Source organism: Streptacidiphilus fuscans (assembly GCF_015690355.1).
GTDB classification, from domain to species: domain Bacteria; phylum Actinomycetota; class Actinomycetes; order Streptomycetales; family Streptomycetaceae; genus Streptacidiphilus; species Streptacidiphilus fuscans.
This window is the reverse complement of the sequence record NZ_JADPRT010000009.1, coordinates 90,770-147,897: the sequence shown is the minus strand read 5'-3', so window position 1 is coordinate 147,897 and position 57,128 is coordinate 90,770. Positions and strand designations below refer to the sequence as shown.

Annotated in this window: 50 protein-coding genes, 2 tRNA genes and 1 riboswitch (2 of these 53 running past the window's edge); of the genes, 25 read left to right on the top strand and 27 right to left on the bottom strand. The window is 70.9% G+C overall.

All coding sequences use genetic code 11. The annotated features are described in order from the left end of the window. From I2501_RS21915 to I2501_RS21900, 4 genes are all read right to left on the bottom strand, one after another. A protein-coding gene (locus tag I2501_RS21915) for a pyruvate dehydrogenase (protein ID WP_196195854.1) crosses the window boundary here: on the bottom strand, positions 1 to 1,729 show its 5' portion. 20 nt of this gene lie to the left of the window's left edge; the window shows 1,729 of its 1,749 coding nt (coding positions 1-1,729); it begins with the start codon at positions 1,727 to 1,729; the stop codon falls past the left edge of the window. 239 nt (positions 1,730 to 1,968) lie between these two features. Further along, a tRNA-Pro gene (locus I2501_RS21910) sits at positions 1,969 to 2,042 on the bottom strand. Between the two features lie 95 nt (positions 2,043 to 2,137). Beyond that, entirely contained in the window at positions 2,138 to 3,823 is a 1,686-nt protein-coding gene (locus I2501_RS21905; protein ID WP_196195853.1) for an LCP family protein, read from the bottom strand. A gap of 243 nt (positions 3,824 to 4,066) precedes the next feature. Beyond that, positions 4,067 to 4,140 (bottom strand) — tRNA-Pro (locus I2501_RS21900). 264 nt (positions 4,141 to 4,404) lie between these two features. On the opposite strand from I2501_RS21900, the gene I2501_RS21895 reads away from it, so the two are divergent. Then, on the top strand, positions 4,405 to 5,529 hold the full coding sequence (locus I2501_RS21895; RefSeq protein ID WP_196195852.1) for a LysR family transcriptional regulator: 1,125 nt from the start codon (positions 4,405 to 4,407) through the stop codon (positions 5,527 to 5,529). 23 nt (positions 5,530 to 5,552) lie between these two features. On the opposite strand, the gene I2501_RS21890 is transcribed toward I2501_RS21895, so the two are convergent. Beyond that, the gene (locus I2501_RS21890) at positions 5,553 to 6,512 is read right to left on the bottom strand and encodes a metallophosphoesterase (RefSeq protein ID WP_196195851.1); all 960 of its coding nucleotides are present in this window, start codon (positions 6,510 to 6,512) and stop codon (positions 5,553 to 5,555) included. A gap of 161 nt (positions 6,513 to 6,673) precedes the next feature. Between I2501_RS21890 and I2501_RS21885 the strand changes: the two genes are divergently transcribed. Further along, complete coding sequence (locus tag I2501_RS21885) at positions 6,674 to 7,141, top strand: GatB/YqeY domain-containing protein (RefSeq protein ID WP_196195850.1); 468 nt, start codon at positions 6,674 to 6,676, stop codon at positions 7,139 to 7,141. Between the two features lie 148 nt (positions 7,142 to 7,289). Here the strand turns inward: I2501_RS21885 and I2501_RS21880 are convergent, their stop codons facing one another. Next, positions 7,290 to 9,626 carry a transglycosylase domain-containing protein gene (locus tag I2501_RS21880; protein WP_196195849.1) on the bottom strand — a complete coding sequence of 779 codons (2,337 nt, stop codon included), beginning with the start codon at positions 9,624 to 9,626 and terminating at the stop codon, positions 7,290 to 7,292. Between the two features lie 388 nt (positions 9,627 to 10,014). Between I2501_RS21880 and I2501_RS21875 the strand changes: the two genes are divergently transcribed. Further along, on the top strand, positions 10,015 to 10,335 hold the full coding sequence (locus tag I2501_RS21875; protein ID WP_196195848.1) for a WhiB family transcriptional regulator: 321 nt from the start codon (positions 10,015 to 10,017) through the stop codon (positions 10,333 to 10,335). A 236-nt stretch (positions 10,336 to 10,571) separates the two neighbouring features. Here I2501_RS21875 and I2501_RS21870 read toward each other — a convergent pair whose 3' ends face one another. Together I2501_RS21870 and I2501_RS21865 are read right to left on the bottom strand one after the other, a co-directional pair. Continuing rightward, a complete protein-coding gene (locus I2501_RS21870; RefSeq protein ID WP_196195847.1) occupies positions 10,572 to 11,771 on the bottom strand; it encodes an ArsA family ATPase in 1,200 nt (399 codons plus the stop codon). Next, a complete protein-coding gene (locus I2501_RS21865; protein WP_196195846.1) occupies positions 11,768 to 12,799 on the bottom strand; it encodes an ArsA-related P-loop ATPase in 1,032 nt (343 codons plus the stop codon). The genes I2501_RS21870 and I2501_RS21865 overlap by 4 nt, the downstream gene beginning before the upstream one ends. Before the next feature lie 111 nt (positions 12,800 to 12,910). Between I2501_RS21865 and I2501_RS21860 the strand changes: the two genes are divergently transcribed. The 4 genes from I2501_RS21860 (at position 12,911) to I2501_RS21845 (ending at position 15,288) form a co-directional block, all read left to right on the top strand. Next, complete coding sequence (locus tag I2501_RS21860) at positions 12,911 to 13,069, top strand: DUF4177 domain-containing protein (protein ID WP_003991873.1); 159 nt, start codon at positions 12,911 to 12,913, stop codon at positions 13,067 to 13,069. Positions 13,070 to 13,071: 2 nt separating this feature from the next. After that, the gene (locus I2501_RS21855; RefSeq protein WP_196195845.1) at positions 13,072 to 13,536 is read left to right on the top strand and encodes a RidA family protein; all 465 of its coding nucleotides are present in this window, start codon (positions 13,072 to 13,074) and stop codon (positions 13,534 to 13,536) included. 106 nt (positions 13,537 to 13,642) lie between these two features. Continuing rightward, positions 13,643 to 14,503, top strand: a complete 861-nt coding sequence (locus I2501_RS21850) for an NUDIX hydrolase (RefSeq protein ID WP_196195844.1) — start codon at positions 13,643 to 13,645, stop codon at positions 14,501 to 14,503. Continuing rightward, on the top strand, positions 14,500 to 15,288 hold the full coding sequence (locus I2501_RS21845; protein WP_408022766.1) for an MBL fold metallo-hydrolase: 789 nt from the start codon (positions 14,500 to 14,502) through the stop codon (positions 15,286 to 15,288). Before I2501_RS21850 ends, I2501_RS21845 begins: the two co-directional genes overlap by 4 nt. 160 nt (positions 15,289 to 15,448) lie before the next feature. Here I2501_RS21845 and I2501_RS21840 read toward each other — a convergent pair whose 3' ends face one another. From I2501_RS21840 to I2501_RS21820, 5 genes are all read right to left on the bottom strand, one after another. Further along, the gene (locus I2501_RS21840; RefSeq protein WP_196195843.1) at positions 15,449 to 16,123 is read right to left on the bottom strand and encodes a Crp/Fnr family transcriptional regulator; all 675 of its coding nucleotides are present in this window, start codon (positions 16,121 to 16,123) and stop codon (positions 15,449 to 15,451) included. Between the two features lie 162 nt (positions 16,124 to 16,285). Beyond that, entirely contained in the window at positions 16,286 to 17,893 is a 1,608-nt protein-coding gene (locus I2501_RS21835) for an LCP family protein (RefSeq protein WP_196195842.1), read from the bottom strand. Beyond that, on the bottom strand, positions 17,886 to 18,620 hold the full coding sequence (locus I2501_RS21830) for a DUF6542 domain-containing protein (RefSeq protein WP_196195841.1): 735 nt from the start codon (positions 18,618 to 18,620) through the stop codon (positions 17,886 to 17,888). The genes I2501_RS21835 and I2501_RS21830 overlap by 8 nt, the downstream gene beginning before the upstream one ends. 157 nt (positions 18,621 to 18,777) lie before the next feature. After that, positions 18,778 to 19,398 (bottom strand): NUDIX hydrolase, encoded by a 621-nt coding sequence (locus tag I2501_RS21825; protein ID WP_196195840.1) that lies wholly within the window; start codon positions 19,396 to 19,398, stop codon positions 18,778 to 18,780. 74 nt (positions 19,399 to 19,472) lie between these two features. After that, positions 19,473 to 20,711: a hypothetical protein gene (locus I2501_RS21820; RefSeq protein ID WP_236046960.1), complete on the bottom strand. Its 1,239-nt coding sequence runs from the start codon at positions 20,709 to 20,711 to the stop codon at positions 19,473 to 19,475. A gap of 395 nt (positions 20,712 to 21,106) precedes the next feature. Here I2501_RS21820 and I2501_RS21815 point away from each other — a divergent pair, with 395 nt between their 5' ends. After that, positions 21,107 to 21,442 carry a hypothetical protein gene (locus I2501_RS21815; RefSeq protein WP_196195839.1) on the top strand — a complete coding sequence of 112 codons (336 nt, stop codon included), beginning with the start codon at positions 21,107 to 21,109 and terminating at the stop codon, positions 21,440 to 21,442. Positions 21,443 to 21,569: 127 nt separating this feature from the next. Here I2501_RS21815 and I2501_RS21810 read toward each other — a convergent pair whose 3' ends face one another. Then, the gene (locus I2501_RS21810; RefSeq protein ID WP_196195838.1) at positions 21,570 to 23,246 is read right to left on the bottom strand and encodes an NRAMP family divalent metal transporter; all 1,677 of its coding nucleotides are present in this window, start codon (positions 23,244 to 23,246) and stop codon (positions 21,570 to 21,572) included. 284 nt (positions 23,247 to 23,530) lie between these two features. Next, positions 23,531 to 23,721: riboswitch (M-box (ykoK) riboswitch) on the bottom strand. A gap of 245 nt (positions 23,722 to 23,966) precedes the next feature. On the opposite strand from I2501_RS21810, the gene I2501_RS21805 reads away from it, so the two are divergent. Then, complete coding sequence (locus I2501_RS21805; protein ID WP_196195837.1) at positions 23,967 to 26,939, top strand: HAD-IC family P-type ATPase; 2,973 nt, start codon at positions 23,967 to 23,969, stop codon at positions 26,937 to 26,939. 9 nt (positions 26,940 to 26,948) lie between these two features. On the opposite strand, the gene I2501_RS39585 is transcribed toward I2501_RS21805, so the two are convergent. Then, positions 26,949 to 27,257: an ArsR/SmtB family transcription factor gene (locus I2501_RS39585; RefSeq protein WP_236046958.1), complete on the bottom strand. Its 309-nt coding sequence runs from the start codon at positions 27,255 to 27,257 to the stop codon at positions 26,949 to 26,951. A gap of 439 nt (positions 27,258 to 27,696) precedes the next feature. Here I2501_RS39585 and I2501_RS21795 point away from each other — a divergent pair, with 439 nt between their 5' ends. Continuing rightward, on the top strand, positions 27,697 to 28,797 hold the full coding sequence (locus tag I2501_RS21795) for a hypothetical protein (protein ID WP_196195835.1): 1,101 nt from the start codon (positions 27,697 to 27,699) through the stop codon (positions 28,795 to 28,797). A gap of 85 nt (positions 28,798 to 28,882) precedes the next feature. On the opposite strand, the gene I2501_RS21790 is transcribed toward I2501_RS21795, so the two are convergent. Further along, positions 28,883 to 29,494: an HhH-GPD-type base excision DNA repair protein gene (locus tag I2501_RS21790; protein WP_196195834.1), complete on the bottom strand. Its 612-nt coding sequence runs from the start codon at positions 29,492 to 29,494 to the stop codon at positions 28,883 to 28,885. Between the two features lie 281 nt (positions 29,495 to 29,775). Here I2501_RS21790 and I2501_RS21785 point away from each other — a divergent pair, with 281 nt between their 5' ends. Continuing rightward, entirely contained in the window at positions 29,776 to 30,723 is a 948-nt protein-coding gene (locus tag I2501_RS21785; RefSeq protein WP_196195833.1) for an alpha/beta fold hydrolase, read from the top strand. Positions 30,724 to 30,980: 257 nt separating this feature from the next. After that, entirely contained in the window at positions 30,981 to 31,934 is a 954-nt protein-coding gene (locus I2501_RS21780; RefSeq protein ID WP_328806520.1) for a LuxR family transcriptional regulator, read from the top strand. A gap of 109 nt (positions 31,935 to 32,043) precedes the next feature. Here I2501_RS21780 and I2501_RS21775 read toward each other — a convergent pair whose 3' ends face one another. The 4 genes from I2501_RS21775 to I2501_RS21760 all read right to left on the bottom strand — a co-directional run bounded on the left by I2501_RS21775 (position 32,044) and on the right by I2501_RS21760 (position 36,754). Further along, positions 32,044 to 32,190 carry a hypothetical protein gene (locus I2501_RS21775; protein ID WP_196195831.1) on the bottom strand — a complete coding sequence of 49 codons (147 nt, stop codon included), beginning with the start codon at positions 32,188 to 32,190 and terminating at the stop codon, positions 32,044 to 32,046. A gap of 212 nt (positions 32,191 to 32,402) precedes the next feature. Continuing rightward, positions 32,403 to 33,536, bottom strand: coding sequence for a ferredoxin--NADP reductase (locus I2501_RS21770; protein WP_328806519.1), 1,134 nt, complete (start codon positions 33,534 to 33,536; stop codon positions 32,403 to 32,405). A gap of 87 nt (positions 33,537 to 33,623) precedes the next feature. Next, complete coding sequence (gene yczR, locus I2501_RS21765; protein ID WP_196195830.1) at positions 33,624 to 35,072, bottom strand: MocR-like transcription factor YczR; 1,449 nt, start codon at positions 35,070 to 35,072, stop codon at positions 33,624 to 33,626. Between the two features lie 512 nt (positions 35,073 to 35,584). Then, complete coding sequence (locus I2501_RS21760; protein ID WP_196195829.1) at positions 35,585 to 36,754, bottom strand: aminotransferase class V-fold PLP-dependent enzyme; 1,170 nt, start codon at positions 36,752 to 36,754, stop codon at positions 35,585 to 35,587. A gap of 226 nt (positions 36,755 to 36,980) precedes the next feature. Between I2501_RS21760 and I2501_RS21755 the strand changes: the two genes are divergently transcribed. After that, a complete protein-coding gene (locus tag I2501_RS21755) occupies positions 36,981 to 37,442 on the top strand; it encodes a RidA family protein (RefSeq protein ID WP_196195828.1) in 462 nt (153 codons plus the stop codon). Beyond that, positions 37,439 to 38,308 (top strand): acetylglutamate kinase, encoded by an 870-nt coding sequence (gene argB / locus I2501_RS21750; RefSeq protein WP_408022765.1) that lies wholly within the window; start codon positions 37,439 to 37,441, stop codon positions 38,306 to 38,308. The genes I2501_RS21755 and argB overlap by 4 nt, the downstream gene beginning before the upstream one ends. A 185-nt stretch (positions 38,309 to 38,493) precedes the next feature. Here the strand turns inward: argB and I2501_RS21745 are convergent, their stop codons facing one another. From I2501_RS21745 to I2501_RS21725, 5 genes are all read right to left on the bottom strand, one after another. After that, positions 38,494 to 39,267 carry an SDR family NAD(P)-dependent oxidoreductase gene (locus tag I2501_RS21745; RefSeq protein ID WP_196195827.1) on the bottom strand — a complete coding sequence of 258 codons (774 nt, stop codon included), beginning with the start codon at positions 39,265 to 39,267 and terminating at the stop codon, positions 38,494 to 38,496. Beyond that, a complete protein-coding gene (gene gntA, locus I2501_RS21740; protein WP_215909859.1) occupies positions 39,264 to 39,959 on the bottom strand; it encodes a guanitoxin biosynthesis heme-dependent pre-guanitoxin N-hydroxylase GntA in 696 nt (231 codons plus the stop codon). The genes I2501_RS21745 and gntA overlap by 4 nt, the downstream gene beginning before the upstream one ends. Beyond that, complete coding sequence (locus tag I2501_RS21735) at positions 39,956 to 41,197, bottom strand: ATP-grasp domain-containing protein (protein WP_196195826.1); 1,242 nt, start codon at positions 41,195 to 41,197, stop codon at positions 39,956 to 39,958. Before I2501_RS21735 ends, gntA begins: the two co-directional genes overlap by 4 nt. Beyond that, positions 41,190 to 42,446 (bottom strand): ATP-grasp domain-containing protein, encoded by a 1,257-nt coding sequence (locus tag I2501_RS21730; protein ID WP_196195825.1) that lies wholly within the window; start codon positions 42,444 to 42,446, stop codon positions 41,190 to 41,192. The genes I2501_RS21735 and I2501_RS21730 overlap by 8 nt, the downstream gene beginning before the upstream one ends. 128 nt (positions 42,447 to 42,574) lie before the next feature. Further along, the gene (locus I2501_RS21725; RefSeq protein ID WP_196195824.1) at positions 42,575 to 43,273 is read right to left on the bottom strand and encodes a heme oxygenase-like domain-containing protein; all 699 of its coding nucleotides are present in this window, start codon (positions 43,271 to 43,273) and stop codon (positions 42,575 to 42,577) included. Positions 43,274 to 43,783: 510 nt separating this feature from the next. Between I2501_RS21725 and I2501_RS21720 the strand changes: the two genes are divergently transcribed. The 11 genes from I2501_RS21720 to I2501_RS21670 all read left to right on the top strand — a co-directional run bounded on the left by I2501_RS21720 (position 43,784) and on the right by I2501_RS21670 (position 55,977). Further along, positions 43,784 to 44,815: an inosamine-phosphate amidinotransferase 1 gene (locus tag I2501_RS21720; protein ID WP_196195823.1), complete on the top strand. Its 1,032-nt coding sequence runs from the start codon at positions 43,784 to 43,786 to the stop codon at positions 44,813 to 44,815. 37 nt (positions 44,816 to 44,852) lie between these two features. After that, on the top strand, positions 44,853 to 45,650 hold the full coding sequence (locus I2501_RS21715; protein ID WP_196195822.1) for a GNAT family N-acetyltransferase: 798 nt from the start codon (positions 44,853 to 44,855) through the stop codon (positions 45,648 to 45,650). Beyond that, the gene (locus tag I2501_RS21710; protein ID WP_196195821.1) at positions 45,650 to 46,390 is read left to right on the top strand and encodes an MOSC N-terminal beta barrel domain-containing protein; all 741 of its coding nucleotides are present in this window, start codon (positions 45,650 to 45,652) and stop codon (positions 46,388 to 46,390) included. The genes I2501_RS21715 and I2501_RS21710 overlap by 1 nt, the downstream gene beginning before the upstream one ends. Before the next feature lie 37 nt (positions 46,391 to 46,427). Then, complete coding sequence (locus I2501_RS21705; RefSeq protein WP_196195820.1) at positions 46,428 to 47,777, top strand: hypothetical protein; 1,350 nt, start codon at positions 46,428 to 46,430, stop codon at positions 47,775 to 47,777. Between the two features lie 47 nt (positions 47,778 to 47,824). Further along, a complete protein-coding gene (locus I2501_RS21700) occupies positions 47,825 to 49,132 on the top strand; it encodes an MFS transporter (protein WP_196195819.1) in 1,308 nt (435 codons plus the stop codon). 58 nt (positions 49,133 to 49,190) lie between these two features. Continuing rightward, the gene (locus I2501_RS21695) at positions 49,191 to 51,047 is read left to right on the top strand and encodes a 2-oxoacid:acceptor oxidoreductase subunit alpha (RefSeq protein ID WP_196195818.1); all 1,857 of its coding nucleotides are present in this window, start codon (positions 49,191 to 49,193) and stop codon (positions 51,045 to 51,047) included. Further along, positions 51,040 to 52,101: a 2-oxoacid:ferredoxin oxidoreductase subunit beta gene (locus I2501_RS21690; protein WP_196195817.1), complete on the top strand. Its 1,062-nt coding sequence runs from the start codon at positions 51,040 to 51,042 to the stop codon at positions 52,099 to 52,101. The genes I2501_RS21695 and I2501_RS21690 overlap by 8 nt, the downstream gene beginning before the upstream one ends. A 10-nt stretch (positions 52,102 to 52,111) precedes the next feature. Beyond that, positions 52,112 to 52,984: an endonuclease III gene (nth, locus tag I2501_RS21685; RefSeq protein ID WP_196195816.1), complete on the top strand. Its 873-nt coding sequence runs from the start codon at positions 52,112 to 52,114 to the stop codon at positions 52,982 to 52,984. Next, positions 52,981 to 53,793, top strand: a complete 813-nt coding sequence (locus tag I2501_RS21680) for an NUDIX hydrolase (protein WP_196195815.1) — start codon at positions 52,981 to 52,983, stop codon at positions 53,791 to 53,793. The genes nth and I2501_RS21680 overlap by 4 nt, the downstream gene beginning before the upstream one ends. Positions 53,794 to 53,931: 138 nt before the next feature. After that, on the top strand, positions 53,932 to 55,110 hold the full coding sequence (locus I2501_RS21675; protein ID WP_196195814.1) for a MarP family serine protease: 1,179 nt from the start codon (positions 53,932 to 53,934) through the stop codon (positions 55,108 to 55,110). Positions 55,111 to 55,278: 168 nt separating this feature from the next. Next, entirely contained in the window at positions 55,279 to 55,977 is a 699-nt protein-coding gene (locus I2501_RS21670) for a metal-dependent hydrolase (protein WP_196195813.1), read from the top strand. 77 nt (positions 55,978 to 56,054) lie between these two features. On the opposite strand, the gene I2501_RS21665 is transcribed toward I2501_RS21670, so the two are convergent. Together I2501_RS21665 and I2501_RS21660 are read right to left on the bottom strand one after the other, a co-directional pair. Further along, entirely contained in the window at positions 56,055 to 56,279 is a 225-nt protein-coding gene (locus I2501_RS21665; RefSeq protein WP_196195812.1) for a hypothetical protein, read from the bottom strand. Between the two features lie 168 nt (positions 56,280 to 56,447). After that, positions 56,448 to 57,128, bottom strand: the 3' portion of a protein-coding gene (locus I2501_RS21660) for an alpha/beta fold hydrolase (protein WP_196195811.1). It continues 252 nt past the right edge of the window; only the last 681 of its 933 coding nucleotides appear in the window; its start codon lies off the right edge, out of view; the stop codon is at positions 56,448 to 56,450.

Genomic DNA, 57,128 nt, shown 5'->3' with positions numbered 1-57,128 from the left:
GCAGGTTGCTGCGGGCCAGGTCGATCATCCTGCCCACGCCGCCGTCCAGCACCGTTCGTCCTGCCGCCAGGGCGAACCCCTTCAGCTGGGCGGCGGTGATCGTCGGCGGCAGCGACAGCGCGTTCGGGTCCGTGACGACGTCGACCAGCGCCGGGCCGGGCGCGGCCAGCGCCTCGGTCAGCGCGCCGCGCAGCTTCTTCGGGTCGGTCACCCGGACGCTGTGGATGCCGCAGGCGGCGGCGATGGCGGCGTAGTCGACCTTGCCGTTGTCGATCTCGAACTCGGGATAGCCGCTGACCATCATCTCCAGCTTGATCATCCCGAGTGCGCCGTTGTTGAAGACCACCGCCTTGAGCGGCATCCGCTTGCGGTATTTGGCCACCGTCAGCAACTCGCCCATCAGCATGCCGATCCCGCCGTCCCCGCAGAGCGCGACCACCTGCCGCTCCGGGTTCGCCAGTTGGGAGCCGATCGCGTGCGGCAGTGCGTTGGCCATCGAGCCGTGCAGGAACGAGCCGATCACCCGACGGCGGCCGTTGGGCGTCAGGTAGCGGGCGGCCCAGACGTTGTTCATGCCGGTGTCGACGGTGAATACCGCGTCGTCCGCCGCGACGTCGTCCAGCACCGAGGCCACGTACTCGGGGTGGATCGGGGTGTGGTGCTCGATGTTCTTGGTGTACGCGCCGACGACCTTCTCCAGGGCCGAACCGTGGCGGCGCAGCATGTCGTCGAGGAACGACCGGTCCTGACGCGGCTTCAGCAGGGGCAGCACGGCGCGCAGCGTCGCCCGCACGTCCCCGTGGACGGCGAGTTCGAGCGGCGTACGGCGGCCCAGCCGCGTCGCGTCATGGTCGATCTGGACGGTGTTCCGGCCGGGCAGGAAGCTGTCGTAGGGGAAGTCGGTGCCGAGCAACAGCACCAGATCGGCCTCGTGCAAGGCCTGGTGGCACGCGCCGTAGCCGAGCAGGCCGCTCATGCCGACGTCGTACGGGTTGTCGAACTGGATCCACTCCTTGCCGCGCAGCGAGTGCCCGACCGGCGCCTTCACCGTGTCGGCCAGCTGCATCACCTCGGCGTGCGCGCCGCGCACCCCCGCGCCGGCGAAGATCGCGACCCGGTTGGCCGCGTTGATCAGCTCGGCCAACGCGGTCACCTGGGCGTCGGGCGGGATCGGGGTGGCGTGCTCGGTCAGGAACGCGCTGGTCCCGGTCGGGCCCGCGACCGGCAGCGCGGCGACGTCCCCCGGGAAAGCGACGACGGACACCCCGCGCTCGCCGAGCGCGTGCTGGATCGCGGTCCGCAGCACGCGGGGCATCTGGCTGGGCGTGCCGATCATCTCGCAGTAGCTGGAGCAGTCGACGAAGACCCGCTCGGGGTGCGTCTCCTGGAAGAACCCGGTCCCGATCTGCGCCGACGGGATGTGCGACGCCAGCCCGAGCACCGGCACCCGGGACCGGTGCGCGTCGTACAGCCCCTGGATCAGGTGCGTGTTCCCCGGCCCGCACGACCCGGCGCACACCGCCAGCCGCCCGGTGATCTCCGCCTCGGCCGCCGCAGCGAACGCCCCGGCCTCCTCGTTCCGGACGTGCACCCACTCGATCGCCCCGTCGGTCCGCCGGATCGCGTCGACCACCGGGTTCAGGCTGTCGCCCACCACCCCGTAGATCCGCTCCACCCCGGCCTGCCGCAGCACCGTGATCATCTGCTCCGCGACCGTGCGCTCTGCCATCGCCACGCTCCTCCGCCACATCACTGACCGACTGTCGGCTTGCTCGTCGTGCCGAACCCGATCCTCCCCCGCCAACCCCGCCCCGAGCAGAACCGCCGCGCAGCCGTTCACCGCCGAGGAGGGGGACGGCAGCAGTCGGCGCGGAAAAGCGGAGCGGAAAACCGGTGCGGGAAAGCGGTACGGAAAAGCACTGAGGCCCTGCCGAAGATCTCGGCAGGGCCTCACGTGTCTGTCACCAGTCGGGGTGGCGGGATTTGAACCCACGACCTCTTCGTCCCGAACGAAGCGCGCTACCAAGCTGCGCTACACCCCGGTGCAACGAGAGGTAACTCTACCCGACCTCGGGGCCTCGTCCGTCCCGGCCCCGGGCGTGAGATGCGCAAGGGCCCGGGTCGGGTGGAAGGGGGGTTACTTGGTCTGGTCGGAGTCCGGGATGCCGTTCCTGGTGGCGAGCGCGTAGGCCTGTTCGACGGTGAGACCCTGGTAGGCCGCGGCGGAGGCCGGGAGGCCGCCGAGCGGGAAGGGGCTGGCCTGGGCGCACTGGACCGTGGCGCCCGCGTTCTCGGTGTGGGCCTGGGCGGTCGCCTGGCCGATGTCGACCGAGGGCTTCGAGCTCGCGCCGGAACCCCCGCCGACCTTGAGGTTGGGGCCGACGATGACGTGCACGGTGGTCAGGCCCGGGGTCACGGTGAGGGACGACGACGGCAGGCCCAGAGCGGAGGCCACCTGCTGGGCCTCGACCTTGTAGCTCGGGTCGGAGTCCGAGTACTCCACCTCGCTCGCGTTCACCGACATCGGGGTCGAGACCACGCTGCTGTTGGTGTAGCCCTTGCTGACCAGTTCGCTCTGCACCGCGGCGGCCTGGCCGGTGATCCCGGTGCCGTTGAGCACGTGGACCTCGACCGTGGACGGGTCCACCGTCTGCGTCGCGGAGGCGGACGAGGACGCCGACGGCTTGGGCTTCGAGGCGGTCGGCGTCAGCGACTGGTCGTTGGCGATCGCGTCGAAGAGCTGCTGCGAACCCGGGCCCGGGACCAGCCAGGCGTTCGGGTTGTACGGGTCCTGCGCCGTCGGCATGGTCGCGAAGGTGATGTGGTCGGTCGGTATCGACCCGAGCGTGTTGGCCAGGCTGATCAGGCTGGTCACACCGGCGAGACCGTCGTCCACCTGGAAGGCCTTCGAGGCCGACTCCGCCAGGTTGAAGACGTTCGTCGGATCGGCCAGCGTGCTCGCGCTCTTCATCTTGTGGATCAGGGCGCTGAGGAAGATGTGCTGGGTCTGGGTGCGGTCCACGTCGCTCGCCCCGCCGAACGCGTGGCGGGAGCGCAGGAAGGCGAGCGCGCCCGAGCCGACCAGGGTGTGGGTGCCGGCCTTCAGCTTGAGGTGGGAGCCCGGGTCGTAGACGTTCGCCGAGGAGCAGACCTGGACGCCGCCCACGGCGTCGGACATGTTCACCACGCCGGTGAAGTCGACCATCATGTAGTGGTCGATGTGCACACCGGTCAGCGAGTTGACCGCGGAGACCGTGCAACCAGGCCCGTAGTTCAGGCTGTTGGTGATCTGGTCGTGTGTCGGGAAGCTGTAGGTCTTCCCGTCCGACGCGGTGCACGACGGAATCTGCAGGTCCGTGTCGCGCGGGATGCTCATCACCGTCGCGTTCTGGTGGTCCGCCGAGACGTGCAGCAGCATCTCCACGTCCGCGTGCGGCAGCGAGTTGTCCGCGCCGCCGAGCGAGGCGTCCCCGCCGAGGCGGGTGTCGGAGCCGATGATCATGATGTTCAGCGCGCCGGGGATGATGGCGCCCTTCTGGGGCTGGCTGCCGCTGTCCAGCGCGGTGTGCTTGATGTTGCCGTCGAGCTGGTAGACCCAGGCGCATCCGGCCGCCGCGACGAGTATCGCGAAGGCGCCGACGCCCATGGCTATCCGCTTCGCCCGTTGCTTGGGCTTCTGCTTGCGCCGTCCCGTGGCGGCTGTCGTCCCACGGCCACCCGCCGCGTGGCCGCCCGAGGCGCCCCGCTGGCCGGGAACCGACTTTCCGCGCGCAGCCTGGCGAGCGGCGGCCCTGCCGCCGAAGGACTCTTCGGGTGGTGTCACGATGGTCCCGCTCCTTGCCGCTATAGGTCAACACGCAATCGGTTTCCGGGGATCCTAGTCCCGACGGGTGAAGACACCAGAGACTGCCTGTCCGGTTCCCGTCGGTTGCGTGGGTCACAGTGACCTCAAGCGGTCTCAACACGTGCGAAAACTGCACACAAAATGCGCGAGAACGGTCTGCGGGCACGAGAAGAGGGCCGGTCTTCCTGAGTGGAAGACCGGCCCTCTTCGGTGTGTCACCAGTCGGGGTGGCGGGATTTGAACCCACGACCTCTTCGTCCCGAACGAAGCGCGCTACCAAGCTGCGCTACACCCCGGTGCAACGATGGTTACTCTAGCGGACCATCCCCCCGGAGACGAAATCCGATTCCCGCAGGCCGGTGCGGGTGGGGCGGGTGTGCAGTTCCGGGGGCGGTTTGGGGCAGGCCCGATGGAGCCCGCCCGAGAGCCCGCGGCGGACCTGGCACGGACCCGGCACGGACTCGCCGCAGACCCGCCGCAGACGCGGACGAGGGCCGTCGGTAAGGGCCGACGTGGATGTTCATACCGGAACGGCATGGCAGTGCTCCTAAGATGGACGTATGTCCGAGCTGCGCCGCCTGCGGTACTTCCTGGCCGTCGCCGAGGAGCGGAACTTCACACGCGCCGCGGAGCGGCTCCACATCGCGCAGCCGGCGCTCAGCCGCCAGGTGCGGGAGCTGGAGCGCGAGCTCGGCGTCGAGCTGCTGACCCGCACGACGCACAAGGTCGAACCGACCGAGGCCGGTCGGATGCTGCTGGAGCGCGGCCCGGCGCTGCTGGAGGCCGCGGAGAACCTCTGGCGCGGCGTGCGCGAGTACGCGGACGGGCGGGTCGGCGCACTCAGCCTCGGCTACGGGATGAGCGCGGGCTACGAGACCGCCCCCCAACTGCTGCTGGCGATGAGCGAGGAAGCCCCCGGCATCGAGGTGTCGGCCCGGGTCATGGCCTTCGCCGACATCGTCGACTCCGTCGCCGCCGGGACGCTGGACGTGGGCCTGGTCCGCTCCGCGCAGCTGGACGCGCTGCCGGCGGACGTCGAGCTGACGCTGCTGCGCCGCGAGCCGCAGGGCATCGTGATCAGCCGGGACCACCCGCTGGCCCAGGGCACAACCGAGATCGACCCGGCCGACCTGGACGGCCTCAAGCTGCTGCTGCACCCGCGCGACCACAACCCCGGCCACTACGACGAGATCATGGAGATCTGCGCGCGGGCCGGTGCCAAGCCCGAGGTGCTCTACCGGGGCCTGGACTTCGACGCCTCCTACACGCCGGTGGCCTCCGGCGCCGCGGTGACCATGGTCGGCCTCTCCGGCCGGATCGGGCTGCCGAGCAGCCTGGTCTGGCTCCCGGTGACGCCGCGCGCGTTCATCGAGGTGCACCTCGTCACCCGTCCCGGCAAGCACTCGCCGTCGGTCGGCCGACTGCTGCGGGTCGCCGAGGAGACCTCGCGTCGGCACGCGTGGCTCTCGGACGACGCGGGAGACGTGGGAGACGCGGGCGAGCCGGCAGGGACGTCCGGTGGGCCCCGGGCGGCGCGAGGCGCGTCCCTTCAGGGCCTGCGTCCGGCGGGCGCGCTGGACGGTGCGGACATCGGCGTGATCGACGGCGCGTTCGAGGTCCCCGGAGAAGACCCCAGCGAGGACCCCGGGGACCCCGGCGAGGTCCGCGCCGCCGACGGCGAGTGAGCCGGGACGGCTGAGGTCGGGTCTCAGGCCCGGTCGCGCGGCAGGAGCGTGAGCAGGGTCGCCTCGGGCGGGCAGGCGAAGCGGACCGGGGTGTAGCGGTTGGTGCCGCAGCCCGCCGAGACGTGCAGGTAGGCCTGCCGTCCGCCCGCCACGTGCCGGGACAGGCCCTTGACCCGGTCACGGTCGATGTCGCAGTTGGTCACCAGCGCCCCGTAGAAGGGGACGCACAGCTGACCGCCGTGGGTGTGCCCCGCCAGGATCAGCGGGTAGCCGTCGGCGGCGAACGCGTCCAGGACGCGCAGGTACGGCGCGTGGACCACACCGAAGGAGACGTCCGCGTCGGCCGACGGGCCGCCCGCGACGGCCTGGTAGCGGTCCCGCCGGATGTGCGGGTCGTCCAGCCCGGTGAGCTCCAGGTCCAGTCCGTTGACCTTCAGCCGGCCGCGCCGGTTGGTCAGGTCCACCCAGCCCGCCGCGTCGAATCCGTCGCGCAGGTCGGTCCACGGGTTGTGGACGGCCCCGACGATGCCACGTCGCGCGGTGCCGTCGGCGTTGTTCAGGCCGTGGTTGCCGGAGAGCATCGCGGACAGGTAGCGGGCGGGGTTCTTCGGCTTGGGACCGTAGTAGTCGTTGGAGCCGAAGACGTACGCGCCGGGGAAGTCCATCAGCGGACCGAGCGCGTCGAGGGTCTGCGGCACGGCCTCCGGGTCGGACAGGTTGTCACCGGTGTTGATCACCAGGTCGGGGCGGAGCGCGGCCAGGCCGCGCAGCCAGACCTGCTTCTTCCGTTGGCCGTTGACCATGTGGATGTCGGAGACCTGGAGGATCCGCATCGGCTTGGCACCCGCCGGGAGCACCGGGATCTCCACGCGTCGCAACCTGAACGAGCGCACCTCGTACCCGGCGGCGTAGCCGACGCAGGCCGCGCCGACGGCGGCGGTGACTCCCAGGGCCTTCAGCGGAACGGAGTATCGGGTGCGCATTCGACCATGGTGTCAGAAGCCGCGCGGTGCCGGTGCGCGAGGTGCGCCGTGCGTGCGCTGAACGCACGCACCGAGTGCACGGGCCGGCTGCGCGGGCTGACCGCACTGACCGCATGCGTTAATGCGGGCGGCGGGTTGCCCGGAGATGCGAGACTTACGTCATGACCACGACGCTCAAGCAGCAGCTCCAGGAGGACCTCACCGCCGCGATCCGGGCCCGTGACGATCTTCGTTCCGGCACGATCCGGCTGACCCTGGCCGCCATCACCAAGGAGGAGGTGGCCGGCAAGACCGCGCGCGTGCTCAGCGACGCGGAGGTGCTCCAGGTGATCACCCGCGAGGCGAAGAAGCGCCGCGAGGCCGCCGAGGCCTTCGACCAGGGCGGTCGCCCGGAGTCCGCGGACCGCGAGCGGGCGGAGGGCGTGGTCCTGGCGGCGTACCTGCCGAAGCAGCTGTCGGACGAGGAGCTCACCGCGATCGTCGCCGAGGCCGTCGCCGAGGCGAAGGCGGGCGGCGCGGAGGGCCCGCGCGCGATGGGCGCGGTCATGAAGATCGTCAACCCGAAGGTCTCCGGCCTGGCGGAGGGCGGCAGGGTCGCCGCCGCGGTCAAGAGCGCGCTGGCGGGCTGAGTCCCTTTCTGACAAGGGAAGTTGCACTACACAGGGGCGCGGGGAACTGCGCGACAAGCCACCCACGACAGATGGTCCTCAACGGGCAGGACCGTCCGCACAGGGTGGTTTCTCGCTTAGTTCCCCGCGCCCCTAAGCAGTGCAACTGTCAGCCGCCGAAGCCGTTCCCGCCGCCGGGGCCGCCGCCCGCCACGCCGACGATGCCCGTGCCGCCCGCCGTACCCGGCCCGCCCGTGCCGCCCGTGCCGCCGAAGATGGTGCCGGTGCTGCCGTTGCCGCCGCCGGGCCCGCCCGTCGTGCCGCCCGCCTGGCCGAAGATCGCGCCGCCGGGGCCGCCGCCCTGACCGCCGTTCTGGCCGGGCTTCTTGCCCTTCTTCGCGCCGTCGTTCGACGGCGGGTTCTTGTTCGGCAGCGGCACCAGGTTGAAGCTCCCGAACGGGACGCCCGCGAGCGCGCCGTCCATCGCGTCGTGCCAGATCGGACCGGCGACCGTCGAGCCGAACGCGGTCTGCGTGACGCCGCCGATCGACTGGTAGGACAGGTTGTCGTACTTAGCGGTGTCACTCACCACCGTGGCGCCCGCCAGCTGCGGGGTGAAGCCCACGAACCAGACCTGGAAGTGCGAGTCGGTGGTACCCGTCTTGCCCGCGCTCGGACGGCCGTCGGAGAAGCCGTCGGCCGCGCCGGTGCCGTCCTCGACCACGCCCTTGAGCATGGTGGTGATCGCGTCGGCTGTGCTCTGCTGCATCACCTGCTGGCAGTTCGCCTGCGGGACCGGGAGCGACTTGTGGTCCGCCGTGGTCACCGAGGTGATCGCGGTCGGCGAGCAGTAGAGGCCGCGCGCCGCGAAGGTGGCGTAGACGTTCGCCATCTCCAGCGGGGTCAGGTTGTTGGTACCCAGCGTCAGCGACTGCACCTGCTCGATCGGCGCCAGCGTGGTGCTGTTGGGGGAGTAGGTGGCCTGGGTGGTGATGCCCAGCTTGTTCATCATGTGGACGACGTTGCAGAGGCCGGCGTCCTTCTCCAGCGGCACGAAGTAGGTGTTGACCGACTTGGCCATCGCGTCGGGCATGTTGAACGGGCCCACCAGGCTCGTCGAGTCGTTCTGGTCCGGCGGGTTGTCGACCTGGGCCAGGGTGTTGCCGTTGCAGTCCGTCATGGACGGGTACGGCTCCTGGTAGGGCGACGGGTAGCTCTTGTCCATCTTGAGGCCCTGCTCCAGGGCCGCCGCCGCGGTGATCGGCTTGAACGTCGAACCGGTCGGGAACCCGCCGCCACCGCCCATGGTGCGGTCGACGTTGTAGTTCAGCGTGGTGACTGCCGGGCTGCTGCCGACGCCGTACGGGCGGCTCTGACCCATCGCCAGGATCTTGCCGGTGCCCGGCTGGACCATGGTCATCGCCGTGGCGGCCTTGTCGCCCGCGTACACGTGCGAGGTGACGGAGGAGTAGAGCGCCGCCTGGGCCTTCGGGTCCAGGGTGGTGTGGATCTGCAGGCCGCCCTTGTCCCACAGGGCCTGGCGGTCCGACTCGGTGGCGCCGAAGGCCGGGTCCTGCAGGATGATGTGCTCGACGTAGTCGCAGAAGAAGGCCTCCCCGCTGTGGGTGGCCGTGATGCAGCCCTCCTGCGCCTTGTGCGGGGACAGGCCCAGCGGCGTCGCCTCGGCGGCCTTGGCCTGGGCGGAGCTGATACTGCCGTACTCGGCCATCTTCTCCAGCACCGTGTTGCGGCGTTGCAGCGCCACGTCCGGGTAGACCAGCGGGTCGTAGTAGGTGGGCGACTGCACCAGGCCGGCCAGCAGCGCGGCCTGCTGCACCTTCAACTGGGAGGCGCGGACGCCGAAGTAGCGCTCGGAGGCGGCCTCGATGCCGTAGGCCTGCTCGCCGAAGAAGGTGAGGTTCAGGTAGTTGGTCAGGATCTGGTCCTTGGTCAGGGTCTCCTCGACCTTGATCGCGTACTTCAGCTCCTGGATCTTGCGGCCGACCGTCTGGCGCTGCGCCTCCAGCACCTTGGCCTGGTCGTTGCCCGCCTCCTCGACGAAGACGTTCTTGACGTACTGCTGGGTCAGCGTGGAACCGCCCTGGGTCGAACCGCCGCCGCTGTTGTTGCTGAGCGCGCGCAGGGTGCCCTTCAGGTCGATCGCGCCGTGCTGGTAGAAGCGGTTGTCCTCGATGTCGACCAGCGCCTGACGCATCACCGGGGCGATCTGGCTCTCCGGCACGACCGTGCGGTCGCGCGAGTAGACCTTGGCGATGACGTTGTTCTGGCCGTCGTAGATGTAGGACGCCTGCGACAGGGGAGGCGTGGTGAAGTCGTCCGGGATGTTGTTGAAGTCGTTGACCGCGCTCTTGGCCGTCAACCCCAACGCCCCGACCGCAGGGAGTGCCAGACCGGCGACCAGGCCGCCGGCCAGCACGCTCGCGCCCAGCAGACGGGCTCCGAGCGAGATCTGCTGCAGTGGGGATACCTTCCGCTTCGCTGCCATGCGCAGAACCATACGCGGCGTTCCCCGGACAGGCGGGCAGCTGTTCGCCTACTCTTGTCACAAGCGCACGGCAGGACGCCGTCTGCCCGCTCGACTCACTCTTGTGGGTGATGAGAGATGACCGAATCGTCGGCATATGAGCGGCATATGCCAGACGGAAGCGCATCCGGTAGGCGCGCGGCGGGTCCCCGAAGCCCGTGTAGGCCTCCTGCCTGCGATCACTCCAACGGGTGATCTCCCGAGCACGCATAGTCCAAATGGGCCATAAGGATTGAGCCCCAAGGGGCTGTTGCAACGCGCACTTCTTCCGTAACGTCCTCAACTGGCAACGGCATATTCGCCGTTGCCGCCGTGGGGGAGCCTCGATTCGGGAGAGGACGGCGCCAGCATGAGCTGGGTTGAGGACTGGAGTGCGCAGGCCGCCTGCCGCACCAGTGATCCGGACGAACTGTTCGTCCAGGGGGCGGCACAGAACCGCGCCAAGGCGGTGTGCACGGGGTGCCCGGTACGCACCGAATGCCTGGCCGACGCGCTCGACAACCGCGTCGAGTTCGGCGTCTGGGGCGGTATGACCGAGCGCGAACGTAGAGCGCTGCTTCGCCGTCGGCCGACTGTGGTGTCCTGGCGCCGTCTGCTGGAGACGGCCCGGTCCGAGTACGAGCAGAGCTACAGCGTCTGCGACGTGGAGGACTACGCCGAGGCGGGCTGACGCCCGCGGCATGTGAGGTAGTTGCACCACCTCAGGGGCGCGGGCCTCTGCTGATGCGCGGCTCCGCCGCGTGGGCGCGAGCAGCCGAGTGTGCGCTGCCGCAGGTAGTTGCACTATCCAGGGGCGCGGGGAACTGCGCGACAAGCCACTCGTGTAGGTGGTTGGCTGAACGAGCAGGGCCATCCGCACAGGGTGGTTGTTCGCGCAGTTCCCCGCGCCCCTGAGGTGGTGCATGGCTAGTCGCCGGTGAGGCGGGTGCCGATCTCGCGGAGGCCGTCGAGGTCGTGGACGTCGCCCGGGAGCGCGGAGACCTCCGCCACGCGGACGTCCGGGTAGACGGACACGAAGCGGTCACGCATGCGTCGCTCACGGGTCATCATTTGCACGCGCTCAGCGTGGAGCCGCAGCAGGCCCGCGGCCAGCTGCTCGCCCGCGCCCGCCGAGCCGTCGTCGAGGGACTCGGCCGCGGCCCGCGCGCGCTCCGCGCTGAGCTGCGGAGCGCCCGTGCGGTGGACGCGGTTGAGGACGAGGCCGGCCAGCGGCATGCGGTCGGCCTCCAGGCGGTCGACGAAGTACGCCGCCTCGCGCAGCGCGTCCCGCTCCGGCGCGGCGACGACGAGGAACGCCGTGCCCTTCGCCTGCAGCAGCGCGTACGTGCGGTCCGCGCGCTCGCGGAAGCCGCCGAACATCGAGTCCATCGCCGCGACGAAGGTCGACACGTCCTGGAGCACGTTCGCGCCCAGCACCTTGCTCAGCACGCCGGTGAACATCGTCATGCCGACGTTCAGCATCTTCATCGCGCTGCGACCGCCGACCTTCGCGGGCGCGGTCAGCACCTTGATGAGCCGTCCGTCGAGGAAGGACCCCAGCCGGTTGGGCGCGTCCAGGAAGTCCAGGGCGGAGCGGCTCGGCGGGGTGTCCACGATGATCAGGTCCCACCGGCCCGTCGCGTGCAGCTGGCCCAGCTTCTCCATCGCCATGTACTCCTGCGTCCCGGCGAAGCCGGAGGAGAGCGACTGGTAGAAGGGGTTCTCCATGATCTGCCGGGCCCGCTCGGGGTCGGCGTGGGCGAGCACGACCTCGTCGAAGGTCCGCTTCATGTCGAGCATCATCGCCTGCAGCTCGCCGTCCCCGTTGACGCCCTTGACGACGCGTGGGGTGTTGTCGAGCTCGGTCAGGCCCATCGACTGCGCCAGCCGGCGCGCCGGGTCGATCGTCAGGACGACGACCTTGCGGCCGCGTTCGGCCGCCCGCAGGCCGAGCGCGGCCGCGGTGGTGGTCTTGCCGACGCCGCCGGAGCCGCAGCAGACGACGATCCTGGTGCCGCGGTCGTCGATCAGCGCGTCGACGTCGAGGTGACGCGCGGTCAGGTCCCCACTGCTGCCGCTGCCGCTGCCGTTCCCGCCGTTGCCGCTGCCGTTCGCGCCGCTGCTCATGCCGCCCCCTGGTTCCGCAGTTCCGTCGCCAGCCGGTAGAGCCCGCCGAGGTCGACGCCGCCCGACAACTGCGGGAGTTCGTAGGTGGGCAGCTTCAGCCCCTGGATGTCTCGGCGCTGCTCGCGCTCCAGCTCCACCCGGGCCGCGTGCTCGCGGCCCTGCTCCAGCAGTGGGCCGACCAGCTTCCGTACCGCAGCGCTCGGACCGCCGCCGCTCGTGCGACGGCCGCCAAGACCGGCCTCGGTGAGGGCGAGCGCCAGCTCCTCCTCGTGGTCGGCACCGTCGGCGGCCAGGACCGCCGCGGCGTCAAGGACCGGCGGGCGGACCATGTTGACGAACACCCCGCCGAGCGGCAGTTTCGCCGCGTGCAGGTCCTCTATCCCGTCGACCGTCTCCTGGACCGGCATCTCCTCCAGCAGCGTGACCATGTGCACGGCCGTCTCCGGCGACTGGATCACCCGCATCACGGCCTGTGACTGGGTGTAGATCGGGCCCATCCGGGCCAGCCCGGCCACCTCGGTGTTGATGTTGAGGAACCGGGTCACCCGGCCCGTCGGCGGCGCGTCCATCACCACCGCGTCGTAGACGGGTCTCCCGTCCGGGCGTCGGCGGCGGACCGCCTCGCAGGCCTTGCCGGTCAGCAGCACGTCGCGCAGGCCGGGCGCGATCGTGGTCGCGAAGTCGATGAAGCCGAGCTTGCGCAGCGCCTTCCCGGCGCGGCCCAGCTTGTAGAACATCTCCAGGTACTCGAGCAGCGCCTGCTCGATGTCGATGGCCAGCGCGAAGACCTCGCCGTGGCCGCGACCGCCGGCCACCTTGCGTTCCTCGTAGGGCAGCGCCGCTATGCCGAACAGCTCGGCGATGCCCTGGCGCTCCTCGACCTCGATCAGCAGGGTCCGGCGACCCTCCTTGGCCAGCGCCAACGCGAGCGCGGCGGCCACCGTGGTCTTGCCGGTGCCGCCCTTTCCGCTGACGACGTGAAGGCGCACGCCCTCCCAGTCCGGGCCGGCGGATGCGGCTGCGGGCATGTGGCGTGCCTCCCTGGTGCTGGGCGTCGCTGTCTCGGTCATGGGTTCTCTGTCCCCGTCCAGGCGAGCGTAACCCGTGGGGGTTGGGCGGACGGGCTAGAGTCCGGTGTCATGACCAAGTGGGAATACGCGACGGTGCCGCTGCTGGTGCACGCGACGAAGCAGATCCTGGACACCTGGGGCGAGGACGGCTGGGAGCTGGTCCAGGTCGTTCCGGGCCCGAACAACCCCGAGCAGCTGGTGGCTTACCTGAAGCGGGAGAAGCAGTAGCAATGAGCAAGGTAGAGAGCCGCCTGGCCGAGCTGGGCCTGGAGCTGCCCGAGGTCGCCCCGCCGCTTGCGGCCTACGTCCCCGCCGTCCGCACCGGCGACTACGTCTTCACCTCCGGCCAGCTGCCGATGGTCGCGGGCAAGCTGAGCCTGACCGGCAAGGTCGGCGCCGAGGTCACCGCCGAGGAGGCCAAGGAGCAGGCGAAGATCTGCGCGGTCAACGCCCTGGCAGCGGTCAAGTCCCTGATCGGTGACCTGGACAAGGTCGAGCGTGTGGTCAAGGTCGTCGGCTTCGTCGCGTCCGCGCCTGACTTCACCGGTCAGCCGGGCGTCGTCAACGGCGCGAGCGAGCTGCTGGGCGCGGTCCTCGGCGAGGCGGGCGTGCACGCGCGCAGCGCGGTCGGCGTGGCGGTGCTGCCGCTGGACGCTCCGGTCGAGGTGGAGATCCAGGTCCAGGTCCGCGCCTGACCCCTTGGTCTCCAAAACTGCCCGAACTGGGCCTGAGCTGGGTGTTTCCGGCTTCGGGCGCGGAGCAGGCATGGGCAATCCACGGCCTGCGCCGTACGATCCGGCCATGAGTGATCGACTCCCGCCGAGCTGGGCGGACCGGATCGCGGCGCAGGCACGCGGTGAACTGACCCCCGTCACGCCGCGCCGCGCGGCCACGGTCGTGCTGCTGCGCCCGGCCCTGCAGGGCGGCGAGGGAACCGAGGCGTACCTGCTGCGCCGCCGTACCTCGATGGCCTTCGCGGGCGGCATGTACGCCTACCCCGGCGGGGCCGTGGACCAGCGCGACAGCGTGCCCGAGCTCGGCTGGGCCGGTCCGGACGCGGATGCCTGGGGCAGACGGCTCGGCGTCCCTGCCGACGACGCGCGGGCGATCGTCTGCGCGGCGGTCCGGGAGACCTTCGAGGAGTCCGGCGTGCTGCTGGCCGGTCCCGACGCGGACTCCGTGGTCGCCGACGTCTCCGGCGAGGAGTGGCGCGCCGCGCGCGCCGCCCTGGAGGCGCACGAGCTCTCCTTCGGCGAGTTCCTCGCCAAGCGCGGCCTGGTGCTGCGCAGCGACCTGCTGGGCGCGTGGTCGCGCTGGATCACCCCGGCGTTCGAGGAGCGCCGCTACGACACCTGGTTCTTCGTCGCGACCGTCCCCGACGGCCAGCGCACGGCCGAGGTGCCGGGCGAGGCGGACCGGGTCCTCTGGATCAGCCCCCGCGAGGCGGTCGCCCACCACACGGCGGGCGAGTTCGGCATGCTGCCGCCGACCGTCACCACGCTGCGCGAGCTGGAGCCGCTCGCCACCCCGGCCCAGGCGCTGGCCGCGGCGGACGCGCGCACGGTGGAGCCGATCATGGCCGAGGCGCGGATCGAGACGGACGGCGCGGTCGTGGTCAGCTGGCCGGGCTACCCCGGTCTGGCTCTGCGGGGGCAGCTGTGACCGTCCAGCAGCCCACCGAGCGAGCCGCTCTCGTGCTCGCGCTCAACCCGTCGCCGATGACGCTGGAGGGCACCAACACCTGGATCGTCGCCGAGCCGGGCTCCACCGAGGCCGTGGTGATCGACCCGGGCCCCCTGCACGAGGGCCACCTCGCGGCCGTGCTGGCCGCCGTCGAGGCGCGCGGCTGCCGGGTCGCCGCGACCCTGCTCACCCACGGCCACGCCGACCACGCCGAGGGCGCGGCGCGCTTCGCCGAGCTCAGCGGCAGCGGCGTCCGGGCGCTGGACCCGGCGTTGCGGCTCGGCGAGGAGGGCCTGACCGACGGGGACGTGCTGACGTACGGCGGCATGGAGCTCCGCGTCGTCGGCACGCCTGGACACACGTCCGACTCGCTCTGCTTCACGCTCCCCGCGGACGGCGCGGTCCTGACCGGCGACACGGTCCTGGGCCGGGGCACCACGGTCGTCGCCCACCCGGACGGCCGCCTCGGCGACTACCTCGACTCCCTGCGCCGCCTGCGCGCTCTCGCGCAGGAGCGCGACGTCACCACGATCCTCCCGGGCCACGGCCCGGTCCTCGACGACGCCCTCGGCGCGGTCGAGTACTACCTCTCCCACCGCGAGTCCCGCCTCGCGCAGGTCGCTGCGGCGGTAGCCGCAGGCCACCGGACGCCTGCGGCGGTCGTGGCGGAGGTCTACTCCGACGTAGACCGCGCGCTGTGGCCTGCGGCGGAGTGGTCGGTGCGGGCACAGCTGGAGTATCTGCGGGAGCAAGGCGCGCTGTAGCGCGAGGAGAAGTTGCAACACCAGGGGCGCGAGGAACTGCGCGACAAGCCACTCGCTTACGTAGAGCCCCGACCTAACAGGGCCATCCGCATGTCAGTGGTTTCTCGCGCAGTTCCCCGCGCCCCTGGATAGTGCAACTTCCCCGCGTGCCCGAAGGGGATTACCGCGAGCGCCGCGCCAAGCGCTCGACGTCGAGGAGGATCACGGCGCGAGCCTCAAGGCGGAGCCACCCCCGCTGCGCGAAGTCGGCGAGCGCCTTGTTGACCGTCTCGCGGGACGCGCCGACCAGCTGGGCCAGCTCCTCCTGTGTGAGGTCGTGGACGACGTGGATGCCCTCGTCCGAGGGAACGCCGAACCGCCGCGACAGGTCCAGCAGCGCCTTGGCCACGCGGCCGGGGACGTCGGAGAAGACCAGGTCCGACATGACGTCGTTGGTCCGGCGCAGGCGGCGGGCGATGGCGCGGAGCAGGGCGATCGCGACCTCGGGGCGCGTCTGCAGCCACGGCTGCAGATCGCCGTGACCCAGGCCGAGCAGCTTCACCTCGGTCAGCGCGGAGGCGGTCGCCGTACGCGGGCCCGGGTCGAACAGCGAGAGCTCGCCGATCATCTCGCTGGGGCCCACCACCGCGAGCATGTTCTCGCGGCCGTCGGCCGAAGCGCGGTGCAGCTTCACCTTGCCCTCGACGATGACGTACAGCCGGTCGCCCGGGTCGCCCTCGTGGAACAACGACTCGCCGCGCGCGAGCGTGGTCTCCGCCATGGAGGCACGCAACTCCGCTGACTGCTCGTCGTCCAGCGCGGTGAAGAGCGGTGCCCGCCGCAGAACGTCGTCCACTCGGTCCTCCTAGTCGGCCGTGCAGGCTTGAGGTGCGATCCCCATCATGCCCGACCGGGAAACAGTGCGATCAATCACAACAAGTGTGTCCTACGTGTTCGCGGATCTCCTAGCCGGGTCGCACAAGAGTCCGTTTTGGCCCTGGTGCCGGTCGGGCGTCCGTCAGTCCACGCAGGGGATGCCCTGGCCCATCTCGACCGCCGAACCCTGGAAGGGGATGTCCGACGTCGTCCCCGCCTGCGCCCCGTCGGACGAGCCGCCTGCGCCCGATCCACCGCCCGCACCACCGGCGGAACCGCCCGGCGCCGTCGGCGTGGCGTCCGTGCCCAGGACCACCTCGACGTGGCCGGGGGCGACCGCGCCGGACGGAGCCACCGTGACGCCGCTGCTACCGAGCTTCGCCGCGACCTGCTGGGCGGCCTGCTGCGCGCCGCTGCCGTAGTGCACGACGGTGTGGGTGTGCGGGGCGGCGTTGCCGGTCCGGCCCGGCGACCAGCCCGCGTCGACCAGCGACTTCAGCTTCTGCGCCGCCAGACCGGTGATCCCGGAGCCGTTCAGCACGTCCACCGTCGCCGGCGCGACCTGCTGCGGTGCCGAGGACGCCGCCGACGCCGAGGACGCTGCGGAGGACGACGCGGGCGTCGCCGCCGGGCTCTGGTCGTGGCCGATCAGGCGCTGCATGATGTGCTGGATCTGCTGCACGTCGACCAGGTTGACCGACTCGCCGTTGCGGGTGGCGAAGCCCTGGATCGGGAGCGTGTTGAAGACGACGTTGCCGCCGGTCAGGCTGGGGACCTGCTGGGCGAAGTCCAGGATGTTCCACTGCGAGTCGAGCACCACGTCCTTCTTCACCACGTCGAAGAGGGACTGCATCTTGCCCAGGTCGTTGAAGAGACCTTCCTGCTTGAGCTTGTACATCACCGAGGAGATGAAGGCCTGCTGGCGGTGGGTGCGGTCCAGGTCGCCGTTGGTCAGGTTGTGGCGCTGGCGGACGAAGGCCAGGGCCTGGGCCGCGTCCAGGGTGTTGTAGCCGGCGTGGAAGTCGGCGCCGGAGCCCTGGCCGGCCATGGCCGGGTCCCTGGTGGCGTGCTTGAGGCAGACCGTGATCGGCTGCACCACCTGCGCGATGTCGTAGAAGCCGAGCAGGTTCACCTCGGCGAAGTGGTCGATCCGGATGCCGAGGAACTGCTGGACGGTGGCCAGGGTCGCCTCGCGGCCCACCTCGCGGCTCTGCTGCTCCAGCGCGGCGCCGGTGAGGCCCTGCGCCTTGAGGGCGGGCAGGGCGGCGGCCTTGGCGATGCCGTAGGCCTCCTTGATCTTGTGGAAGCCCTGGCTGGTCCCGTCACCGTTGAGGGTCTGGACGTAGTCGTCGCGCGGGACGGAGAAGGCCTGCACCTTGCCGCCGCCGCTGGGGATGTGCAGCAGGATCAGCGTGTTGGTGTTGTACCCGCCGATGTCGCTGGACCCCGCGTGCAGGTCCTGCTCGACGAACTGCTTGGGCAGGTCGTTGCCGTTCATGTCCTTGCGGCTGTCGAGGCCGATCAGCAGCAGGTTGATCGAGTTGTCGAGCTTCGGCGGGGCGTGGCGCTGGGCGACTGACAGGGCGTCGGAGGTGTTCAGGCCGTCCGTCAGCGAGTTGTAGGCGAACCACGAGATGCCGCTGACCAGCAGTACGCCCGCCGAGGCGGTGGCGACGGCGGCGCGGCCGGCCTTGACCAGCGACGGTGCGGGCCGAGGGCCCACCGCGCGGTTGCGGGGGCGGTCAGCCATGGTGGCTCCTTCGCGGAACGGGGACCTGACTCGGATCCTGCGACGAGGCACCGGCCGCTGCCGAGGCGGCTGCTGAGGCCGCCTCCGAGCCCGAGCCCGAGGCCGAGCCTGAGGTCGCTTCTGGGACTGCGTCCGCGTCCGCGTCCGCGCCGCGCGGGCGGACGACACGGGGGCGGGTGGCGCTGCCGTCGCCGGTGCGCAGCGCGAGCGCTCGGCGCACGCCGAGGGCGGCCAGGGCGGCCAGGACGGCGCTCGCCATGATCGGGAAGTCGGCGACCGTCCACTTCACCGAGGCCGTGGTGAGCGACCGGCCGCCCGCGAACTGGTCGCCGTGCAGGGCCAGCTGGGAGACGACCGTGATCGCCGTGACCAGCAGCGGCGGCATCGGCAGCACCCACCACAGCCCGCTCGGGGTGCAGAGCAGCGCCGCCCACACGGTGCCGAGCACCGCGCCGAGGGTGAAACAGAGGCCGAGCGGGCTGCCCAGGACCTCGTCGACGCCCGCGCCGAGGAGCGGCAGCCCGACCAGGACCAAGCCCGGCTTCGGGCGGGCGACCGGCCAGTCCCGGCGCTGCGGCGACTTGGCCGTGCGCCCGGCGCCGCGCGACGCCCGACGCGGCGTGGCGGAGCCGTGGGGCTGGGCGTTCTGCCGGGCGCCCGCCTGGGCGCGCTGCGGAGGTCGAGGTCGGGCGGACTCGGGGTGTGACAGAGCCAACTGCTCGGCCATTCCACTCCTCTCACAGCTCACCACAGGCGGCGTGCACCGGGCATATCCCCTCAGCTCCGGCGTACCAGGTGCAACTTGTGCAACGCACACACAGAGGGCATACATGGTTCCGCACCGTGGCGTCGCTGTCACGCCTGTGACGGGGCGCGTCGGGCAGTCAATTCCCCAGCGTGCGCGCCCCGGCGCGGGACTCGACGGCGAGCGCCACCAACTCGGACCACCACGGCTCGCGCTCCCTGACCAGCAGCCGCTGCGCCTCCTCCGGCGTCACCACGCGGACCTCGACCACCGGTTCGCCGTCGTCCGGGTTGGTCGGCTCGGAGTCCACCAGGACGTCGGCCCAACCCCACAGCCAGGCCTTCTCCGGGTGCGGCTGCCACGGGCGGTAGGGGCGCGGGTTGTCCGTCACGCAGTGGTGCGCGCCGATCCACACCGGCGCGCCGAGCAGCCGCGCGCCCGCCTCCTCGCGCAACTCGCGGGCCAGGCAACGGTGGACGCTCTCGTCCTGCTCCCGGGTCCCGCCGGGCAGGAACCAGTGGTCGCGATCGTCGCGGCAGAGCACCACGCCGTCGTCCTGGAAGCCGACGAGATGGATGTTGGTGATGAGGCGGTCCTCGGGCAGCTGTGCGGAGAACCGGGCGTCCAGACCGCCCCAGGCCCAGCGTTGCGGCGCGTGCAGGCGCGGGTAGCGTCGGGCCAGAGCGTCGAGTTCGGCAGGGTCGACGCGGTGCGGAACAAGCTCGGCCGGGTCGTCAGGACGCTCAGTCACGTGGGTCATTGGCCGAGCGTAGCGGCGAACTCACGGGTAGTTCGGCGATGTCGGACGGGGCCCCGGGCCCCGCCCGGTGGCTTTCACCAGGCGTCGACGAGCTCCGGCGAGCGGCGCGGCGCGACCACGCGAGCCCGCGCCGTCGAGGCGTTCGCCCCCGCCGGCCCAGCCGGCCCGGCCGCTGCGGTCGACCCGCTCCCGTCGGACGTCGCGGCGGACTCCGCCACGCGACGCCGGGTGCCGGTGCGGTTGTTTCGCGACGGCCACAGCAGCACGTAGGCGACGGAGACCACCACGAAGGCGAGCCGGACCAGCCCGCGCGTCGACGCGTCGGGGATGAACAGGGCGCCGCCGTAGAGGGAGAGCAGGGCGATCCAGCTCCACCACGGCACCAGCCGGCGCTGTCCGACGGCGTCCCAGATCAGCGTGCCGAGCAGGACCGAGGCGCTGTAGTACGTGTAGGTGCTCGGGTCCAGCAGGATGCGCGCGTTCGCGCCGACCAGGATCACCGCGGGCCAGCGGCCCCGCCATACCGCGAGGGCGCCCAGCAGCCCCCCGAGCGCGAACTGGGCCGGGCGGTCCCAGGACGGCGTGGACGGCGCGCTGACTCCGAGCCAGCGCAGCGAGGACGCGGGCTGGTTGGGTATCGCGAACTTGGCCGCGGCCATGGTGTCCAGATTGCCCAGATAGAACGGCAGCCAGGCGGCGGCGACCAGGACGCAGAAGAGCAGGAACGGGCCGCGACGCCGGCCGGAGGGCAGCGCCAGCAGCAGCACCGCGAACGGCACCGCCCACGGCTTGGCGTCGACGGCCAGGGCCAGGAAGACGGCGACCGCCCAGGTCCGGCCGCGGGCCAGGGCGTGGACGGCGAGGGTCGAGCAGAACAGCGCCAGCGCGTCGTCGAGGTGGGCGAACCGGACGGTGACCTCGATCCACATCGGGATGAAGGCCAGTCCGGCGATGAGCGTCCGCTGTTGCAGGCGGCGGTGGTTGGTGCCGGTGCCCAGGTAGTGCTGGGCGGCGGTCCGCCCGACCAGGATCACCATCACCAGGCCGAGCCCGGCCATCGTGCCCTCGGCGAGCAACTCGCCGGTGGCGGCCGAGAACGGCGCGAACATCCGGGCCACCAGCAGGCTGAACGGCCCGATCTGCAGCTCCGGGTGGTTGGCGTAGAGGGAGAGTCCGCCGCCCGGATCGCCGCCGAAGAGCAGCTGCTCGCCCTGGCGCAGGTAGTGCCAGGACACCCCACCGCTGTGCACGACCAGGACGAACCAGAGCACGGTCCACCCCGCGAGCAGCGCGTTGTGCCGTCGCAGCGGCAGTCGTGCGATGCGGCCCGCGTCCGCGCGGTAGTCGCGGTAGTCGGGGAGGGTTTTTGCCTCGCCGGCTCGCCTCACGTTGCTCTCTTTCGCCCGATTTGTCGGTCAATTCCCCCGGGTTCACGCCATCCTAGGCCTTGGATGAAAAGATTATGTGAGTGCCTCTCCGCCCCAGGTCGTACCCGCACGCCCCTGCGGAGGTGCGTCGAGGAGGCGTCAAGAGGGGCGTTCACCTCGGCTTTCGGGGGAGTTTCCCTGTGGGGAGCCTGAGGCTCTCTCGGGGGCTGACCGGCCCTGGCTGAAACGGCTTTGAAGGTGCATCAGCAGATGTGTTTTCTATACTTGCGCACATAAGCAAGTGGCTTATCTGTGTGCGGGCAGAGAGGAAGCACTCTCAGGTGCAGTCGGGGGAGTCGCGTCAGAACGGCCGGTCGCAACTGCGGTTGGCCGCGGTGGTCGGTGAGATCGAGGGGCTGTGGACCGCCTGGCTCCGGGCCAGGGGCCCGGGGCGTCGGCAACGGCTGCTGGCCGAGCTCGGCCAGGCCGGTGCCCGCCTCGCCGCCGAGGCGGCCCAGGCGCAGCGCGCCCTCTCACGGTCCGCCCAGCCCTCCGGGTTGCCCGCGAGCCGCATCTCCTCGCCGCGGGTGCCGCAGCCGCGGACCCGCCGCAGCCGTCGGCTCGTCGCCGCCCGCCGCGGCGCGGAGTGGATCGCCGGACGCTTCTCGGACGAATGACCGCTCGGTTTTGGTCATTCCCGGGCCCGGCCGGGGAGGGCAGCACACGAGCCCGGCCTGGCCCCGAAGGGCCGGACCGGGCTCGTCACGTCGCGCGGATCACGCGGTGCAGGAGTTGCTGTTCGGCTCAGTGGCCGAGGGCGACCTCGACGATCTTGACGATCACCAGGATCATCGCGACCAGCAGGTAGCTGCGGAGCGCGCTCATGCCGATCTTGCGGCCGGTGGCCATCACCGGGCGGGTCAGCGTCTCCAGCGGGGGCATCCGCCAGTCGTCGCGGCCCGTGCGGTCATGGGGGTACCCCCGGCCGGAGGTTGGGGGAGGGTCCTCCTTGGTCGCCGTGCGGCGCTTGGTGAACGCGTACCCGGCGGCCAGGACGCCCACGACGCCGCAGACGGCCATGATGTCGAGGATCGCGCCGGCCGTGATGCTCGGGAAGAGCACCGAGGCGGTCAGGATGATCGACAGGGTGACCAGGATGCCGATCACCGCGGAGGTGAAGGCGTTGGTCTTCGGGCCGTTCACCCACGGGCCCAGCACCTGCTTGTCGTTGCAGAGCAGCAGCAGGAAGACCGTGGCGGAGGGCAGCAGCACACCGGCCAGCGTCTGCACGCCCTCGGTGAGCAGACCCAGCGGCGAACCCGGGATCAGCACGATGCCCGCGGCCAGGGCGACCAGACCGGCGTAGACGGCGTAGAAGCCCTTGGCGCCCTTGACCCCGCGGTGCAGCGAGTGCTTGATGCCGAAGACGTCACCGATCGCGTAGGCCGTGGAGAGCGAGACCGCGAAGGCGCCGATGATCGAGGCGTCCAGCAGCGCGACGGCGAAGAGGACACCCGCGACCTTGCCCGCGTGGGCGGCGATGCCGGAGGCCAGGCCCGCGGTGTCGGTGAAGTTGCCGAAGCCCTTGGTGCCGGCGAACGCGGCGGCAGCGGCGCCCATCAGCGCCGCACCGCCGATGACCACGACCACGATGCCGATCCACAGGTCGGCCTTCTCGTACTTCATGAAGCGGGGGGTGATCCGCTTGTCGATGACGTAGCTCTGCTGGAAGAAGAGCTGCCACGGGGCGACGGTGGTGCCGACGATGCCGATGATCAGCAGCATCACGGTGGCGAGCTGGCCCTGACCGCCCGGCAGGTTCGGGACCACGAAGTCCTGCGCCATCTGCGAGGTCTTGGGGTGGACCATGAAGTAGATCGGGACCAGCAGCAGCGACCCGGCGCAGAGCGCGATCGCGATCCGCTCGAAGCGCTGGAACGACCCGGTGAACGCGGAGGCGACGATGATCGCGGCGGCGAGCACCACGGCGGCGGCCTTGGGCAGGCCCAGGTAGCCCGCGGCCAGGGTGATCCCGATGAACTCGGTGACCAGCGTCAGCGCGTTGAGGATGAACAGGTCGATGACGCTGAACGCGCCCCAGAACTTGCCGAACCGCTCCAGGATCAGGCGGGCGTGGCCGACACCGGTGACCGCGCCGAGGCGGAGCACCATCTCCTGGTTCACGTAGAGGACCGGGACCAGGAGCAGCAGCGTCCACAGCAGGTGGGTGCCGTAGTTCTGCCCGGCCTGGCCGTAGGTCGCGAAGGCGCCGGCGTCGTTGTCGCCGACCATCACGATCAGGCCGGGGCCGACGATCGCGAGCAGCGTCTTGAGCTTGGCGGACAGGCCGCGGCGGTCGCCGTGGTCGTCCAGCTTGATGGTGCCGAGCGCGCCGCGGATGTCGCCGACGTGCGCGTCGTCCAGCACCGCGGTGGTGCGGGCGGCGTTGCCCTGGACCTTGGGGTCGATCGTGGTGGTCATGAGGGTCCCTCCCTGGTGGCCGTCACGGCCGGTCGGAGGGCATGCAGCATCCATCCACCCTGCGGGCATGAGCGCACGCAGGTGAGGCACCCCTGGGAGGGCGCGGGAGTAGGTGGTTACCGCATGCCGGAGTGAGACGAGGTCAAGCGGATGTGGGGTCGTTTATGACCCGGACTAGGACTGCAGTCCACTGCTACTCGCCTCCCTCCGGTCAGGACGCGGAAATCTCGCGTCGCACGGCAGGGGGCACACCGAGCCCGGACAGATTCGGCAACAGCCGGTCCGGCACACCCCAACTCGTCAGAGCTTTGGCACTCCACGGCGTAGCGCGAGGCTTGCTCGGAGCAAGTCCGCCTGCGCAGCCACTTGGCCTCAACCCTTAGGTCGGGAGGAGGTGTCCTGATCCGGAGCGTCTCTCGACGGTTGGGATCAGTGGCCTGTGTCCGTGGAGACGCCTCACCGAACGAGGTGTCTAAATGAACATTCATATGATGGCTCTTGCGTAAGGGGACTGTCAAATGCTTACAGACAGCGCGTTTACGCTGGTGCCGAAGTGGAGAAGGGGAGGCAGCCCTGACCGGTCCGACCGATCTGCGGGCACACCGGGACCGCCGCGAGGACGGCGCTCCCGACCTTTCCGCTGACCAGGTTCCGCTCGCCGGGCTGGTCGGCTCCGCTGCCCCGGTTACTGCGGGCGCTGCGGTTGAGCCCGCCCGGCAGGTGGATCTCCGCGAGCTGAGTGAGCTGACGGACCTTCAGGTGCTGCGGGCGCTCGGCACGAGCCGCAGGGGGCTGCCCGAAGGCACCGCCGAACTGCGGCTCGCCGCGCACGGTGAGAACACCCTGCCGTTGCCGCCGCGTCCGAGCCGCACCCGGCGGGTCGCGCTGCTGATCCGCGACCCCTACACGATGACCCTCTCGCTGCTGGCCGCGGCGACGGCGGCCTCAGGAGCCTTCTCCAGCACCGCGGTTCTGCTGCTGCTGATCACCGCGGGCTGCTCGCTGCGCCTGGTCGGCGAGTGGCACGCGGAGCGCGAGACCGCCGCGCTGCGGCGCTTCGTCGACGCGGGCAGCACGGCCACGGTGCGGCGACGGCGACCGGCATCGGGGTCGGAGTCGCGGTCCGGATCGGTCGAGCGGGAGTTGCCGTTCGACCAGTTCGTCCCCGGCGACGTGGTGCAGCTGGTTCCCGGGGACCGGGTCCCGGCGGATCTGCTGCTGCTCCGCGTGGAGGGGCTGACGGTCGATCAGGCGTTGCTGACCGGCGTCAGCCTGCCGGTGCCCAAGCGGGCGGGCCGACGCGGTGGCGGGGTGCGTACCGGCCGGATCGGGCCGGACAACGCCCGGGTCTGCCTGCGCGGCAGCGTGGTGGTGCACGGCACCGGCGTGGGCGTCGTCCTGGCGACCGGCGCGGACACCTTTCTCGCCGGCGCGAGCGGAGCGCACGGAGCGAAGGCGGCGCACGCGGCGAGCGGAGCGCCGTGCGCCGGGGCGGCCACGCGAGCGCCCGCACGAGAGCGGCGGACCGCGTTCGACGGGACCGCGCGGGAGGTGTCCGGGCTGCTGCTCCGGCTCGCCCTGGTCTCGGGTGCGGCCGGTCTGCTGGTCGGCGCGCTGGTGGACGGCCACCGCTGGGAGGCGCTGCCGTACGCCGCGGCCGTCGGCGTCGGGCTGACGCCCGAGATGCTGTTGCTGGTGGTGACCGCCGCGCTGGCCCGTCAGGCGGCTCTGCTGCGTCGCGGCCCCAGGGGCCGCGTCTTCGCGCGGCGGCTGACCGCCGTCCACGACCTGGGCGCACTCGATGTCGTGTGCATCGACAAGACCGGCACCCTGACTCGGGACCGGCTCACCCTCCGCTCGGCCGTGGACGCGACGGGCCGCCCTGACCCCGAGGTGCTGCGCTGGGCCGCGGTCAACAGTCTGATCTGTGCCGAACTCGGCGACCCGCCCGAACTCGACGCCGTCGACGACGCGTTGCTGACCGCCGCCGAGTCCGGCGCGGACCCGGACGAGGGTGCGGACTGGGACGAGGACGAGGGCGAGGACTTTGCCGCCGGCCTGGTGGGTGTCGCGGCGCTGCCGTTCGATCCGGGCCGACGCGTGGCGACGGTCGTCGTCGCGGCGCAGGCCGGGCACGGGCTCGCGCTGTCGGGGACGCAGGCCGCCCAGGCACTGGTGGCCAAGGGCGCGGTCGAGGAGATCCTCGCGCGCTGCGGGCGCGTCCGGGTCGGTGCGGTGCCGCCGTCGGCCGAGCCCGCGAGCCCTGCCGACCCCGCTGGCCCCGCCCACCGAGCCGAACGACGGGCGGGCGCGCTGCGGTTGGTGCCGGACCAGGGCGGGGACCAGGGTCGGGGGCAGGACCGGCACGGGCCCGGCCTGCCCGAACTGCTCGCCGCCGCCGTCGAGTTGGACGATGTCCGACGGGCCGGTGTGGTGGAGCTGGCCGATCGCCTGGCCGACGAGGGGCTGCGGGTGCTCGCCGTCGCCGTCCGCGAGACCCGGCCACTGCCCGGACCGGGGCGTCGGCCCGCCGCTTCGGCGGCTCTCGCGGACCTGGACGGCATGACGCTGCTGGGCCTGGTCGCGCTGGCCGACGAGCCGGACCCGAGCGCAGCCGCCGCGCTCACCGAGCTGACCGCTGAGGGTATCGCCGTCAAGATCGTCACCGGGGACCGGGCCGGGGCCGCCGTCCAGGCCTGCCGGGATGTCGGCCTCGACCACGGCACCCCGCTGCTGGGACCGGACGTCGACGCGCTCGACGACGCTGAACTGCGCCGGGCGGTCGGGTCGACGGTCGTCTTCGCGCTGGCCGCCCCCGCGCAGAAGGCGCGGATCGTCTCCGCGCTGCGCGCCGACGGGCAGGTCGTGGGCTTCCTCGGCGACGGCCTCAACGACCTGCCCGCGCTACGCGCCGCGGACGTCGGGATCGGCTCTCCCGGCGCGCTGGACGAGGGCCCGCGCAGCAGCGCCGACCTGGTTCTCGCCGCGCCGGGACTGACCGTCCTCGGCGACGCGGTCCGCTCCGCCCGCACGGCGCTCGCCAACGTCGGCAACTACCTGCGGATCACCCTCGCCTCCAACCTCGGCAACGTGCTGGCGATGCTGGCCGCCGGAGCGCTGGTGCCGTTCCTGCCGATGCTGCCCGCCCAGGTGCTGACGCAGAACCTCTGCTTCGACGCCGCGCAGTTGGCGCTCGCCTTCGACCAGCCACTCGCGGCGGGCCGACGCGGCGGTGCGGACAGTGCCGTGCCGCGTCCGCGGCCCCTGCGGCGGGGCGCGCTGGCCCGGTACGCGCTGCTCGTCGGCGTCGTCAACGCGCTCGCCGACCTGGCGACCTTCGCGGTGCTGCTGGCCACCACGCACGGCCGGACCGGCGCACACGAGGAAATGCTGTTCCACTCCGGCTGGTTCGCCGAGAACCTGATCACCCAGGCGCTGACGGTCCATCTGCTGCGGGTCCCGGGCGGCGCGCAGGGGCGTCCCCGGGCGACCTGGCCGGTTCGGCTCGCCAACGGCGGCCTGACCGTCGTCGGCCTGCTGCTCCCGGCGACGCCGTTCGGCGCGGCGCTGGGACTGGGCGTGCTGCCGCTGGGCTTCTACGCGATGCTCGGCGCGGTCCTGGTCGGGTACGTCGCCCTGCTGCTGGTCACCCGCCGTTGGTTGCGCGCCCATCCGGCCTGGTCGGCGCGGTGAGGTCGGTCCTCAGCCGCCGATGATGCGCCGGGCCGGGGAGGTGCGCGTCTCGCTCGCCGCCTGGCGGGTCAGCACCAGTCGGACCACGTCGACGAGGACCGGGTCGTCCACCAGGTAGACCTGTCGCCGTCCTTCGCGGCGCGAGCGCACCATCCCGGCGAGCTTGAGCTTGGCCAGGTGCTGGCTGACCGCGGGCATCGACGCGTCGAGCCGCTCCGCCAGTCCGCCGACGTCGCTCTCCGCCGCGATCAGCAGCCACATGATCTGCAGGCGCATGGGGGAGGCCAACAGCCCGAAGGCGGTGGCCGCTTCGCTCAGTTCCTCCGGACCCGGTCCGTCGTCGGCCGTGCCGCGACGGTCGTGGTGGCCTGCGTCGCCGCGTGTGCTGCGGGGCACGCTGCCTCCCTTGGCGGGTCCACGGGTACGGATGGGGGACTGGGGAACGGGTGTGGGAACGAGGTTCCTCCCGGCAACCAGGGTACTGATCCCAGATCGCGGACAGGTCTCGGCCACCGAGGTCGGCCGGGAAGCCAGCGCGTGGGCGCGTGTGGACGGCTCGCAGAGACCGCCCTCTGCGCGCATGCGCCGCCCTCGCAACGTGTGCGGGCAATCCAGGCGCCATGCGGATGTCGCCGGGTGCTTGCCGGACCGTCACCAAGGGGTGGGACAACGGGGTGTCCCACGAGGGCCGTGTGCGCCGCCGGATGCCGGCAGGCCCGCGACCTCCCTGTCATTCCCCGAGAGAAGTGGCTTTACCGTGACCTCTCGTCTTGCTCTGGCCGGCGCCGTCGCTGCTGCCGCCACCCTCGCCGCCACCGTCGTCGGCACGGCCGGTGCGGCCACCACGACGTCCGCCGCGCCGTCCGTCACCAAGCCCGTGCCGCTCAGCGTGCCGGCGGGCTACCACGCCAAGGTCTTCGCCGCCGCCCCCAAGGGCCTGACCGGCGCGGACGACATCGCCCAGCTCGGCGACGACATCTTCGTCGGCTACCAGAACGGTGTCGGCACCATGGGCGAGCCGTCGCCCTCCGGTAACAAGAACAGCACCGTCGTCGAGTTCGACCAGCGCGGCAAGGTCGTCGCCGAGTGGTCCCTGGTCGGCAAGGTCGACGGCCTCGGCGCCGACCCGACCCACCGCCGCGTCGTCGCCACCGTGAACGAGGACGGCAACTCGAGCCTCTACACCATCACCCCGCAGGCCCGCCGCGGCCACCAGGTCGTCCACTACAGCTACGGCGTCAAGACGCTGCCCCACGGCGGCGGCACGGACGCGGTGCTGGAGCACGACGGCCGGCTCTACACCTCCGCCTCCAACCCCTCCCCGACCACGCCCAACGGCACGGTCTTCCAGGGCCCGGCGCTCTTCCAGCTCCACCTGGCGGGCGGGACCGCGAAGCCGTCCTCGGCCCTGGCCGACGACGCGCACGCCGTCAACCTGCTGACGGGCAAGGCGGAGACGCTCAACCTGTCCGACCCGGACTCGCTGGAGAACGTCCCCTGCTACGTCCCGGGCGTGGGCGGCTCGATGATGCTCGACAGCCAGGGCGACAGCGAGCTGATCTTCATGGACACCGTCAAGGCGAACTGGCACTCCCGCCCGACCCAGCGCGTGCGGGTCCTGCACCTGAGCGCCCAGGTCGACGACACGGCCTTCGCGATCGGTGACAAGGGCGCGATCTTCGCCGTCGACGGCAACACCAACGCGATCGTCGAGATCACCGGCAACTTCGGCCGTGGCCAGGACTTCACCTCTGCCAGCTCGCTGAGCCGGCTGAACCTGAACACCGGCAAGGTCACCGCCTTCGCCCCGGGCATCGCCTCGAAGGGCCTGCTCTTCGAGCCCTTCGTGGGTCGCTGAGGCCGGCTGCAGCACGTCTGAGCGCAGGCGCGGGGAGTCGTTCCGGCTTCCCGCGCCTTTCGTGATTCCCGGCGCCGGTGCGTCGTTACTTCGCCTCTGCCCCGGCGGACTTGGCCGCCTTGGCGGCTTTCGCTGCGGCTTTGGCCTCCTGTTTGAACGCCCGGACCTTCTCCAGTGACGCGGGCCCGGTGATGTCCGCCACCGAGCGGAAGCTGTTCTTCTCGCCGTACGCGCCCGCGGCCTCGCGCCAGCCCTTGGGCTGCACGCCGAGCTGTTTGCCGAGCAGGGCCAGGAAGATCTGCGCCTTCTGTCTGCCGAAGCCCGGCAGCTCCTCCAGCCGCGTCAGCAGCTCCTGGCCGGTGGCCGCGTCCCGCCACAGCGCCTCGGCGTCGCCGTCGTAGTGCTCGTCCAGGTATGCGCACAGCTGCTGGATGCGTTTGGCCATCGAGCCCGGGTAGCGGTGCACCGCGGGTTTCTCCGAGCAGAGCGCGGCGAAGGCCTCCGGGTCGTAGTCGGCGATCCGGTGAGCGTCGAGGTCGTCCCCGCCGAGCCGCTCCAGCAGGGTGTGGGGGCCGGAGAACGCCCACTCCATCGGCACCTGCTGGTCCAGCAGCATGCCGATCAGCGCGGCCAGCGGGCTGCGACTGAGCAGCGCGTCGGCGTCCGCGCTCTGGGCGAGGTGGAGATCGGTCGCCATGGCGGGCCCCTTCCTGCCGGTCGTGCATGCCGGTCGTGCGTGTGCCGTGCATGTCCTGCCGGGACATCGCCCATTCTCCGCGCCGTGTGTCGGACACGCCCGGGGATCGGTCCGGAATCACTCGTCCGTGTCGCACACACGATCGGACCCGGCTGCGCACGTCCAGCCCGTCCTCCCGACCGGCGCACTTTTCTGCGAACGCTGTGTGCAGTATCTTTGAGACAAGAACTGCGAACGGCGATCGCAGATTTTCTTTCGCCGACGGAGAAGGGACGTTCCCCATGTCCGAGAGCACCATCAGCGCCGTCAGCCCCAGCGCGCCCCTCTGGACGCCGACCCGCTACGCCCACAACCACGCGCACGGCCGACAGGTCGACATCGCCTACGACCGGCTCTCGGGGTCGGCAGGCGGCGAGCCGCTGCTGCTGATCATGGGGCTGGCCACCGCGCGGTTCTGGTGGCCCGCCGGGCTCTGTCAGGCCTTCGCCGAGGCGGGCTTCGACGTGGTCCGCTACGACCAGCGCGACGCGGGCGAGTCGACCCGGATGCCGCCGACCGAGACCACCAACCCGTTCAAGGCGCTGTTCGGCAGGCGCGGCGACGCCTACACCTCGGAGGACATGACCGACGACGGCATCGCGGTGATGGACGCCCTCGGCTGGGAACGCGCCCACGTCTTCGGCCACTCGCTCGGCGGCCTGATCGCACAGCGGATGGCGCTGCGCCACCCCGACCGGGTGCTGTCGGTGACGTCGTCGTCGGCGCTCCCGAGCGACGTCTCCGGCCTGCGGGTGCTGCGCTACCTCCGCTTCGGACTGCTGGCCACGCTGACCCGGACCAGGTTCCCCGAGGGCCGCGAGGGCGACATCGAGGCCTCGCTCGCGGTCTGGCGCGGCGTCGCCTCGCCCGCCTACCCGTTCGACGAGGAGGCTGCCAGGGCCTGGGTCGAGGCGGAGGTGGACAGCGGCCCCCGCGACGCCAAGGCGCAGAGCCGCCAGATCGGCGCGCAGTGGAACGGTGCGCGCCTGCGCGAGCTGCGCCACCCCACCCTGGTGCTGCACGGGGAGCAGGACCCGATCCTCCGTGCCGCCGCCGGTCGGACCACGGCCGCGACGGTCGCAGGGTCCCGGCTGCGGATCTTCCCCGGCGTGGGCCACGACCTGCCCGCCGCCCTGTGGTCGACCGTCGCGAACGAGGTCCGCGACCTCGCCGACGCGGCGCGAACCTGATCCGGGACGCTCACCCGACCCCGACCCCGACCTCGACGACGGAGGACACGACGAACATCGGCTCGACGGCAACTACGAGCGCTGAGCCCGCAGTTCCAGGAAAGGATCAGAAGTAGCAACGAATCCTGGAAATGCGTCTCTCACCTTGGCGGGACTCTGGGAGAATCCGCCAACCCATCGCCCTGTTTTGGCAGAATGAACAGGCGATATGCGAACTACTGGGGGGTGGGGGAGGAATGTGCACTGACCCGGACGCAGTGGACAGAGGGGCCGTCGAGCTCTGCGAGGAGGGCCTCCGCTTCTACGGAGAGCTGTTGAAAGGCGGGAGCGTCACCGGGGAGTGCCCGCTCTGCCTGCTGGAGTTCGGCCTGGTCAAGCGGCTGCCCGAGGGGGGCTTAACCGCGCTGGCGCCGCATGCGGCGCTCTGGGGCCGGATGGAGCAGCTGGAGGAGGTCATCCAGAACCGCAGGCGGGCGCTGGACAAGCTGCACCGCACCGTCTCCCGGGCCGATCGCGTCTACCGGGAGAGCTACAGTCCGACCGGCTCGGCCATGGTTCGGGTGGTGACCGGAGCCGAGGCCATCAGCGCCACGCTCTCCGCCACCGTGAGTGCCTGTCAGAGCGAGTTGCTCACGGCCCAGCCCGGCGGCGGGCGTCCGCCGGAGCTGCTGGAGAAGGCGCTGTACGACGATCTGTCAGCTCTGGGCCGGGGGGTGCGGCAGCGGACGGTCTACCAGCACACGATCCGCTCGCACGCGCCGACGCTCGCCTACGCCGAGAAGATCGTCGAGGCGGGCGGCGAGATCCGCACGGTGGACGAGGTCTTCGACCGGCTGATCATCTGCGACCGGCAGACCGCGTTCGTCCCGGACCCGGCGGCGGCCAACCGCCGCGATCTCGCGCTGGTGATCGAGCATCCGGGTGTGGTGCGCTACCTGGCGGGCATGTTCGAGCACATCTGGCAGCGCGCCGTCCCGCTCCAACCGAACCACTCCAGCGCGGCGTCGTCCGCGGTGACGGACGAGGTACGCCGCGCGGTGCTGCGGCACATGATCAACGGCTACACGGACAGCGCCATAGCCGCGCGACTCGGGATGAGCCTGCGCAGCGTCACCAACCACGTGCGGTGGGCCGCCGACTTCTTCGGCAGCCGGAGCAGGGCGCAGCTCGCGTATCTGCTGGCCCGGAGCGGCTTTCTCGAGGAGGACTGACGCCGACGACGCGCGTTCGGTCGGACGCATCGCGGCTGTCCCGGCGACCCGTGGGGGCCGCCAGGACAGGGTCTGCGTCAGGGGTGACGAAGCGCAGGGGATCCGAGGCTCAGGGGGTGACGGCCGTCGGGGCCGAGCCGCCCCACTGGGAATCGGCGAGGGTCCGGGACGTGCCATGGCCGGCGGCGAAGCCGGTGAGAGCAGCGGCAGCGAGCATGACGCCGGCCAGAGTGCGGCCGACCCACAGCTTCTTCATTTCCGTTCCATTCGTTTCGTCGCTCCGTCGGCGAGGGACGCAAGCGAGGACATCGTCGGGACTGGGCGCTGAATTCGGCTACCGGTTGCCAGCATGCTGGCTACGTGTTGCCCCGTTCGACGGCACAGGCCAAGGGAATTGGCAATGCGCAAACAAGCACGCAGGATGGAACAGACCAGAGCTGGGCATAAGCCGCCGACCGATGGGCGGGGTCAGGCGTCGAAATCGAGGGCGATCTCAGGTGTCGCCGGGCGGGCCCGACAGGGGAGCGTGTAGCCGCGCGCCAGGTCCTTCTCGGTGAGCGCGTACTGCCGCGCGAGCACCACCTCGCCGGAGACGACCCTGGCCCGGCACACCCCGCAGAGGCCGTCGCGGCAGGAGTACGGGACGTCCGGCTGCGCGCGGAGCACCGCGTCCAGCACGGACTCGTCCTCCGGCTCCATGGTGAGGTCGGTGGCCTCGCCGTCGAAGTACACGGTGATCCGCCCGGACCGGCCGGGGGCGGCCGCCGGTTGCTCCTCCCGGTCACCGGCCGAGAAGAGCTCAAAACGCACGTCGTCCTCGTCCGCGCCCCAGTCGGCCAGCGCCTTGCGTGCCGTCTCCACCAGCCCCCAGGGGCCGCACAGGTAGAAGTACCGGTGCGCGGCGGGGCGGTCGGCCCCGACCATGGCCAGCAGTTCGGGCAGCCGCTCCTGGTCGATGCGGCCGACGGGCGGAGCCGTGGGCGCGGGTTCCCGCGACAGCACGTGCACCACCGAGAAGCGGTCGCCGTACCGGCGTTCCAGGGTGGCCACGTCGTCCGCCAACAGCACCGACCCCATGGTCCGGTTGGCGTACAGCAGGGAGACCCGGCAGGTCGGGTCCTGCCGCAGCGCAGCCTCGGCCATGCTCAGCAGGGGAGTGATGCCGCTGCCTCCGGCGATCAGTACGTGGTGTCCCCCCGGGGCGTCCGCGAGGTGGAAGTCGCCTGCGGGACCGGCGACTTCCAGGACGTCGCCGGCGGTCAGCCCGTTGGTGGCGTACTCGGCGAAGCCACCCGGTCCGAGCCGCTTGACCACCAGCCGGAGGCGGCCCGGATCGTCGGGTGGCGGGCAGACCGAGTAGCTGCGGCGGAGTTCGCGCCCCGCCAGCGTGTGACGGATGGTCACGTGCTGGCCAGGCCGGTGGGCGAACGTGTCCGCGAGCGGTTCCGGCACGTCCAGCGTCAGCGAGACGGCGTCGTCACCGACCCGGCGTACGGATGCGACCTGCAGGCGGTGCCATCCGGCGACACCGTGTGCGCCGTGTGCGCCGTGCGCGCCGCGCACACCGCGCGCACCGTGCGTGTCGCCGGAACTCTTGATCACTGGAGCCACCGAACCAGCCTTTCCTTCCCTGTGCACGCCTCTGTTCACGTCCGTGTCCCGGACCGCACCTATCGCCGCCCGCGCACGCTACGAGGCCATGACCCCGGTGCCCCAGACCATCGACGCGGCCGGCTGCGGGGTGATGTCCCGCAGCGCCGCGGCGATCCGGCGGACGCCCTCCTCGGCGGTGGCGGGGTCGTGGACGAACGGGAGCCTGGTCCGGTTCTCCAACGTCCCCTCACCGCCGAAGCGGGGACCCGCGAGCAGCTGCACGCCGTGCTGCGGGGCCGCCAGCGCCAGCCGCGAACTCACCCGCGCCCCGAGGTCGACCCAGAGCGAGAGACCACCGGCCGGCATGGTGAAGCTGCACCCGGGCAGGTGCTTCTCCAGTGCCTCCGCCAGCCCCTGCCGGTTCTTGGTGAGCATGGCGGTCCGCTGGCTCACCAGCTCGTCGAACTTCTCCAGCAGCATGCAGGCGATCAGCTGGGTGATGATCGGGTTGCCCGCGTCGGTCGAACCGCGCAGCCCGACCAGCGCCGAGATCACCGACGGTGCGGCGCGCAGCCAGCCGAGCCGCAGCCCGCCCCAGCAGGTCTTGCTCAACGAGCCGATGGTGATGGCCCAGTTGGGCGCGCCGTAGGTGGACATCGGGGCGGGCAGAGCGGTGTCGTCGAGCGACAGGTCGCGCAGCGTCTCGTCGATGACCAGGAAGGTGCCGGAGATCCGGGCCGCGTCGGCGATCGCCGTCCGGATGTAGCGCGGCATGACCGCGCCGGTCGGGTTGTGGAAGTCGGGCATCAGGTACGCCATGGCCGGCTTGGTCTGCCGGATCGCCTTGTCGAGCAGGTCGACGTCCCAGCCCGTCGCGGACATCCCCACCGGCACCGTCCGACGGCGCAGGGCGCGGATCGAGTCGAGGACCGCGGGATAGGTCGGGCTGTCCAGCAGGATCCGGTCGTGCGGGCGGGAGAGGTGCTGGAGCAGCAGGTGCCAGGCGTGCTGGGCGCCGGCCGTCACCATGATCTGGTCGGGTGTGGTCGGCAGGCCCTGACGGGTCATCCGGTCGGCCAGCGCCTCGCGCAGCGCGGGGATGCCGACCATGTCGTAGCCCGCCGTCCGGGTGTGCCGGCCGAGGCGGGCGGCCGCCTCCCAGGTCGCCTCGACGAGCATGGGCTCGGGCGCGGACAGCGTCGCGGTGGTGAAGTCGATGTCGCCGTCCGCGCTGGCGGCCTGCCAGGAGAACGACCGGGCCTGCCGGCTCTTGTCCGGCGGGATCGTCACGAAGGACCCGGCGCCCTGCCTGCTCTCCAGGTAGCCGGTCTCGCGCAGCAGCCGGTACGCGGTCGTCACGGTGTTGCGGCTGATCTCCAGTTCCGACGAGAGGACCCGCTCGGCCGGGATGCGCGCACCCAGCGGGATCCGGCCGTCGATGACCGCGATGCGGATCGCGTCCGCGAGGTCGGAGTAGGCGGTGCCACTGCGCTGCCAGTGTTCGATGATGCGTCGGATTTGGGTCGGACTGATCACAAGTACCATGACGCCCCCTAGATGGCTTGCCGACTTGGTCCGGTGACCGTGATCTCCCACCGTCAGGGCTTCGGATTCGAAGGTACGGCGGGAGGCGTTTGTGACGTCACGGCCTGCGAGAGCGAAGTCGTACAAAGTGCACGGGATGTGAGCGTGCGTCGAGGCGGCCCCGACGCGGTGGAGCCGGTGCTCGTGCGATGGGAGATCCGCGCGAGCTCTCAGTCGTCCCGCGAGGTCTGACATGGGCGGGCGGCAGCGTCGATCCGGGCGGCGGCGGCGCCGCGAGCGTGAACCAACGTGTGCATCACAGATGCTTCCCTTTCGAGGGCGTGGTGCCCGGCGGCAGCCGGACTGCCGTGCACTGGGAGGTGGTCGGCACGTGCAGTCACAACAATCGCTGCTGTAACCGCGTCGAGGAAGTGGCATCGGCCGCTCTGATCTGCGCATTGCGGAAAGTAGCGCAGGGATGATTCATGCGCATGTCAGCAGGAATCATGCCGAAGACGCAGTCGGAGGCGGGGCTACCGGCCGATCCGAACGGGGATGGCCGAGCAGAGCCGGTCGAGTTCGTCCTCCGTGTTGTAGTAGTGCGCCGACGCGCGGACCGCGGCGACCGGGTGGTCCCAGGGGGCGGTGCCGGCATGCGTGGCCGAGACGTTGATCCCCACGTTCCGCAGCGCCCCGGCCAGCTCCGCGCTGTCGTGCCCCGCCACCGTGAACGAGACGATGCCGCAGGGGTGTTCACCGCGGTCGTGGACGGTGGTGCCCGGCATCTCGCGCAGCCGCTGCCGCAGGCCGCCCGCCAGCTCGCCCACGCGCTGCCGGATCGCTTCGAGCCCCAGCTCCAGGGCGTACTCGGCGGCCACGCCGAGCCCGATCTGGGCGGCCAGGCAGCGCTCCCAGGTCTCGAAGCGGCGGGCGTCCTCCCGGACGGCGAGGTCGCCCGTCTCGGTCCGGCGCGCGCTGTGCAGGCACAGCTGGGACGGCTCAAGCCGGTCGAGCAGGCGTGAGGAGCAGTACAGGAACGCGGTGCCGCGCGGTCCGCGCAGGAACTTCCGCCCCGGCGCGACCAGCAGGTCGCAGCCGATCTCCTGGACGTCGAGGGGCAGTTGACCCACCGACTGGCTGGCGTCCAGCGCGTACACCACGCCGGCGTCGCGGGCGATCCTGCCGATCTCCGCCGCCGGGATGACCAGTCCGTTGTGGGACGGGACATGCGTCACGGCGATCAACCGCACCCGGTCGTCGACCATGTCGCGCAGCGCGTCGACGGACACGACGCCCGTCGCGTCGTCCGGCACCACGTCGATCCGGACGCCGTGCTTGCGGGCGATGTCCAGCATCGCGATGCTCACGCTCGCGAACTCGGCGCGGCTGGTCAGGATCCGGTCCCCTGGCGTCCAGGGGAGCGCGTAACAGGCCATGTTCCAGGCGCGGGTGGCGCTTTCGGCCAGAGCGATCTCGTGCGGCTCCGCGCCGATCAGGCGGGCCAGCGCGGCGTAGCAGCGGTCCAGGCGGTCGGCGCGCTGTGCCGCGGCCTCGTAGGCCCCGATCCGCTCCTCCAGCCGCAGGTGCTCGACCATGCTGTCCGTCACCGGACGGGGCGCCAGCGCGGCGCTGGCATTGTTCAGGTGGGCGAGCTGCGCGCACGCGGGTGTGTCGGCGCGCACCCGCGCGACGTCGATCGTCACCGTGACCTCCTCGTCCCTCCGGCTCGGCGCATTCTTCTCCCCCGCGCTCGAGCGTGCATAGGGCCAAAGCGGTGACGGTGGTCCACCCGGAACGGGCCCTGACGGGCGGGGGCCAACGAGTGCGGATTGGCCGTTGTCCAGGGCGCGGCAACGTGGAGATGCTGGGCTGGTTCCCGCCGGGGCCACACACCCGAGGCGGTCTCCCGATCTCTCACGAGGAGCACCTGTGAACCTGTCGGCACGGTTGGAAGTTGCCGGTATCCGGTTGCCCGAGGCCCCGAAGCCCGTCGCGTCCTTCACGCCCTGCCGGGTGGACGGCGATCTCGCGTTCGTCTCCGGTCAGATCGCGCAGGGGGTGCGCGGCCGGGTCGGCGCGGACGTCGACACCGCCGAGGCGATCGAGGCCGCCCGGCAGTGCGGGATCAACGTGCTGGCCCAGCTCCAGGCCGGTCTCGGCAGCCTGGACCGGGTGGCCGCGCTGCTCAAGCTCACCGTCTTCGTCAACAGCGTGCCGGAGTTCGAGGAACCGCACGTGGTGGCGAACGGCGCCTCCGACCTGCTCATCGAGATCCTCGGCGAGCCGGGGCGGCATGCCCGGTCCGCCGTCTGTGTCGCCTCCCTGCCGCTCGGGGCGCCGGTGGAGGTCGAGGCGATCGTGCGGGTGCGCCCCGAGGGTGAGGCGGGGTGACGCCGCCGGTCGTCGTGGCACCCGAGCTGACGGATGCTCAGGTCGGGCGGGTGGCACGGTTCGTCGGCGAGATCGTCGTGGTCAAGTTCGGCGGCAACGCGATGGTGGACGAGCGGCTCAACCGGGCCTTCGCACAGGACGTGGTCCGGCTGCGGCAGGCCGGCGTGCTGCCCGTCGTGGTGCACGGCGGCGGGCCGCAGATCGACGCGCAGCTGGCCCGCTTCGGCATGCGCCCCTCCTTCGCGGCGGGGCTCAGGGTGACCACCCCCGAGGTCATGGAAGTGGTCCGGATGGTGCTGGCCGGACAGGTGCAACGGCAGGTGGTGGGGCTGCTCAACGAGTACGGTCCGTTCGCGGTCGGCCTGACCGGGGAGGACGCCTGGACCATGACGGCGACCAAGCGGTACGCCGAGGTCGACGGTGAACGGGTCGAGCTCGGCCTGGTCGGGGACGTCTCGGGGGCCGACCCGAGCGCGCTGCACGCCCTGCTCAGGGACGGGCGGATCCCGGTGGTCTCGCCCATCGCCAGGAGCGAGGACGGCCTCACCTACAACGTCAACGCGGACGCCGGCGCGGCGGCCCTGGCGGTGGCGCTCAGGGCGCAGCTGCTGGTCGTGCTGACGGACGTGGCCGGCCTGTTCGCCGACTGGCCGTCCACCGAGAAGGTCGTCGACCGGATCACCGCGGACGAGCTGGAACGCCTGCTGCCCACGCTGTCCGGGGGGATGATCCCGAAGATGGAGGGCTGCCTGCGCGCCGTCCGGTCGGGGGTGCCCGTGGCCCACGTCCTGGACGGGCGGGCGCCGCACGCCCTGTTCGACCACGCCTTCGGAGACACCGCCGTCGGCACCCGCGTCGTCCCGTAGCGCCCCGGCCCGCAGCGGCGGACGGGGCAGCGGCGGGGGGGCCCCCCGGGGCCCGCACAACCCAGGGGGGGGGGGCGCGGCGGACGGGGCAGCGGCGCAGCGCCCCGGTGGACCACAAGTCCACCGGGGCGCTGCGCTGGGAGCTGTCGAGCGGGTCGGGGCGGGGCAGTTCGCCGGCCGGCCGCTCAGCCGGCCGGCTGGCTGCTGACCGCGGCGCGGCTCAGGGCCAGCCCGAACGGCTGGTCCACCGACATGAGTTCGATGTAGTTGACGTTGACGTGCGCGGGCGTCCGGTGTGCCCACAGCACGGCGTCCGCGATGTCCTCCGAGGAGAGCGGCTGGATGCCCTCGTAGAGCCGGTCCGCCTTCTCCTGGTCGCCGCCGAAGCGCACCAGCGCGAACTCGCTGCGGACCATTCCGGGCGCGACGCAGGTCACCCGCACCCCGGTGCCCTGCAGGTCGACCCGGAGGTTCGCCGACAGCTGGTGCACGAAGGCCTTGGTCGCGCCGTAGACGTTGCCACCGAAGAAGGCGTACTCCGCGGCCAGTGAACCGAGGTTGATGATGTGTCCGGACCCGGCACGCTTCATGACCGGGAGGACGGCGTGGGTGCAGTTGAGCAGTCCCTCGATGTTCGTGTCGATCATCGTCCGCCAGTTGTCCGGATCGCCCTCGTCCAGTGCTCCGAGACCCAGCGAGAGACCGGCGTTGTTGACCAGTGCGGCGATCCCGCCGTCGTCGGCGGTGAGTTGGGCGACCGCGTCTGCGATCGCCTCCCGGTCCCGGACGTCCACGGCTTCCACCCGGAGCTGGTCCGGCCCGAACGCGGCGGTCAGCTCCTTCAGCCGCTCGGTGCGCCGGGCCAGGACCGCGACGGGCTGACCGTCCTTCAGGAACCGCTCGACCACCGCCCGTCCGATCCCGGACGTGCCTCCGGTCACCACCACCCACTGCGTCACTGCGTTCCACCTTCCTCGGATTCCTCGGATGTCGAGACCTTCGGGTCGAAGGGACAGACCCACGCGTCCGCCACGGCCATCCCCGAGTACTGGCGTGCCTCGGAGTCCTCGCCGAAGTCGGCGAGATTGGGGTTGATCGCGCCCTGGAGGGCGATCTCCCTTCGGCGTACCTCCCGCTGGATCCGCTGGTAGCCGCCGTTGGCCTTCAACCGCTCGAACTGCACATGCGAGTTGAAGACCAGGGTCGGCAGCGGGAACCGCCGGGAGACCCGCGAGGCGCCGGGATGCAGCCCGACCACGAAGAAGGGGTGCTCACCGACGCTGAAGCCGAACCGCGGCGAGCTCGGATCCGGGTCCACCAGCGGGGACCAGGGGTATCTGGTCACGTCGATGTCGTGCAGGGCTTGGAGCTGGTCCCACAGCAGCCGTTCGAACTCGCCCTCGTCCACCGGGCCGGGAGCGTCGAACGTCGCGGCGAACGAGGCCAGCAGCGGGTCGACCTCGTCCTTGTTCCGGGCGAAGTCGACCAGCAGCGGATACAGCGCCTCGGTCGTCTGCGCCGTGGCCAACTCGCCGAAGTGGTGGTGCACGATGGTGCTGCGCAGCAGTGCGGTCTTGCCGGCCACGCAGGCGAACGAGTCCGAGTCGATCTTCTCCAGCAGCAGTTCCCGGGCCCGTGCCCCGGCGATCACGACGGCGCTCCCGGTCGCTCCGCCGGCTCGGCGACCAGCCGGTACCGGTCCATGACCTCCAGGGCGGCCCGCCGCACCGCGTCGTGACCCTCCCCGCGCAGCCGGAACCGGCCGCCGATGTGCTCGTAGCCGCCGGACCCGTCGAGGACCGAGCCGACCTCGGGGAGCACCTCGTCGTAGACCTCGTCGATCACGTCGACCAGCGAGGTGCGGGAGACGATCCGGCTCGGCAGCGGCCGCGGCTCGGGAATGCTGACCCAGCCGCCGCCCGGCGCGGAGACGAACTCCCCCGGCGAGTGGAACGGCGGCAGTCCCAGTGCCGCCCGGAACGACTCCGCGAAGAGGTCGACCCCGAACAGGTCTCGGTGGATGAACCCCACCTCCGCGCCCCCCGGACGCAGTCCGACCTCAAGGAAGACCAGTTCACCTGCGGCACTGCGGAAGAGCTCCAGATGGAACGGGCCGTCGGCCAGTCCGAGCGCGTCCAGGCAGGCCCCGGCGAAGGCGACCACCTCGTCCCGCTCGGCCCCCTCGTCCAGCAGCACCGAGCCGAGCGGCGTGCCGTCGGCGAACTCCAGGCAGTTGTTGACGTACGCCGAGGCGCTCACGAAGTGGAAGCGGCTGTCCCTGCGGACGCCGTCGACGTGCAGGACGTCGCCCTCGATGAACTCCTCGCACTGGTAACCGGCGGGGTCGATCTCGCCCAGCACGGCGGCCAGCCGCTCCCGGTCGTCGACCCGGAGCACGCCCTGCGAGGCCGCGCCGGACCGGGGCTTGACGATGATCGGCAACCCGACCTGGCCCAGCACCTCCTCGGCGGTGCTCGCGGCGTGCAGCTCGAGGAAGCGCGGCGCCCGCAGGCCCGCGCCCGAGACCAGCTCCTTCATCCGGGGCTTGTCGCGGAAGCGGTTGACGAACTCGGGCCGCCAGCCGGGAACCCCGAGCTCCTCGCGGAGTTGCGCGACGGTCAGCAGGTCCCACTCGGAGATCCCCACGATGCCGTCGAACCCGCCGTGCCGCTCGGACAGCTCCTTGGCCAGCGGGAGCACCGTCTCCAGCTCCAGATCGGGGACGACCACCGTCTCCAGCGCGTGCTCGGTGTCCAGCACGGTCAGGCCGTAGTCCCTGGTCAGGTACACCAGCCGACAGCTGTCCGGGTCGACGAAGCGGTGGTACTCGCCGAACTCGTCGTCGAAGCGGTTGAGGACCAGGTACGTCGGTACGGGTCGGCTACTCAAAGCGCACCTCTTCGGCGATGCCGTGCCGGCGCTCCAGGGCGTCGGCGTACGAGTCGGCGTGGTAGATGACGTGGCCGATGCGGCTGCGGAAGTCCTCGGCCGGCTCGATCGGGTCGCCCGGCTCCAGGTAGAGCTCCACCTCCTGGACGTCCGGAGCGTCCCGCAGCTCCGCCAACCCGCGGACCGCGGACAGGGTTTCCAGGTCCGGCGCGGTGAAGAAGTGGATCGCGGCGCACTTGGCGCGCGGCACCTGCACCGGAGCGACCTCGGCCCGGTCCAGCCCCGCGTACGCGGCGAGCATGACCTTGGCGAGCGAGACGCCGGTGGCGATCTCGACCAGGTCGCAGATGTGGTCGCCGGCCAGCCTGGCGCCCAGCTCGATCAGCACCGGATCACGGGCCTGGAGCCGCACCTCGCAGTGGAACGGTCCCATGGTGACCTTCAGCGCCTTGCACACCCCGGTGACGTACTCCTCCAGGCGGGCGCGCTCGTTCGGGGCGAGGTCCAGCTGGACGACGTGACCGACCTCGACGAACTTCGGTTCGGCGCCCAGCAGTTTGCCGGTCACCGAGGCGATCATCACCGTGTCCCCGTCGACGTAGCCCTCGACGCTGACCTCCGGGCCGTCGATGTACTCCTCCAGCAGCACCCGGCCGTCGAGCCCGCGCCCGAGGTCGGTCCGGGTGTCGGTGACCATCCACTCGTGCGCGCGGCGCAGCTCGTCCAGGTCGTTGACCCGGCTGACGTGCACGCTGCCGGCGGAGCTCTGCGGCTTCAGCACGGCGGGGAAGCCGACCCGCTCCGCGCCGGCCGTCAGGCTCGCCAGGTCGGTCGCCTCCGCGTAGCGCGGGACGCGCAGACCGGCCGCCGCGACCCGCGCCCGCATCGTCGCCTTGTTGCGGAGCGCAGGACCGGCCTCGACCGGCAGGCCCGGAAGTCCGAGCCGGGCCGCGATCCGGGCGACGCTGTCCACGTAGAACTCGAAACCCGGGATGATGCCGGACAGCGGACTCTCGGCGTGCAGCGCGAGGGCGACATCGGTCAGAGCGGCCTCGTCGTTGGTCTCCACCACGACCAACCGGTCGACCTGTTCGCGGATCGCGCGGGAGAGCCGCCGGTCCCCGGCGTCGAAGGACGCGACCACGACCTGGATACCCAGGCGGCGCGCGGTGCTGAGCAGAGCGAGCGTCGAGGTCATCGGCTCGACGACCAGAATCCGCCTGCCGTGACCAGGTGCTGAGTCAGCCATGTGAGATCAACTTTCGCGCTGGGAGCGGGGTCCGTGCGCCGCGCTGCCGAACGCGGCATGGAGCTCGGATGGAGGGCACCGGGTCACCCGGAGCCCTCCACCCGCGGCTGTGCGGTGCTGTCGCCGAATCAGACCGAGGCCAGCTCGGTCTTCACGGCCGTGGCCTCGTACAACTCGCCGAAGTAGTCGCCGATCAGGTCGATGAACGCGGTCAGGTCCGCGTACGCCTGGTCGGTGTTGCCGAAGACCTCGACGGCCTGCGACACGGTGCGGAACATCAGCTCGTCGTGGTCGTGCGACTCGTCGAAGTCCAGGTGCTTCTGCGAACCGCGCACGAAGTCCTTGCCGAACTCCGCGGCCACCTTGTCGGTGATGACCTGGTTGTACCGGTCGGAGTACCACTCGACGAACCAGTCCCAGACGGTCGTCGGCGCCGGCCCACGGCTGTCGGCCTCCAGGCGCAGGTAGCCCATCAGCTTCTTGGTGGACGGGAAGACGTCAGTGGCCTCCAGCTGCTCGGCCGTGAAGCCGAACTTCTCCAGGTCACGAGTGAACATGCCCTCGTGCCCGAACTCCTCGGCCAGGTACTTCGCGAGCTTCGCGGCCAGGCTGTCGTCCTTCGAGCCGACCTTGAACAGCGCGTAGGTGTCGACCTCGTTGTTCAGGCGGATCCGGAGGACCGTCTCCACCAGGTGGCGGACGAAGTAGTCCCGCTCGATCCACTCACCCGCGTGCAGCTCGCGCATCTTCGGTACGCGCTGGAACTGCTTCTCCATCAGTTCCTCGGCCAGGCTCTCCAGGCGGGCCCGGTCCAGCTTCGTTGACATATCCAGTTCCTCCTCATAGCGCCGGAGCAGTATGCCCGGCAAGGGGATGTACTGCGACGCGGCAGGAAAACCCGGAATGTTCGGGAATTCCCCGCTGAAATTTCTCTGGCGGTTCAGGAAGGGCCGCCGCGGCCTCGACGTCCGCGCCGGTGTTCACGACCGGCCCGCTGTCGACACCTGGGATCCTGCCCCGCCTGACGAGTACGAGACAGGGCCAATCCGTATGCCTTGGCACCCCCGGGGGCCATGCCGTGCGGATTGGCCCTGTGCCCCCGTCCTGACGTCGATTAGTGTCCCGATCGAGTCAGTACGCGGTGTGATCGCGACGGCCGCCGGCCCCGTATCCCAGGAGCGGCGTCCGTGATCCGGTGGATTCGCTCGGCCGGTGCCGCGAATAAACCCTGACGGTCAACGCCGTTCATTTTGTTTTCCGCACAGCGGTCAGTTCCCCGTATTCGTCGACGACGTCGACCAGGAAGTGTCAAGACCCGGCCAGCGAAAGGAAGCACCGTGAGCTCAGTCCGGTCGTTCACCGACTTCGGAACGCTTCGCGAGATTGTGGTGGGGAGCCCTGCGGGCTTCCACATCCCGGACGCCGATCTGTCCCTGCGCCACTTCTTCGGCCTCCCGGCCGACCACGTCGAGCCCCTGCCGGCCGCCGGGGCGCTGGAGCGGGCCGTCGAGGAGACGGAGGAGGACCTCCAGGCGCTGTCGGAGACCCTCGGCCGACTCGGCGTCACGGTGCGACGGCCCGACCCGTTCGAGCAGGGCCGCCCGCTGTCCCTCCTGGACTGGAGCACCACGGCCAACCACGCCCTGATGCCCCGTGACTGCCTGCTGGTGGTCGGCGAGCGCATCATCGAGGCGCCGATGGCGGTGCGGGCGCGCTACGCCGAGACCTTCCCGTTCCGCACGCTGCTGCGCGAGTACTTCGCCTCCGGCGCCACCTGGGTCGCCGCACCCCGGCCGCAACTGCCGGACAGCACCTATGAGTTCACCGAGGACGGTCCGGTCCTCGCCGAGTCGGAGCCGCTCTTCGACGCGGCCAACCTGCTGCGCTGCGGCAGCGACCTGTTCTTCAACGTCAGCAACACCGGCAACCGGATGGGCGCCGAGTGGCTGCGCCGCCTGCTCGGCTCCGAGTACACGGTGCACGAGATCTCCATCTGCGACGACCACATCGGCACCACCCTGCACATCCTGCGCCCCGGCGTCCTGCTGGCCAACGCGGGCCGGCTCACCCCCGACACCCTGCCCGAGCAGTTCCAGGGCTGGAAGGTGCTGTGGTTCGACGAGCCGGAGGACGACGGCTTCGCGCTCACCTGGCCCCGCGCCTCGACGTGGATCGGCATGAACATCCTCGCCTACGACGAGCAGACCATCATCGTCCCGGCCCGCCAGGAGGGCCTGGCCCGGCTGCTGGAGAAGGAGGGCTTCACCGCCGTCCCCGTCCCGTTCCGGCACGGCCGTACCTTCGGCGGCGGCTTCCACTGCTGCACCCTCGACGTGCGCCGCGACGGCTCCCTCACGTCCTACCTGTAGAGAGCGGTCCCCTTACCTGCAGAGAGCGGTCCACACGATGAGAGCGAACACGGTCAAGGAGATCAACGCGATGTTCAGCCGCGGGGGCGACGAGGTCATGGATGTGACCTTCCGCCGCGGCCGGACGTCCGACGCGCCGGCCATGCATCGGCTGTCGGTGCCGTTCATCGAAAGCGGGAACCTGATCGTCCGCGACCGGGAGGTCTTCGAGTCCGCAGCCGAGGACTTCTACGTGGTGGAGATCGACCGGACGGTGGTGGCCTGTGCCGCCATGCGCGGGTTCACCGGCCTGGCAGAGCTCTACAACGTTGCGGTGGACGGGAGTTGGCAGGGGATCGGCCTCGGCCGGTTCCTGCTGGCGCACGTGATCGCGGCTGCGCGTGCGGACGGCTTCGACAACGTGCTGGTGTTCTCCAAGACCACGCTCGCCTGGTTCGTCCGGCACGGGTTCACGCTGGTCGACCCGTCGGCGCTGCCGGAGGAGCGTCGGGTCCTCATCGATCCGGGCCGGGGGTCGGTCCCGCTGTTGCGCAGCACCGCCGGATTCGACGACCCGCTGGAGATGCTGGGCGAACTGGCCGGGGCGCAGGTCACGTTCAACCGCTCCCAGCGCACGCTCCGTTGGGAGGCCAAGCACGACTCGCTGCTCCAGTTCGCCGAGCACCACGGCATCGATGTGGAGTCGCTGTGCTGGGGCGGAGTCTGCGGCACCTGCGGTGTCGGTCTGGAACGCGGAACCGTCAACTACCAGATGGCGCCCGAGGCCGGTCCGGAGAAGGGGAAGGTGCTGCTGTGCATCGCACGACCGCTGACCGACCTGGCGCTCGACCTGTGATGCCGCTCCGCGTCACCGAACTCCGGCGCCACCCGGTGACGTCGCTGGGCGGGGAGTCCGTCAACCGGCTCAGGCTCTCCGGGGGTCGTGTCGCCGGCGATCGCGCCCTCGCGATCGTCACGGCGGACACGGCGGACACGGCCGACACCGGCCGGGTGCTGACTGCCCGGCATGTGCCGCAGCTGCGGGAGGCGAGCGCGCGCTGGCTCACCTGTCTGGCGGAGATCACCCTGCCGGGCGGTGAGAAGGTCCGGTCCGACGATCCGGCGGCGTCGGCCGTCCTGAGCGACTGGCTCGGCCGTGCCGTCCGGTTGGCGCACCCGACCGGGGGACCGCTCGCCGTCGAGTTCGGCGAGGCGCCGGTGCACCTGGTCAGTGAGGGCTCGCTCAGGGCGGCCCGGCGGTGGCATCGCGAGGGGGACCGGAGCACCTCGTGGCTCCGACCCAACATCGTGGTCGCCGCAGGCGACGACCGGCAGGCCGAGAACGTGCAGGCCGAAAACATGCAGGTGGAGAACGGTAAGGCCGGGATCGGCCAGGTGGAGAACGTGTTGATCGGTCACCAGGTCGCCCTCGGTGAGGCACTGATCGACATCACCGGACCGAGCAGGCCCAGCAGCGGGAACGCGACGGCCTTCGGCGTCCACGCCAGGATCACCCGGGCGGGCTGGGTGTCGGTCGGCGACTCCCTGAACGTACTGCCCGTCAACAGACCCGTCCTGATCGCGGACGGGGTGTGAACAAACCCCCATGAGCAGACCGAGAGGGTGGAGCGCGGTGTCCACGGACCGTATGACCCAGCTGTACAACGAGACCTGCCTCCTTCCCAGCAGCAAGCTGCACTCGGCCGTCGAGGCCGTGGAGCGCAATCCGCTGCTCTCCCACTGGACCGGGCACTACCTCTCCCGGCCGCTGTTCGTCGAGGAGCGCCAGATCCGGGGCTTCGCCGACGACGTCGTGCGGATGGTGGGACTGCTCACCTCGCTGCCGGAGCGGCTGTTCGACGGTGACCTCGACCGGTTCTGTGCAGCACTCGGCATCGACGACCGCCGCGCCGCGCTGATGCGGCGGCTCGGCCCGCCGCCGCACAACGGGCGCGCGGACATGTACCACGACGGAACCTCCTTCAAGCTGCTGGAGTTCGGCATCGCGAGCGAGGTCGGCGGCTGGGACCGGGCAGGCGAGATCCCGCGGGCGTTCCTGGAGGCGGACGCCTTCAGGGCGTTCGCCGAGGAGCACGGACTCGGCTACACCCATCCCGCCAAGGCGGTCGCCGACAGCCTCCGGCAGGTCGGCGCGACCGTCCGGCCCGACGGGGAACCGGTGGTCGTGCTGCTGGAGGGCCCCGGCGGCCTGGTCGACTACGGCACCACCTGGCGCACCTTCGAGTCGGTGATGCGGGGCTTCGGGCTGGACTTCCACGTCGCCGAGGTCGGGGACGTCCAGGAGCGCGATGGGAAGCTGTACTTGGGCAGCCTGCCGATCGACGTGGTGTACCGCTGCTTCGAGACCAACCAGATTGTCGACGAGCCGGACGGTCCGGCGCTCGTAGAGCCGTTGTTCCGGGCCCACGAGGCAGGCGGCACGGTGCTCTGGACGCCGATGTCGAGCAACCTCTTCAATGACAAGGGGTGCATGGCGCTCCTGTCCGACCCCCGCTACCGGCACCGCTTCACCACGGAGGAGCAGGCCGTCATCGACCGGGTCCTGCCGTGGACCCGTGGTCTCGGCGGCGTGGGCGTGACCGTCGACGAGGAGCTGATCGGCCACTGTCGCGAGCGGCGCGAACAGCTGATCCTCAAGCCCAGCGGCTACTTCGGGGGGAAGGGCACGATCCCCGGCTGGGAGTGCTCTGACGAGAACTGGACAAACGCCCTGAGGGAGGCCGCTTCCTCTGGTTGCATAGTCCAGGAGCGGGTGGTGCCGCGGACGGAACCGATGGTGGTGAACCCCTCCATCCGTGAGATCCAGCCGTGGCAGGCGGTTTGGGGGCTCTTCTACACACCGGACGGCTATGCCGGCACGTACGGCCGGGCCTTGCCGACCGAGAACAACGGGGTGATCGGCATCAGCTCCAACAAGGGCACCCGGACCGCCGGGGTCTTCCACTACAGCAGCGATTCCTGAGCAGCAGCGGTTCCAGCGAGCCAGCGATTTCTGAGAGGACGTGAGCCATGACCGTGGTCGTGGACAAGGACAAGGACGAGAGCGTCGACCCGGTCACAAGGGCCGCGGCCCGCAGGGACTTTCGCTTTATGTGGGCAGGGCAGAGCATAAGTCTCTGGGGCGATCAGTTCATGGTCCTGGCGCTGCCTCTCCTTGCCGTCAACGTCCTGCACACCTCGGTCGCCGAGGCTCTGCTGCTGCCGTCGGCGATGTTCTTCCCGTTCCTGGTCCTCGGCCTGCCGGCCGGCGCCATCGTCGAGCGGCTCCGCCGTCGGACCACCATGCTGGTGGCGAGCGCCGCTCAGGCGGTGGCCATCGGAGTGATCTGGCTGCTGGCCGTCACCCACGTCCTGGTCTTCCCGGTGCTCTTCGGCCTGCTGCTGATCAGCGGTAGTGGGGTGGTGTTCTTCCAGGTCGCCTACACCTCCTATCTGCCCAGCCTGTTCACCGACCCGGACGACCTGCACAAGGGCAACGCCCGGCTCTCCCTCTCCGAGTCGACCTCGCTCGCCGGCGGCCGGGCGGTCGGCGGCATGGTCGTCCGGATGCTCGGTGTCCTCGGAGCGCTGGCGGCGAACGCACTGAGCTTCCTGGCCTCCGTGCTCGCACTGGCGGTGATGCGCCACAAGGAACCCGCCCGTGCCGTGACCAAGCGGGAACGGGGCTGGATCCGGCGGGACGTCACGGCCGGCCTCAAGTTCCTGATCAAGCATCCGCAGCTCCAGCCCATGGTGCTCTGCGGGACGTTCTACCTGCTCTTCCTGAGCATGGTCGACGCCAGCCTGGTGCTCTACTGCAACCGGGTCCTCGGCCTGAACCAGCTCTGGACCGGTGTCGTCATGGGCGCCGCCGCCGTCGGTTATCCGATCGGCAACATGCTGTCGCCCAGGATCGCGAAGAAGTTCGGCACCGCTCGGGCGCTGGCGGGCAGCATCACCCTGTCGGTGGTCGGCATGGTCGTCAGCCTGGCGCTCAGCACGCCGGGCGGCATGACGGGTGCGATCGGACTGATCGCAGGCAGCATCGTGCACGGCATCGGTGAGGGCTCCTACATCCCGACCTCGCTGACGCTCCGTCACCGAGTCACGCCGCCCGAACTTTTGAGCCGGGTCGGCGCGGTGCAGCGGTTCTCGATGTGGGGCTCCATGTCGCTCGGCTCGCTGCTCGCCTCCGGCGTCACCGCCCTGGTCGGCCTGCGGGGCGCCGTCTGGACCGGCGCACTGGCGGCGCTGATCCTGGTGCCGCTGGCGCTGCTGCAGCGCGGCATCCTCGCGGAGGTGCGGACCGGGGTGCCGCCGAAGCTGGAGACCGCCTGACCGTCCGCCGGCCGCGTTCGGCCTTGGGTAACTTCCTGACGTGAAAGGGACTTTCGCCATGCAGCAATCACCCGCGCAGGTCAAGCGCCTGGATCGGGTGGTCATCCGGTTCGCCGGTGATTCGGGTGACGGCATGCAGCTTGTGGGTGACCGGTTCACCGCGGAGACTGCGTCGTTCGGCAACGACCTCTCGACGCTGCCGAGCTTCCCGGCGGAGATCCGGGCGCCTGCCGGCAGCCTGCCTGGCGTGTCCAGTTTCCAGTTGCATTTCGCGGATCACGACATCCTGACGCCGGGTGACGCGCCGGACGTGTTGGTGGCGATGAACCCGGCGGCGCTGAAGGCCAACCTGGGCGACATGCCGCACGGCGCGGAGATCATCGTCGACGAGGACCAGTTCGCCAAGCGGGCGATGGCCAGGGTCGGTTACGCGAGCAATCCCCTGGAGGACGGTTCGCTGTCCTCGTTCCACGTGCACCTGGTGCCGTTGACGACCTTGACGGTGGAGGCGCTCCGGGACAGTGGTCTGAGCCGCAGGGATGCGGAGCGGGCGAAGAACATGTTCGCGTTGGGGTTGTTGTCGTGGATGTATCACCGTCCGACGGAGGGGACGGAGGGGTTCCTGCGGGCGAAGTTCGCGAAGCGTCCGGAGATCGCCGAGGCGAATGTGTTGGCGTTTCGGGCGGGGTGGAACTACGGGGAGACGACGGAGTCGTTCGCGGTCTCGTACGAGGTGGCTCCGGCGTCGAAGGCGTTCGCTGCGGGCCGGTATCGGAACATCTCGGGGAACCTGGCGCTGGCCTACGGCCTGGTGGCGGCGTCGCGGCGGTCGGGGTTGTCGTTGTTCCTGGGCTCGTATCCGATCACACCCGCATCGGACATCCTGCACGAGTTGTCGAAGCACAAGAACTTCGGGGTGCGGACGTTCCAGGCGGAGGACGAGATCGCCGGGATCGGTGCGGCGTTGGGTGCGGCGTTCGGCGGCGCGTTGGGGGTGACGACGACGTCGGGTCCGGGGGTGGCGCTGAAGTCGGAGACGATCGGGCTGGCCGTCTCCCTTGAGCTGCCGCTCATTGTGGTGGACATCCAGCGTGGTGGTCCGTCGACGGGGTTGCCGACGAAGACGGAGCAGGCCGATTTGTTGCAGGCGATGTTCGGTCGCAATGGGGAGGCGCCGGTGCCGATCGTGGCGCCGGCGTCGCCGGGGGAGTGTTTCACGGCGGCGTTGGAGGCGGCGCGGATCGCGTTGACGTATCGGACGCCGGTGTTCCTGCTCTCGGACGGGTATCTGGCCAACGGCAGTGAGCCGTGGCGGATTCCGGAGGTGGGGGAGTTGCCGGATCTGCGGGTGGAGTTCGCGTCGGGGCCGAACCGGGAGGACGGTTCGTTCTGGCCGTATCTGCGGGATCCGGAGACGTTGGCGCGGCCGTGGGCGGTGCCGGGGACGCCGGGGTTGGAGCACCGGATCGGTGGGATCGAGAAGCAGGACGGGACGGGGAACATCTCCTACGATCCGGCGAACCACGACCTGATGGTCCGGACCCGGCAGGCGAAGATCGACGGCATCACGGTGCCGGATCTGGTGGTCGATGATCCGGGCGGGGACGCGGAGTTGCTGGTGTTGGGCTGGGGGTCGACGTTCGGGCCGATCGCGGCCGGGGTGCGGCGGGTGCGGACCGCGGGCGGCAGGGTGGCCCACGCCCAGTTGCGGCACTTGAATCCGTTCCCGGCGAACCTGGGCGAGGTGTTGGGCCGCTATGAGCGGGTGTTGGTGCCGGAGATGAACCTGGGGCAGCTGGCGCTGCTGATCCGCGCAAAGTACCTGGTCGATGCGCGTTCGTTCACGCAGGTCAGCGGCATGCCGTTCAAGGCCGAGCAACTCGCCGCCCGGATCAAGGAGGCACTCGATGCCTGAGCAGACCAAGCCCGCTGAGCTGAACCTGACCGACGTGTCGAGGCTGACCGCGAAGGACTTCAAGTCCGACCAGGAGGTCCGCTGGTGCCCGGGCTGCGGGGACTACGCGATCCTTGCCGCGGTCCAGGGCTTCCTGCCCGAGCTGGGCATCGCGCGGGAGAACATCGTCTTCGTCTCCGGGATCGGCTGCTCCTCCCGCTTCCCCTACTACCTCAACACCTACGGGATGCACTCCATCCACGGCCGCGCCCCGGCCATCGCCACCGGGCTGGCGTCCTCGCGCCCGGACCTGTCGGTGTGGGTGATCACCGGCGACGGCGACGCGCTGTCCATCGGCGGCAACCACCTCATCCACGCCCTGCGCCGCAACGTCAACCTGAAGATCCTGCTGTTCAACAACCGGATCTACGGCCTGACCAAGGGCCAGTACTCACCCACCAGCGAACAAGGCAAGATCACCAAATCCACCCCCATGGGTTCGCTGGATGCGCCCTTCAACCCGCTCTCGCTGGCCATCGGCGCCGAGGCGTCCTTCGTCGCCCGCACCATCGATTCCGACCGACAGCACCTGGCGTCCGTGCTGCGGGCAGCCGCCGCGCACGAGGGCACGGCCTTTGTGGAGGTCTACCAGAACTGCAACGTCTTCAACGACGGCGCTTTCGACGTGCTCAAGGATCCCGGCACCCGTGACGAGGCCCTGGTCCGCCTCCAGCACGGCGAGCCGATCCTGGTCGGCGCGGGCCATGGCGTCTTCCGGGGCGCGGACGGCGAGCTGTTCGTCGGCGAGGTCACCGAGGCCAACCGCGCCGAGGTCCTGGTGCACAACGCCCACGCCGCCGGCTCGGCGTTCGCCTTCGCGCTGTCACGGATCGCCGACGCGGACAACCTTCACCACACCCCGATCGGCGTCCTGCGGGACGTCCGGAGGCCGGTCTACGACGCTCTTCTGAACGAGCAGCTCGACCGCGCTGTCGCCGACCGTGGCTCCGGCGATCTCGCCGGCCTGCTCGCGGGCAACGACAACTGGACCGTCGGCGTCGGTGCCGGGTCGTAGTCTGGCGGGTATGGCGAAGAGTGGCGTGTCCGTGACCGCTGGTGCTGCCGGTGGGCCGGGGTTCAAGAAGGCACCGTTCCCGACAACGCATCTGGCGAAGGTGCGGGCGGCGAGGAAGATCAACCGGGCGTTGGCGGAGGTGTATCCGTACGCGCACCCCGAGCTCGACTTCGACAACCCCTTCCAACTCCTGGTGGCGACCGTCCTGTCTGCCCAGACGACGGACCTGCGGGTGAACCAGACCACGCCTGCCCTCTTCGCGGCGTACCCGACGCCGGAGCTGATGGCGGGCGCGAACCCCGAGGAGTTGGAGGAGCTGATCCGCCCGACCGGCTTCTTCCGCAACAAGGCCAAGTCCCTGCTGGGCCTCTCCGCCACGCTGCGCGATAACTTCGGTGGCGAGGTTCCCGGTCGTCTGGAGGACCTGGTGACCCTGCCGGGCGTCGGGCGCAAGACGGCCAACGTCGTGCTGGGCAACGCCTTCGGTGTCCCCGGCATCACCGTCGACACCCACTTCGGGCGGCTGGCCCTGCGGTTCGGGTGGACCACCTCCGAGGACCCGGTCAAGGTCGAGCAGGAGGTCGGCGAGCTCGTCGAGAAGAGCGAGTGGACCATGCTGTCGCACCGCGTGGTCTTCCACGGCCGCCGGATCTGCCACTCCCGGAAGCCCGCCTGCGGCGCATGCCCGATCGCCCAGCTCTGCCCCTCCTACGGCGTCGGTGAGACCGACCCGGTGAAGGCAGAGAAGCTGCTCAAGTACGAGAAGGGCGGCCAGCCCGGCCAGCGGCTCAAGCCGCCGTCCGACTACCCGGGCGAGGCGGCTGCGCGTGCGGCCGCTCACGGCGGTCCCGTCGCCGACACCGCTGCCGAGGTGGTTGCGTGAGCGGCACGTGGACCGACCCCGGGGCACCCGCGAAGGTCGAGCGCGAGGGCATCCCGGAGTGGCTGGTCCCCGTCCGCGACGTCGCGGAGCGGATCGAGCCGACGCAGCTGAGCCGGTTCCTGCCGCCTGAGCAGGGCGGCCGCCGCTCGGCGGTCCTGGTGCTCTTCGGGGAGCAGCCGGGAAGTGGGCCGAGCGCCGGCCCGGACGCAGGCCCGGAAGCCCGCGTGGACGCAGGCCCTGATCTGCTCCTGATTGAGCGCGCCCGGCGGCTGCGCTCGCACGCGGGCCAGCCCTCGTTCCCCGGAGGCGCGCTCGACCCCGAGGACGGGGACCCGTCCGGGGACGGTCGGATCCGCGCCGCGCTCCGTGAGGCGTGGGAGGAGACCGGCCTCGACCCGTCCGGCGTGCAGGTCTTCGGCGTGCTGCCGGACCTCTACATCCCGGTGAGCGACTTCGTCGTCACGCCGGTGCTCGGCTGGTGGCACACCCCCGTCCCGGTCGCACCGGTGGACGAGGGCGAGGTGGCGGAGGTGTTCCGGGTCCCGATCGCACGGCTGGTCGACCCCGCCAACCGGGCCAGGCTCCGGCATCCGAGCGGCTTCCGCGGCCCGGCGTTCCGGATCGACGGCCATGTGATCTGGGGCTTCACCGCGGGTGTCATCGACCGCCTGCTCCACCACGCGGGTTGGGAACGCCCGTGGGACAACGGCCAGGAGGTCGAGCTCGGCGACGCCTCGATCTTCGCCTCTCCGGAGGAGCAGGCGCGTGCCCGCGCCCTGGAGCAGGGGACGTCCCCCGGAGGCCACTGACCCCTCGTCGAGTGCGGGGCACGACGTCGGACATGCGCGTCGGCGACGGCCCGGCACAGGTCTCGTGGGGGTCACGAGTTGTCCACAGGCTGGGGAGGGGGCCTGCGCTCCATTCGTCACGCATGGCAAGGTAGCCGGGTGAACGTCCTTGATGTCCTGCTGCTCCTGGCCGCCGTCGGATTCGCCGTGAGCGGCTACCGCCAGGGCTTCGTCGTGGGCGTCCTCTCTGTCCTGGGCTTCCTCGGCGGCGGCGTGCTCGCCGTGCAGTTGCTGCCGCAGTTGCTCACCCATCTCTCGCCCGGCGTCGTCTCCTCCGTCGTCGCGGTCGTGGTGGTCATCGTCTTCGCTGCCTGCGGCCAGGCGTTCACGACGCACTGGGGCTGGAAGCTGCGCGGGCGGATCGGCCGCAGCCGGGCCCGGATTCCCGACGCCGTCGGCGGCTCGGTGGTCAACGTGGTCGCCATGCTGCTGGTCGCCTGGCTCATAGGGTCGGCGCTGGCGGGCACCTCCCTGCCCACCGTCGCCCACCAGGTGCGGACGTCCAAGGTGCTCGCCACGGTCCAGGACGCGCTGCCCGCCGACGCGCCGTCCTGGTTCTCCGACTTCACAGCGACCCTGGCCCGCAACGGTTTCCCGCAGGTCTTCGACCCGTTCCAGACCGAGCCGATCACCGACGTCCCGGCCCCGGACCCGGCCCTGGTCAACAGCGCAGGCGTCCGCACCGCGCGCCAGAGCATCGTCAAGGTCCTTGGCACCGCGCCGTCCTGCGGCAAGGAGATCGAAGGCACTGGCTTCGTCTACGCCCCGCAGCGGGTGATGACCAACGCCCATGTCGTCGGCGGCGTGACCACCTCCACGGTCCGCCTGGGCGACCGCACGTACGACGCGCACGTCGTCCTGTACGACTGGCAGCGCGACATCGCCATCCTGGATGTCCCTGGGCTCAACGCACCTACGCTCACCTTCGCGGGCAGCGCCGACTCCGGAGCGGACGCCATCGTCGCCGGCTTCCCGGAGAACGGTCCGTTCAACGTCCAGGCCGCCCGCGTCCGTGGCCGGATCCAGGCGAACGGCCCGGACATCTACCACCGTGGCACGGTGAGCCGCGACGTCTACTCGATCCGTTCGACGGTCCGTCAGGGCAACTCCGGTGGGCCGCTGCTCACTCCGGACGGCGAGGTCTACGGTGTGGTCTTCGCCAAGTCCCTTGACGACGCCCAGACGGGCTATGCGCTCACCGTCGACGAGATCCGCTCCGACGCGCTGCAGGGCGAGGACCTGACCTCGTCGGTCAACACGGAGTCCTGCGCGCTCTGATGAGGCCCGCCACCGGGGCTCCGCACGTCCGCTGAGCCCTGATCAGGTGGGCCCTGCGGCCCTGTCCGATCTTCCTGGTACGGTCGGGCGCGGGCGGGCGTGAGAAGGCGTCAGCCGAGGGCGGCGACGCGCAGCGAAGACTGTGCGGCTTGGGGAGGACGAACAGTCATGATGGGCCACTCGCACGCGGTGAGCGGGGCACTGCTCTTCGCGGCCACCGCCCCCTACCTGCCGCCACTGGTGATGCACGCTCATCTGCAGCCGCAGGAGATCCTGATGGGCACGGTGCTCTGCGCGGGCGCAGCACTCCTGCCCGACCTGGACCACCACGACGGCACCATCGCCAACTTCCTGGGCCCCGTCAGCAAGTTGCTCTGCCGCTTCGTGGCCTGGATCTCGGGCGGCCACCGGCACGCCACCCACTCGATCTTCTTCGTCGCGCTGATGACGGCCGGGACATGGGCCGGTGTGACGTACGTAGGACGCTACTTCACGCTGGGCGTGACGTTCTTCCTGCTGGCCATGGCCATTCGCGCGCTCAACCTCTGCCCACCCGGCCACGGTTTCAACGCCTGGGGCACGATCGTGGCCATGGCCGCGATCGGCACCGGGGTGATCGACAAGTTCATCCCGTCGGCGCCGGGTTGGCTGCCCTACGCGGTCGGCCTGGGCTGCGTCGCCCACCTGCTCGGTGACTCCATCACCAAGATGGGCGCCCCCTGGCTGTGGCCGCTGAAGACGCGCTACGAGATCGAGATCATCAAGAGCAGCGGCAACAAGCTGGAGACCGAGATCCTGGTCCCGCTGATGGGCGTCGGCACCATCGCGCTGCTCTGGTTCACCGCCCTGTCGCCGCACTCGCTCTGACGCTCCGTCTGCCCGGTTCCCGGCCTCCCCTGCCTGCTGCCTGCCTGGTCAGCCTGGCCGGGGTGGCCTGCGCGAGGTCAGCGCTGCCGCAGGCGGGAGGTCACCCAGCGGGCGCGGCGCCCGAGGATGCGTGGGATGCCGACGTGGCCGGCAGACTCCAGCAGGGCCACTTCTGTTGCTGTGCCCGGAACATGAGCGGCGACGGCTCCGTCGGCGACTCCGGCTGGGCCGGTGACCGTGGAGCGTTGCTGCGAGCGGCGACGGTTTCGTGGCGCGAGGGCGCGGTCGTGCATCCAGCTCATACAGGCACGTTGCCCGCATCACTTGGTCGGTAACCCCGAGCAAAGGTTCCAATTGGCCTATGCGCGTGGCGTATTCGCCTATTGACGGACTGTCGCACCGCGACCCTGCCGTCCCCGCTCGGTGGCGGGCCCTTTTCCTTCAGGCCCGCCTCAGCCTGCTCTGTCAGGCTACGCCGACTCCTTGAGCCAGCCCAGCAGCAACTCGTTGAAGGTCTCCGGGGTTTCCTCGTGCGGGTAGTGGCCGACCCCGTCGAGCACCCGCCAGGTGTACGGCGCGTCGACGTACGCGGCCGAGCCCGCAGCCGTGCCGGCCAGCAGCACCGGGTCGTCCGCGCCGTGCACGTGCAGGGTGGGCACGTGCAGCGTCCGGTTCATGCGCCGCGAGAACTGCAGGCCGTCCGGTCGGCCCATGGACCGCATCAGCCAGCGGTAGGGCTCGATCGAGCAGTGGCGCGAGTTCGACAGCATGATCGCGTGCCGGTAGGTGAGCAGCTCCTCCTTGTCGGGCTCGTGGCCCGGAGCGCTCCACTCGGTCAGGTACTGCCCGACCAGGGCCGCGTCGTCGGCGGCCAGCTGCCGCTCGGGCACCCACGGCCGCTGGAAGCCGAGCAGGTGCTCTGCGGCCATGATCTGGCGTCGGTCGGTCAGCAGCGCGCGCCGGAAGCGGCGCGGGTGCGCGCTGGAGACCGCCACGAGCCGCCGGACGAGGGCCGGGCGCATTGCCGCCGCGGTCCAGGCCAGGAAGCCGCCCCAGTCGTGCCCCACCAGGGTCGCGTCCTGCGCGCCGAGCGAGCGGATCACCCCGGTGAGGTCCAGGGCCATGTTGGACGGGTCGTAGCCGCGCGGGGT

Bases quoted from the DNA above. Each gene is read 5' to 3' on its own strand.
- I2501_RS21895 (WP_196195852.1), top strand. From the start codon at position 4,405: ATGTCCGAGCTGCGCCGCCTGCGGTACTTCCTGGCCGTCGCCGAGGAG.
- I2501_RS21890 (WP_196195851.1), bottom strand. From the start codon at position 6,512: ATGCGCACCCGATACTCCGTTCCGCTGAAGGCCCTGGGAGTCACCGCC.
- I2501_RS21885 (WP_196195850.1), top strand. From the start codon at position 6,674: ATGACCACGACGCTCAAGCAGCAGCTCCAGGAGGACCTCACCGCCGCG.
- I2501_RS21880 (WP_196195849.1), bottom strand. From the start codon at position 9,626: ATGGCAGCGAAGCGGAAGGTATCCCCACTGCAGCAGATCTCGCTCGGA.
- I2501_RS21875 (WP_196195848.1), top strand. From the start codon at position 10,015: ATGAGCTGGGTTGAGGACTGGAGTGCGCAGGCCGCCTGCCGCACCAGT.
- I2501_RS21870 (WP_196195847.1), bottom strand. From the start codon at position 11,771: ATGAGCAGCGGCGCGAACGGCAGCGGCAACGGCGGGAACGGCAGCGGC.
- I2501_RS21865 (WP_196195846.1), bottom strand. From the start codon at position 12,799: ATGCCCGCAGCCGCATCCGCCGGCCCGGACTGGGAGGGCGTGCGCCTT.
- I2501_RS21860 (WP_003991873.1), top strand. From the start codon at position 12,911: ATGACCAAGTGGGAATACGCGACGGTGCCGCTGCTGGTGCACGCGACG.
- I2501_RS21855 (WP_196195845.1), top strand. From the start codon at position 13,072: ATGAGCAAGGTAGAGAGCCGCCTGGCCGAGCTGGGCCTGGAGCTGCCC.
- I2501_RS21850 (WP_196195844.1), top strand. From the start codon at position 13,643: ATGAGTGATCGACTCCCGCCGAGCTGGGCGGACCGGATCGCGGCGCAG.
- I2501_RS21835 (WP_196195842.1), bottom strand. From the start codon at position 17,893: ATGGCTGACCGCCCCCGCAACCGCGCGGTGGGCCCTCGGCCCGCACCG.
- I2501_RS21830 (WP_196195841.1), bottom strand. From the start codon at position 18,620: ATGGCCGAGCAGTTGGCTCTGTCACACCCCGAGTCCGCCCGACCTCGA.
- I2501_RS21825 (WP_196195840.1), bottom strand. From the start codon at position 19,398: ATGACCCACGTGACTGAGCGTCCTGACGACCCGGCCGAGCTTGTTCCG.
- I2501_RS21810 (WP_196195838.1), bottom strand. From the start codon at position 23,246: ATGACCACCACGATCGACCCCAAGGTCCAGGGCAACGCCGCCCGCACC.
- I2501_RS21790 (WP_196195834.1), bottom strand. From the start codon at position 29,494: ATGGCGACCGATCTCCACCTCGCCCAGAGCGCGGACGCCGACGCGCTG.
- I2501_RS21785 (WP_196195833.1), top strand. From the start codon at position 29,776: ATGTCCGAGAGCACCATCAGCGCCGTCAGCCCCAGCGCGCCCCTCTGG.
- I2501_RS21775 (WP_196195831.1), bottom strand. From the start codon at position 32,190: ATGAAGAAGCTGTGGGTCGGCCGCACTCTGGCCGGCGTCATGCTCGCT.
- yczR (WP_196195830.1), bottom strand. From the start codon at position 35,072: ATGGTACTTGTGATCAGTCCGACCCAAATCCGACGCATCATCGAACAC.
- I2501_RS21730 (WP_196195825.1), bottom strand. From the start codon at position 42,446: ATGGCTGACTCAGCACCTGGTCACGGCAGGCGGATTCTGGTCGTCGAG.
- I2501_RS21725 (WP_196195824.1), bottom strand. From the start codon at position 43,273: ATGTCAACGAAGCTGGACCGGGCCCGCCTGGAGAGCCTGGCCGAGGAA.
- I2501_RS21715 (WP_196195822.1), top strand. From the start codon at position 44,853: ATGAGAGCGAACACGGTCAAGGAGATCAACGCGATGTTCAGCCGCGGG.
- I2501_RS21710 (WP_196195821.1), top strand. From the start codon at position 45,650: ATGCCGCTCCGCGTCACCGAACTCCGGCGCCACCCGGTGACGTCGCTG.
- I2501_RS21700 (WP_196195819.1), top strand. From the start codon at position 47,825: ATGACCGTGGTCGTGGACAAGGACAAGGACGAGAGCGTCGACCCGGTC.
- I2501_RS21695 (WP_196195818.1), top strand. From the start codon at position 49,191: ATGCAGCAATCACCCGCGCAGGTCAAGCGCCTGGATCGGGTGGTCATC.
- I2501_RS21690 (WP_196195817.1), top strand. From the start codon at position 51,040: ATGCCTGAGCAGACCAAGCCCGCTGAGCTGAACCTGACCGACGTGTCG.
- nth (WP_196195816.1), top strand. From the start codon at position 52,112: ATGGCGAAGAGTGGCGTGTCCGTGACCGCTGGTGCTGCCGGTGGGCCG.
- I2501_RS21670 (WP_196195813.1), top strand. From the start codon at position 55,279: ATGATGGGCCACTCGCACGCGGTGAGCGGGGCACTGCTCTTCGCGGCC.
- I2501_RS21665 (WP_196195812.1), bottom strand. From the start codon at position 56,279: ATGAGCTGGATGCACGACCGCGCCCTCGCGCCACGAAACCGTCGCCGC.